The 53,717-nt window shown below is 57.8% G+C and carries 66 protein-coding genes and 4 tRNA genes (1 of these 70 running past the window's edge); 9 read left to right on the top strand and 61 right to left on the bottom strand.

Annotated features, from left to right (window positions below; genetic code table 11):
- Positions 1 to 6, bottom strand: partial view of a transcriptional regulator NrdR gene (gene nrdR, locus CUR33_RS17995; protein ID WP_090255738.1) — the beginning only. 459 nt of this gene lie to the left of the window's left edge; only the first 6 of its 465 coding nucleotides appear in the window; it begins with the start codon at positions 4 to 6; its stop codon lies beyond the left edge, outside the window.
- A gap of 116 nt (positions 7 to 122) precedes the next feature.
- Here nrdR and CUR33_RS17990 point away from each other — a divergent pair, with 116 nt between their 5' ends.
- The 3 genes from CUR33_RS17990 to trxA all read left to right on the top strand — a co-directional run bounded on the left by CUR33_RS17990 (position 123) and on the right by trxA (position 2,175).
- Positions 123 to 578, top strand: coding sequence for a YbaY family lipoprotein (locus tag CUR33_RS17990; protein ID WP_289240462.1), 456 nt, complete (start codon positions 123 to 125; stop codon positions 576 to 578).
- Entirely contained in the window at positions 575 to 1,231 is a 657-nt protein-coding gene (locus CUR33_RS17985; protein WP_289240461.1) for a class I SAM-dependent methyltransferase, read from the top strand. The genes CUR33_RS17990 and CUR33_RS17985 overlap by 4 nt, the downstream gene beginning before the upstream one ends.
- A 71-nt stretch (positions 1,232 to 1,302) precedes the next feature.
- The gene (gene trxA, locus CUR33_RS17980) at positions 1,303 to 2,175 is read left to right on the top strand and encodes a thioredoxin (protein WP_289240460.1); all 873 of its coding nucleotides are present in this window, start codon (positions 1,303 to 1,305) and stop codon (positions 2,173 to 2,175) included.
- A 36-nt stretch (positions 2,176 to 2,211) separates the two neighbouring features.
- Here the strand turns inward: trxA and CUR33_RS17975 are convergent, their stop codons facing one another.
- On the bottom strand, positions 2,212 to 2,550 hold the full coding sequence (locus tag CUR33_RS17975) for a hypothetical protein (RefSeq protein ID WP_289240459.1): 339 nt from the start codon (positions 2,548 to 2,550) through the stop codon (positions 2,212 to 2,214).
- A 126-nt stretch (positions 2,551 to 2,676) separates the two neighbouring features.
- Here CUR33_RS17975 and CUR33_RS17970 point away from each other — a divergent pair, with 126 nt between their 5' ends.
- From CUR33_RS17970 to CUR33_RS17955, 4 genes are read left to right on the top strand one after another with little or no spacing between them, the layout of a single operon-like run.
- Entirely contained in the window at positions 2,677 to 3,282 is a 606-nt protein-coding gene (locus CUR33_RS17970) for a DUF2796 domain-containing protein (RefSeq protein ID WP_289240458.1), read from the top strand.
- A gap of 47 nt (positions 3,283 to 3,329) precedes the next feature.
- Entirely contained in the window at positions 3,330 to 4,040 is a 711-nt protein-coding gene (locus CUR33_RS17965) for an ABC transporter ATP-binding protein (protein WP_160089334.1), read from the top strand.
- A 2-nt stretch (positions 4,041 to 4,042) separates the two neighbouring features.
- The gene (locus CUR33_RS17960) at positions 4,043 to 5,308 is read left to right on the top strand and encodes an ABC transporter permease (protein ID WP_090255753.1); all 1,266 of its coding nucleotides are present in this window, start codon (positions 4,043 to 4,045) and stop codon (positions 5,306 to 5,308) included.
- Between the two features lie 9 nt (positions 5,309 to 5,317).
- Positions 5,318 to 5,839 (top strand): DUF3299 domain-containing protein, encoded by a 522-nt coding sequence (locus CUR33_RS17955; protein ID WP_090255756.1) that lies wholly within the window; start codon positions 5,318 to 5,320, stop codon positions 5,837 to 5,839.
- Positions 5,840 to 5,918: 79 nt separating this feature from the next.
- Here the strand turns inward: CUR33_RS17955 and CUR33_RS17950 are convergent, their stop codons facing one another.
- The 6 genes from CUR33_RS17950 to CUR33_RS17925 are packed head-to-tail and all read right to left on the bottom strand — an operon-like array spanning position 5,919 to position 10,776.
- Complete coding sequence (locus CUR33_RS17950; protein WP_289240457.1) at positions 5,919 to 7,016, bottom strand: tetratricopeptide repeat protein; 1,098 nt, start codon at positions 7,014 to 7,016, stop codon at positions 5,919 to 5,921.
- 1 nt (position 7,017) lies between these two features.
- Positions 7,018 to 7,701, bottom strand: coding sequence for an energy transducer TonB (locus CUR33_RS17945; protein WP_289240456.1), 684 nt, complete (start codon positions 7,699 to 7,701; stop codon positions 7,018 to 7,020).
- Entirely contained in the window at positions 7,701 to 8,111 is a 411-nt protein-coding gene (locus CUR33_RS17940) for an ExbD/TolR family protein (RefSeq protein WP_090255761.1), read from the bottom strand. Before CUR33_RS17940 ends, CUR33_RS17945 begins: the two co-directional genes overlap by 1 nt.
- A gap of 10 nt (positions 8,112 to 8,121) precedes the next feature.
- The gene (locus CUR33_RS17935) at positions 8,122 to 8,670 is read right to left on the bottom strand and encodes a MotA/TolQ/ExbB proton channel family protein (RefSeq protein ID WP_090255763.1); all 549 of its coding nucleotides are present in this window, start codon (positions 8,668 to 8,670) and stop codon (positions 8,122 to 8,124) included.
- Complete coding sequence (locus CUR33_RS17930; protein WP_289240455.1) at positions 8,663 to 10,009, bottom strand: MotA/TolQ/ExbB proton channel family protein; 1,347 nt, start codon at positions 10,007 to 10,009, stop codon at positions 8,663 to 8,665. Before CUR33_RS17930 ends, CUR33_RS17935 begins: the two co-directional genes overlap by 8 nt.
- Positions 10,006 to 10,776, bottom strand: a complete 771-nt coding sequence (locus tag CUR33_RS17925) for a DUF3450 domain-containing protein (RefSeq protein ID WP_090255767.1) — start codon at positions 10,774 to 10,776, stop codon at positions 10,006 to 10,008. The genes CUR33_RS17930 and CUR33_RS17925 overlap by 4 nt, the downstream gene beginning before the upstream one ends.
- Positions 10,777 to 11,041: 265 nt before the next feature.
- On the opposite strand from CUR33_RS17925, the gene CUR33_RS17920 reads away from it, so the two are divergent.
- The gene (locus tag CUR33_RS17920; protein WP_090255768.1) at positions 11,042 to 11,728 is read left to right on the top strand and encodes an OmpW/AlkL family protein; all 687 of its coding nucleotides are present in this window, start codon (positions 11,042 to 11,044) and stop codon (positions 11,726 to 11,728) included.
- A 54-nt stretch (positions 11,729 to 11,782) separates the two neighbouring features.
- Here CUR33_RS17920 and CUR33_RS17915 read toward each other — a convergent pair whose 3' ends face one another.
- The 4 genes from CUR33_RS17915 to CUR33_RS17900 are packed head-to-tail and all read right to left on the bottom strand — an operon-like array spanning position 11,783 to position 15,514.
- Positions 11,783 to 12,718 carry an NAD-dependent epimerase/dehydratase family protein gene (locus tag CUR33_RS17915; protein ID WP_090255770.1) on the bottom strand — a complete coding sequence of 312 codons (936 nt, stop codon included), beginning with the start codon at positions 12,716 to 12,718 and terminating at the stop codon, positions 11,783 to 11,785.
- Complete coding sequence (locus CUR33_RS17910) at positions 12,711 to 13,595, bottom strand: sugar nucleotide-binding protein (RefSeq protein WP_289240454.1); 885 nt, start codon at positions 13,593 to 13,595, stop codon at positions 12,711 to 12,713. The genes CUR33_RS17915 and CUR33_RS17910 overlap by 8 nt, the downstream gene beginning before the upstream one ends.
- 21 nt (positions 13,596 to 13,616) lie before the next feature.
- On the bottom strand, positions 13,617 to 14,108 hold the full coding sequence (locus CUR33_RS17905) for a single-stranded DNA-binding protein (protein ID WP_160089354.1): 492 nt from the start codon (positions 14,106 to 14,108) through the stop codon (positions 13,617 to 13,619).
- A gap of 17 nt (positions 14,109 to 14,125) precedes the next feature.
- Positions 14,126 to 15,514: an MFS transporter gene (locus tag CUR33_RS17900; protein WP_289240453.1), complete on the bottom strand. Its 1,389-nt coding sequence runs from the start codon at positions 15,512 to 15,514 to the stop codon at positions 14,126 to 14,128.
- 134 nt (positions 15,515 to 15,648) lie between these two features.
- Here CUR33_RS17900 and uvrA point away from each other — a divergent pair, with 134 nt between their 5' ends.
- Positions 15,649 to 18,483, top strand: a complete 2,835-nt coding sequence (gene uvrA / locus CUR33_RS17895) for an excinuclease ABC subunit UvrA (RefSeq protein ID WP_289240452.1) — start codon at positions 15,649 to 15,651, stop codon at positions 18,481 to 18,483.
- Positions 18,484 to 18,541: 58 nt separating this feature from the next.
- On the opposite strand, the gene bfr is transcribed toward uvrA, so the two are convergent.
- The 49 genes from bfr to birA form a co-directional block, all read right to left on the bottom strand.
- Positions 18,542 to 19,006, bottom strand: a complete 465-nt coding sequence (bfr, locus tag CUR33_RS17890) for a bacterioferritin (protein WP_289240451.1) — start codon at positions 19,004 to 19,006, stop codon at positions 18,542 to 18,544.
- Positions 19,007 to 19,167: 161 nt separating this feature from the next.
- The gene (rplQ, locus tag CUR33_RS17885; RefSeq protein ID WP_069519894.1) at positions 19,168 to 19,554 is read right to left on the bottom strand and encodes a 50S ribosomal protein L17; all 387 of its coding nucleotides are present in this window, start codon (positions 19,552 to 19,554) and stop codon (positions 19,168 to 19,170) included.
- 42 nt (positions 19,555 to 19,596) lie between these two features.
- Positions 19,597 to 20,598 carry a DNA-directed RNA polymerase subunit alpha gene (locus CUR33_RS17880; RefSeq protein WP_090255780.1) on the bottom strand — a complete coding sequence of 334 codons (1,002 nt, stop codon included), beginning with the start codon at positions 20,596 to 20,598 and terminating at the stop codon, positions 19,597 to 19,599.
- 22 nt (positions 20,599 to 20,620) lie between these two features.
- Positions 20,621 to 21,241, bottom strand: coding sequence for a 30S ribosomal protein S4 (gene rpsD / locus CUR33_RS17875; RefSeq protein ID WP_090255783.1), 621 nt, complete (start codon positions 21,239 to 21,241; stop codon positions 20,621 to 20,623).
- Between the two features lie 17 nt (positions 21,242 to 21,258).
- Positions 21,259 to 21,648, bottom strand: coding sequence for a 30S ribosomal protein S11 (gene rpsK / locus CUR33_RS17870; RefSeq protein ID WP_013789773.1), 390 nt, complete (start codon positions 21,646 to 21,648; stop codon positions 21,259 to 21,261).
- Positions 21,649 to 21,678: 30 nt separating this feature from the next.
- On the bottom strand, positions 21,679 to 22,035 hold the full coding sequence (gene rpsM, locus CUR33_RS17865; protein WP_090255786.1) for a 30S ribosomal protein S13: 357 nt from the start codon (positions 22,033 to 22,035) through the stop codon (positions 21,679 to 21,681).
- 131 nt (positions 22,036 to 22,166) lie between these two features.
- Positions 22,167 to 22,283 carry a 50S ribosomal protein L36 gene (gene rpmJ / locus CUR33_RS17860; protein ID WP_002555468.1) on the bottom strand — a complete coding sequence of 39 codons (117 nt, stop codon included), beginning with the start codon at positions 22,281 to 22,283 and terminating at the stop codon, positions 22,167 to 22,169.
- Positions 22,284 to 22,309: 26 nt separating this feature from the next.
- Entirely contained in the window at positions 22,310 to 23,638 is a 1,329-nt protein-coding gene (secY, locus tag CUR33_RS17855) for a preprotein translocase subunit SecY (RefSeq protein WP_090255788.1), read from the bottom strand.
- Positions 23,639 to 24,073 (bottom strand): 50S ribosomal protein L15, encoded by a 435-nt coding sequence (gene rplO, locus CUR33_RS17850; protein ID WP_090243121.1) that lies wholly within the window; start codon positions 24,071 to 24,073, stop codon positions 23,639 to 23,641.
- 3 nt (positions 24,074 to 24,076) lie between these two features.
- On the bottom strand, positions 24,077 to 24,256 hold the full coding sequence (rpmD, locus tag CUR33_RS17845) for a 50S ribosomal protein L30 (protein ID WP_079204534.1): 180 nt from the start codon (positions 24,254 to 24,256) through the stop codon (positions 24,077 to 24,079).
- A gap of 2 nt (positions 24,257 to 24,258) precedes the next feature.
- Positions 24,259 to 24,759, bottom strand: a complete 501-nt coding sequence (gene rpsE, locus CUR33_RS17840) for a 30S ribosomal protein S5 (RefSeq protein ID WP_090255789.1) — start codon at positions 24,757 to 24,759, stop codon at positions 24,259 to 24,261.
- A gap of 3 nt (positions 24,760 to 24,762) precedes the next feature.
- The gene (rplR, locus tag CUR33_RS17835; RefSeq protein WP_003293038.1) at positions 24,763 to 25,113 is read right to left on the bottom strand and encodes a 50S ribosomal protein L18; all 351 of its coding nucleotides are present in this window, start codon (positions 25,111 to 25,113) and stop codon (positions 24,763 to 24,765) included.
- Between the two features lie 10 nt (positions 25,114 to 25,123).
- A complete protein-coding gene (rplF, locus tag CUR33_RS17830; RefSeq protein WP_090255791.1) occupies positions 25,124 to 25,657 on the bottom strand; it encodes a 50S ribosomal protein L6 in 534 nt (177 codons plus the stop codon).
- Between the two features lie 12 nt (positions 25,658 to 25,669).
- Entirely contained in the window at positions 25,670 to 26,062 is a 393-nt protein-coding gene (gene rpsH / locus CUR33_RS17825) for a 30S ribosomal protein S8 (RefSeq protein WP_069519903.1), read from the bottom strand.
- Positions 26,063 to 26,245: 183 nt separating this feature from the next.
- On the bottom strand, positions 26,246 to 26,551 hold the full coding sequence (gene rpsN / locus CUR33_RS17820; RefSeq protein WP_090255793.1) for a 30S ribosomal protein S14: 306 nt from the start codon (positions 26,549 to 26,551) through the stop codon (positions 26,246 to 26,248).
- Between the two features lie 13 nt (positions 26,552 to 26,564).
- Entirely contained in the window at positions 26,565 to 27,104 is a 540-nt protein-coding gene (gene rplE / locus CUR33_RS17815) for a 50S ribosomal protein L5 (RefSeq protein ID WP_090255796.1), read from the bottom strand.
- A gap of 20 nt (positions 27,105 to 27,124) precedes the next feature.
- Entirely contained in the window at positions 27,125 to 27,439 is a 315-nt protein-coding gene (gene rplX, locus CUR33_RS17810; RefSeq protein ID WP_008374158.1) for a 50S ribosomal protein L24, read from the bottom strand.
- A gap of 11 nt (positions 27,440 to 27,450) precedes the next feature.
- Positions 27,451 to 27,819: a 50S ribosomal protein L14 gene (gene rplN, locus CUR33_RS17805; protein ID WP_003281831.1), complete on the bottom strand. Its 369-nt coding sequence runs from the start codon at positions 27,817 to 27,819 to the stop codon at positions 27,451 to 27,453.
- 23 nt (positions 27,820 to 27,842) lie between these two features.
- Complete coding sequence (gene rpsQ / locus CUR33_RS17800; RefSeq protein WP_090255823.1) at positions 27,843 to 28,109, bottom strand: 30S ribosomal protein S17; 267 nt, start codon at positions 28,107 to 28,109, stop codon at positions 27,843 to 27,845.
- Positions 28,110 to 28,111: 2 nt separating this feature from the next.
- The gene (rpmC, locus tag CUR33_RS17795; protein WP_002555481.1) at positions 28,112 to 28,303 is read right to left on the bottom strand and encodes a 50S ribosomal protein L29; all 192 of its coding nucleotides are present in this window, start codon (positions 28,301 to 28,303) and stop codon (positions 28,112 to 28,114) included.
- Positions 28,303 to 28,716, bottom strand: a complete 414-nt coding sequence (gene rplP / locus CUR33_RS17790; protein ID WP_090255798.1) for a 50S ribosomal protein L16 — start codon at positions 28,714 to 28,716, stop codon at positions 28,303 to 28,305. Before rplP ends, rpmC begins: the two co-directional genes overlap by 1 nt.
- A gap of 12 nt (positions 28,717 to 28,728) precedes the next feature.
- Positions 28,729 to 29,415, bottom strand: coding sequence for a 30S ribosomal protein S3 (gene rpsC, locus CUR33_RS17785; protein WP_069519907.1), 687 nt, complete (start codon positions 29,413 to 29,415; stop codon positions 28,729 to 28,731).
- A 13-nt stretch (positions 29,416 to 29,428) separates the two neighbouring features.
- The gene (gene rplV, locus CUR33_RS17780) at positions 29,429 to 29,761 is read right to left on the bottom strand and encodes a 50S ribosomal protein L22 (protein ID WP_003210077.1); all 333 of its coding nucleotides are present in this window, start codon (positions 29,759 to 29,761) and stop codon (positions 29,429 to 29,431) included.
- Positions 29,762 to 29,772: 11 nt separating this feature from the next.
- The gene (rpsS, locus tag CUR33_RS17775) at positions 29,773 to 30,048 is read right to left on the bottom strand and encodes a 30S ribosomal protein S19 (protein ID WP_010486981.1); all 276 of its coding nucleotides are present in this window, start codon (positions 30,046 to 30,048) and stop codon (positions 29,773 to 29,775) included.
- Positions 30,049 to 30,064: 16 nt separating this feature from the next.
- The gene (gene rplB / locus CUR33_RS17770; protein WP_090255801.1) at positions 30,065 to 30,889 is read right to left on the bottom strand and encodes a 50S ribosomal protein L2; all 825 of its coding nucleotides are present in this window, start codon (positions 30,887 to 30,889) and stop codon (positions 30,065 to 30,067) included.
- 14 nt (positions 30,890 to 30,903) lie between these two features.
- Positions 30,904 to 31,203 (bottom strand): 50S ribosomal protein L23, encoded by a 300-nt coding sequence (gene rplW, locus CUR33_RS17765; RefSeq protein WP_090255803.1) that lies wholly within the window; start codon positions 31,201 to 31,203, stop codon positions 30,904 to 30,906.
- On the bottom strand, positions 31,200 to 31,802 hold the full coding sequence (gene rplD, locus CUR33_RS17760; protein WP_090255805.1) for a 50S ribosomal protein L4: 603 nt from the start codon (positions 31,800 to 31,802) through the stop codon (positions 31,200 to 31,202). Before rplD ends, rplW begins: the two co-directional genes overlap by 4 nt.
- Before the next feature lie 12 nt (positions 31,803 to 31,814).
- On the bottom strand, positions 31,815 to 32,450 hold the full coding sequence (gene rplC, locus CUR33_RS17755) for a 50S ribosomal protein L3 (RefSeq protein ID WP_090255807.1): 636 nt from the start codon (positions 32,448 to 32,450) through the stop codon (positions 31,815 to 31,817).
- A gap of 84 nt (positions 32,451 to 32,534) precedes the next feature.
- Positions 32,535 to 32,846 (bottom strand): 30S ribosomal protein S10, encoded by a 312-nt coding sequence (gene rpsJ / locus CUR33_RS17750; RefSeq protein ID WP_010486970.1) that lies wholly within the window; start codon positions 32,844 to 32,846, stop codon positions 32,535 to 32,537.
- Between the two features lie 141 nt (positions 32,847 to 32,987).
- Entirely contained in the window at positions 32,988 to 34,181 is a 1,194-nt protein-coding gene (gene tuf, locus CUR33_RS17745) for an elongation factor Tu (protein ID WP_090377379.1), read from the bottom strand.
- Positions 34,182 to 34,212: 31 nt separating this feature from the next.
- Entirely contained in the window at positions 34,213 to 36,318 is a 2,106-nt protein-coding gene (gene fusA, locus CUR33_RS17740) for an elongation factor G (RefSeq protein WP_090256283.1), read from the bottom strand.
- Positions 36,319 to 36,348: 30 nt separating this feature from the next.
- Positions 36,349 to 36,819: a 30S ribosomal protein S7 gene (gene rpsG, locus CUR33_RS17735; protein ID WP_010490886.1), complete on the bottom strand. Its 471-nt coding sequence runs from the start codon at positions 36,817 to 36,819 to the stop codon at positions 36,349 to 36,351.
- Positions 36,820 to 36,927: 108 nt separating this feature from the next.
- Complete coding sequence (gene rpsL / locus CUR33_RS17730) at positions 36,928 to 37,299, bottom strand: 30S ribosomal protein S12 (protein ID WP_003463319.1); 372 nt, start codon at positions 37,297 to 37,299, stop codon at positions 36,928 to 36,930.
- A 151-nt stretch (positions 37,300 to 37,450) separates the two neighbouring features.
- The gene (gene rpoC, locus CUR33_RS17725) at positions 37,451 to 41,650 is read right to left on the bottom strand and encodes a DNA-directed RNA polymerase subunit beta' (protein WP_090256282.1); all 4,200 of its coding nucleotides are present in this window, start codon (positions 41,648 to 41,650) and stop codon (positions 37,451 to 37,453) included.
- 64 nt (positions 41,651 to 41,714) lie between these two features.
- A complete protein-coding gene (gene rpoB, locus CUR33_RS17720; RefSeq protein ID WP_160089366.1) occupies positions 41,715 to 45,788 on the bottom strand; it encodes a DNA-directed RNA polymerase subunit beta in 4,074 nt (1,357 codons plus the stop codon).
- 219 nt (positions 45,789 to 46,007) lie between these two features.
- On the bottom strand, positions 46,008 to 46,373 hold the full coding sequence (gene rplL / locus CUR33_RS17715) for a 50S ribosomal protein L7/L12 (RefSeq protein WP_090256280.1): 366 nt from the start codon (positions 46,371 to 46,373) through the stop codon (positions 46,008 to 46,010).
- A gap of 78 nt (positions 46,374 to 46,451) precedes the next feature.
- Positions 46,452 to 46,952, bottom strand: a complete 501-nt coding sequence (gene rplJ / locus CUR33_RS17710) for a 50S ribosomal protein L10 (protein ID WP_069522397.1) — start codon at positions 46,950 to 46,952, stop codon at positions 46,452 to 46,454.
- Between the two features lie 200 nt (positions 46,953 to 47,152).
- Positions 47,153 to 47,848: a 50S ribosomal protein L1 gene (gene rplA / locus CUR33_RS17705; protein ID WP_090256279.1), complete on the bottom strand. Its 696-nt coding sequence runs from the start codon at positions 47,846 to 47,848 to the stop codon at positions 47,153 to 47,155.
- Positions 47,848 to 48,279 (bottom strand): 50S ribosomal protein L11, encoded by a 432-nt coding sequence (gene rplK, locus CUR33_RS17700; protein WP_069522401.1) that lies wholly within the window; start codon positions 48,277 to 48,279, stop codon positions 47,848 to 47,850. The genes rplA and rplK overlap by 1 nt, the downstream gene beginning before the upstream one ends.
- Before the next feature lie 116 nt (positions 48,280 to 48,395).
- Complete coding sequence (nusG, locus tag CUR33_RS17695) at positions 48,396 to 48,929, bottom strand: transcription termination/antitermination protein NusG (RefSeq protein ID WP_090256278.1); 534 nt, start codon at positions 48,927 to 48,929, stop codon at positions 48,396 to 48,398.
- Positions 48,930 to 48,938: 9 nt separating this feature from the next.
- Complete coding sequence (gene secE / locus CUR33_RS17690) at positions 48,939 to 49,307, bottom strand: preprotein translocase subunit SecE (protein ID WP_090256277.1); 369 nt, start codon at positions 49,305 to 49,307, stop codon at positions 48,939 to 48,941.
- A gap of 43 nt (positions 49,308 to 49,350) precedes the next feature.
- Positions 49,351 to 49,426: transfer RNA gene (locus CUR33_RS17685), tRNA-Trp, on the bottom strand.
- Positions 49,427 to 49,480: 54 nt separating this feature from the next.
- Positions 49,481 to 50,674 carry an elongation factor Tu gene (gene tuf, locus CUR33_RS17680; RefSeq protein WP_090377379.1) on the bottom strand — a complete coding sequence of 398 codons (1,194 nt, stop codon included), beginning with the start codon at positions 50,672 to 50,674 and terminating at the stop codon, positions 49,481 to 49,483.
- A gap of 83 nt (positions 50,675 to 50,757) precedes the next feature.
- Positions 50,758 to 50,833 (bottom strand) — tRNA-Thr (locus CUR33_RS17675).
- A gap of 26 nt (positions 50,834 to 50,859) precedes the next feature.
- Positions 50,860 to 50,933, bottom strand: a tRNA-Gly gene (locus CUR33_RS17670).
- A gap of 24 nt (positions 50,934 to 50,957) precedes the next feature.
- Positions 50,958 to 51,042, bottom strand: a tRNA-Tyr gene (locus CUR33_RS17665).
- A 141-nt stretch (positions 51,043 to 51,183) separates the two neighbouring features.
- Positions 51,184 to 51,855, bottom strand: a complete 672-nt coding sequence (locus CUR33_RS17660; protein WP_090256316.1) for an SPOR domain-containing protein — start codon at positions 51,853 to 51,855, stop codon at positions 51,184 to 51,186.
- Between the two features lie 8 nt (positions 51,856 to 51,863).
- Positions 51,864 to 52,610 carry a pantothenate kinase gene (locus CUR33_RS17655; protein ID WP_289240640.1) on the bottom strand — a complete coding sequence of 249 codons (747 nt, stop codon included), beginning with the start codon at positions 52,608 to 52,610 and terminating at the stop codon, positions 51,864 to 51,866.
- Positions 52,600 to 53,565: a bifunctional biotin--[acetyl-CoA-carboxylase] ligase/biotin operon repressor BirA gene (birA, locus tag CUR33_RS17650; protein WP_289240639.1), complete on the bottom strand. Its 966-nt coding sequence runs from the start codon at positions 53,563 to 53,565 to the stop codon at positions 52,600 to 52,602. Before birA ends, CUR33_RS17655 begins: the two co-directional genes overlap by 11 nt.
- Positions 53,566 to 53,717: the final 152 nt, after the last annotated feature.

Below are 53,717 nucleotides of genomic sequence, written 5' to 3'. Positions count from 1 at the left end.
GTGCATAAATAAGGCCAGCCTTAGAACGAAGGTAGCCATGGTAGCGCATCCCGCAGGCAAGACAAGCCGAGGGGTTTGCGGTATACAGGCGCCCATGCAAACCAGCGCAGTTGAGACCTTCCATGAAAGCCCCCACGCCGTTACAACCGCTGATTCTCGTGAGCCTGATCGCTTTGTTGACGGCCTGTGCCAGCGACAGCCCGCCGCCCGCAAAACCCACCGTGCAGACGCCGACGACCACACCGGCCGAAGCCAAGCCTCTGCCTGCTTATCAACGCGAGCTGAGCGGCAGCCTGTTGAATGTGCCCCATGAAGCGGATGTCGAGCTGGCCCTGCTGGCAGTCGATCAACGCGGCCGGCCGCAAACGCTGCTGGGCAATATCCAACTGCGCGGTACCGGCAACCCGCTGGCGTTTCGCTTGCCGTTCAACCCGGAAACCTTCAATAAACACAGCCGTATCGAGCTGCATGGCCGCGCCAATCAGGCTGGCCAGCTGATTCTGCGCCTGCCCGAGCAACCGATTGCCCGCGGCGAAACCCAGAACCTCGGGGAGTTGCGCCTGGTACCTGCGCCATGACAGCACCGGCCGCCCTACAGGCTGCGCTCAGCGAACTGCTGGGTGACGCCCAGCTCAGCGCGCAAACCCTGCCCGGCACGGAGATCAAGTTGTGGCTGATCGACCCGGCGAACATGGACCGCTGCTTCAGCCCGGAAGAAACCCGCCTGATCCTTGAAGAACCGCCCTACTGGTGTTTCTGCTGGGCCAGCGGACTGGTCCTGGCGCGCTGGCTGGCCGAGCACCCTGAGTGGGTGCGCGGCAAGCGCGTGCTGGATTTCGGTGCGGGCTCAGGTGTGGCGGCGATTGCTGCAGCCAAAGCCGGTGCGCTGGAAGTAGTGGCCTGCGACCTTGATCCATTAGCGCTTGCATCCTGTCAGGCGAATGCCGCACTCAACAATGTGCAGCTGAGCTACTCCGCAGACTTCTTTGCCGAGGCTGACCGCTTCGACCTGATTATCGTCGCCGACGTGCTTTACGACCGCGCCAACCTGCCGCTGCTCGACCAGTTCCTCAGTCGTGGACGTGAAGCGCTGGTGGCAGATTCACGCGTGCGCGACTTTCAGCACCCGCTGTACCAGCGCCTAGGCATACTCGAAGCCTGCACCTGGCCGGACCTGGCCGAGCCGGCTGAGTTTCGTCATGTCAGCCTGTACCACGCCGAACGCAACTAGCAGCCCTTGTATCCGCCAGCCCTAGCCCGCATTTATAGTCCATCCCATTTTTCGCATCGCCGAGACCGATCATGAGCACGTCCCCTTACATCGTTGATATCGCAGGCAGCGCCAGCTTCGAACAGCTGGTGATCGAGAACTCCTTCCAGAAGCCAGTGCTGGTGGATTTCTGGGCGGAATGGTGCGCGCCCTGCAAGGCACTGATGCCGCTGCTGGCGAAGATCACCGAGGAATATAACGGCGAGCTGCTGCTGGCCAAGGTCAACTGCGATATCGAGCAGGACATCGTTGCCCGCTTCGGCATCCGCAGCCTACCGACCGTGGTGCTGTTCAAGAATGGCCAGCCGGTCGACGGCTTTGCGGGCGCGCAACCAGAGTCGGCGATTCGCGAAATGCTCAAACCCCACGTCGCCGAACCGGCTCCAGCCGGTGCCGACCCAATGGAAGCCGCGCAGGCGCTATTCAGCGAAGGTCGCTTTGCCGATGCCGAAGCGGTGCTCAAAGTGCTGCTGACGGAAAACAATGAACACGCGGCCGCGCTGATTCTCTATGCACGCTGCCTGGCTGAGCGCGGTGAGCTGGGTGAGGCTGAAGCCGTGCTGGGCGCGGTAAAAGGCGATGAACACAAACAGGCGCTGGCCGGTGCCCGCGCGCAGCTGACTTTCCTGCGTCAGGCCAGTGAGCTGCCAGATGTGGCCAGCCTGAAAACCCGTTTAGCGCAAAATGCCGACGACGATGAAGCCAGCCACCAGTTGGCGATTCAGCAACTGGCGCGCCAGCACTACGAACCAGCGCTGGACGCCCTGCTGATGCTGTTTATTCGCAACCGCAGCTACGCCGACGGCCTGCCGCACAAGACCCTGTTGCAGGTCTTCGACCTGCTGGGCAATGACCATCCACTGGTCATCGCTTACCGGCGCAAGCTGTACCAAGCGATTTACTGATCCCCACCCGCGTCGATGTAACCCCATCGACGTGAACTAGCCCACCCAGTGGTAAATCGGCGCATCGATGCCGGTTTCCACGCGCGCCTGTGCGCAATGGCGCAGCCGCACCAGCAGGCGTTTGCCCGCTGCCTCACCGCCCGCCAGCCCAGCCAATTGCCCGAGCAGCTGCGGCCCGTCGATCTGCCCCGCCTGGCGCAGCAACTCCAGCGTGGTTTGCCACAGCGCATCATTGGCCACAGGCGCGACAGCGGCTGCGGGGGCTGCAGGCGTTTCAAGGCTTACGTGCTGAGCCAGCTGCGCCCAGTCCTGCGCATCCAGCTCAACCGTAAGGTCCACCGGCCAGGCGCCGATCTGCCCACGAATTCGCACCATCACTCTGCCCTCAGCTAATCAGCCGCCATGCTCCCACGTCCACTGCAGGCCGCCAAGCAAGGCTGGCCATGGACGTTAAGAAATTGTTATAACGTAACAAGCATTAACTTCTGATCGGAGATCACCATGCGCCGCCTGCTACTTGCCCTGCCGTTTGCCTTACTGCCCCTGGCCGCCCTCGCGGCCGAACACAGTCATGAACATGACCACGCGCATGATCACGCCGAGCACGGCAGCCTGGACGCTCACGAGCACGGCGCCGCGCAACTCAACGTGGTACTCGACGGCAAGGTGCTGGAGCTGCAACTGGAAAGCCCGGCGATGAACCTGGTGGGCTTCGAGCATGCTGCCAAGAGCGACGCTGACAAAGCCAAGGTTGCCGCCGCACGCAGCCAGCTGGAACAACCGCAGCCGCTGTTCGGCCTGAACGCTGGCGACTGCACGATCAGTAACCAAGAGCTGGAAAGCCCGCTGTTCGCCGACCATGCGGACACTCATAAACATGAGCACGACCACGACCACGACCACGAAAAGTCCCATGACAGCGAGCACAGTGATATCCACGCGCACTACACACTCGACTGCCAGAAGCCTGAAGAATTGAAACAACTTAACCTCGGCGAACTGTTCAAGCGCTTCCCCGCCACCGAGAAAATTCAGGTACAACTGATCGGCCCGAATGGCCAGCAGGGCCTGGAGCTGACGCCCGCACAGCCGACCCTGAGTTTCTAACCACCTTTTTGCAGCAGAACGGCCGGGGCAACCCGGCCGCTTACTTTATGAGTTCAGCCTTGATCCACCTGTCCAACCTCGGCTTTGCCTGGCCCGGCCAACCTGAGCTGCTGGACATCGACGCGTTCACCCTGCAACGCGGCGAAAGCCTGTTTCTCAAAGGCCCCAGCGGCAGCGGCAAGACCACCCTGCTCGGCCTGCTCGGCGGCGTACAGAAACCTAATCGCGGCAGCATCCAGCTGCTCGACCAGGACCTGAGTACGCTGTCCGCCAGCGCCCGCGACCGCTTTCGCGTCGATCACACCGGCTACATCTTCCAGCAGTTCAACTTGCTGCCGTTTCTCTCGGTGCGCGAGAACGTCGAGTTGCCTTGTCATTTTTCCAAACTGCGCGCCAGCCGTGCTGTGCAGCGCCATGGCAGCGTGGCCAAGGCCACCAACGCCCTGCTCGCCCACCTGGGTTTGCACCAGCCGGAATTGCTGCAACGCCGCGCCGGTGACCTATCGATTGGCCAGCAGCAGCGTGTGGCGGCTGCGCGTGCGCTGATCGGCCAGCCGGAACTGGTGATCGCCGACGAACCCACCTCGGCGCTGGATGCCGATGCCCGCGAAGCCTTTCTCGAACTGCTGTTCGCCGAATGCCGCGAGGCCGGCTCCAGCCTGCTGTTTGTCAGCCACGACCAGAGCCTGGCACGGCTGTTTGACCGCAGCCTGTCGCTGGCCGAGCTGAACAAAGCCACTCGCCTGGCGGAGATTTAACGATGTATCTACTGCGTCTCGCCCTGGCCAGCCTGGGCAACCGCCGTTTTACCGCGTGGCTGACGGTGTTCGCCATCGCGCTCTCTGTATGCCTATTGCTCGCGGTCGAGCGGGTGCGCACCGAAGCACGCGCCAGCTTTGCCAACACCATCAGCGGCACCGACCTGATCGTCGGCGCGCGCTCCGGCAGCGTGAACCTGCTGCTGTACTCGGTATTCCGCATCGGCAACGCCACCAACAATATTCGCTGGGACAGCTTCGAGCAGTTAGCCCAGCACCGTCAGGTCAAATGGGCCATCCCGATCTCACTCGGCGATTCGCACCGTGGCTACCGGGTGATGGGCACCAGCCCGGCGTATTTCGAACACTACCGTTATGCCCGCAGCCAACCGCTGCAACTGAGCAGCGGCCGCGCCTTTGCCGATGACCCGTTCGAGGTTGTACTTGGCGCGGAAGTGGCGCAAGCGCTCAACTACCAGCTCGATCAGGAGCTGGTGCTGGCCCATGGCGTGGCCACCATCAGCCTGGTCAAACATGACGACAAGCCCTTCAAGGTGGTCGGCATCCTCAAGCGCACCGGCACACCGGTGGACCGCACCCTGCATATTTCCCTGGCCGGCATGGAGGCCCTGCATGTCGACTGGCAAAACGGCATGCCCGCACGCGGCGCGGCAAAGGTCAGTGCTGAGCAGGCGCGGGCGATGGACCTGCAACCCAAGCAGATCACCGCCGTCATGCTCGGCCTGAACAGCAAGATCGCCACCTTCAGCTTGCAACGCGAGATCAACGAATTTCGCGGCGAACCGCTGCTGGCGATTCTCCCCGGCGTTGCGCTGCAGGAGCTGTGGAGCCTGATGGGCACCGCCGAGAAGGCGCTATTCGTGGTTTCGCTGTTCGTGGTGCTGACTGGATTGATCGGCATGCTTACGGCGATTCTCACCAGCCTTAACGAGCGCCGCCGGGAAATGGCGATTCTGCGCTCGGTCGGCGCGCGGCCCTGGCATATCGCCAGCCTGCTGATCGTCGAGGCCTTTGCCCTGGCCCTGGCCGGCGTACTGCTCGGTTTGCTGTTGCTGTACCTGGGCATCGCCGGAGCGCAGGGCTATGTGCAGGCGAATTACGGCCTGTACCTGCCACTGAATCTGCCGACCCGCTATGAGTGGACGCTGCTCGGCGCTATTCTGAGCGCCGCCCTGTTGATGGGCTGTGTACCGGCCTGGCGCGCGTACCGCCAATCCCTGGCCGATGGCTTATCGATCCGTTTATGAGGCTCTTGCATGCACCGTTCCCTGCTCGCCACCCTGCTGCTCACCCTGGCCCTGCCCCTGGCGGCTGCCGAGGTGCGCGAGCTGACTTGGTCGGAAATGGTCCCGGCCGATGCGCCGCCGCAAGTCGTTGAGCCGGCACCGATCCACGACCTCTCGCAGTTGGCCGACGCACTCGCCGAATCCGGCCCGGCGGCCATGCAGCAATCGCCCGCAGCGCCGGTGGTGCAGGCACTGGATGGCCAATCGGTAAAACTGCCGGGCTATATCGTGCCGCTGGATGTCACCGATGAAGGCCGGGTGACCGAGTTCCTCTTGGTGCCGTACTTCGGTGCATGCATCCACGTGCCGCCACCGCCATCGAATCAGATCGTCCATGTCACCAGCGAGCTGGGTGTGCTGCTCGATGCGCTGTATCAGCCGTTCTGGATCGAGGGCCCGCTCAAGGTCGAGCAGACCAGCAGCGAGCTGGCCGAAGCCGGTTATCAGATGGAGGCGGAAAAGATCTACGCCTATGAGCTGCCAGACAGCTAAGAAACAGCGCGGCAACCAGCCAGAAAAAAGCCAGACCTAGGTCTGGCTTTTTTATTGGGCGCTACACACCGGTAGTTGACTAGCCGGCGCTGGCCACGTGTTTTTCACGCTGGTAGCTCAACTCGCTTTCCGCCCACTGGCGCCAGGCGCGCACTTTGCTGCGCTCGGCACCGGCCCGTTCGGCCTTGGCCAAGGCGTCGAGCCCGGCTTGCCAGCGCGCCTGTTCCAGCTCCAGCTGGGCCAGGTGCAGCCAGTGCTTGGCACTGCCCGAGCGCTGCGCCAGTTCGCGGAATACCTGCGCCGACTTGCTGCGCTCACGCGCCTGCCACCAGAGCAGCCCCAGCCGCTCCTCACGGGCAGCGGTGCGCGGCAACAGGCCTTGGTCGAGCATCCCGGCAAGCAGCTTGGCGCCCTGCCAGGGTTGATCGGCAGCGCCAGCCAGCAGCACCAGGTTGTCCAGTTCGCTTTCATTGAAGCGCAGGCCCTTCTGGTACGCCGCGCGCAAGGTTGCCAGCGACTTGTCATGACTGCCGCTCAGCTGCTGCAAGGCAGCCAGCTGACGCCAGCCCTGGGCGTTATTCGGCTGGCGTGCGAGCAACTGGCGCTGCCAGCGCTCGGCGGCAGCGTACTTCTTCAGATCAGCGCTCATTGCGACGAGAAACTGCAGCCAGCTATCGGCGGCCTGCGGATTAGCCTGCACATAACGCTCGGCCAACGGCAGCGCCTTGGCCGGTTGACCGAGGCCCTGATAGGCCTGCACCAGCATCTGCAGCACCTCTTCATTGGCGTTGGCCTGCCCTGGTGCGAGCAGGGTCACCACCTGGGCGTAGCGGCGCTCGACCAGGTTTAGACGGGCCAGGTTCAGCTCTTCAGCGGCTTGCAGCTCGGCGTCCAGCTTGCCGCTTTTCAGTACCTTTTCCAGCAGCTCGATGGCCTGAGCATTCTGCCCTTCGGCCCAGGCCAGATAACCGCGGCTGCGCCACAGCAAGGCCTCTTCCAGGCTACCCGGCGTGCCCTTGGCAGCATCCAGAGCGCGGCGCGCGGCCGCGTAGTCGCCTTTCTTCTGTGCGGTCTGCGCCGTATCCAGCGCGCGAAACACGCCAGGATCAACACTCTGCCCAGCCGCCTGCGCGGCACCAGCGCTACACAGCGCGATCAGCAACAGTAGACGATACATATCAGCGAGCTCCTTCCAAACGGAAGTACAGGGTTTTCACTGCTTCACGGGCTACCGCCAGACCGCCTTCGGTGCGCGGCGCAAACCGCCAGCGCACGGCAGCGCGGCGGGCTTCGCGTTCAAACACGTTCTGCGGGCTGGCTTCGATAACCCGCACGTTTTCTACCGCACCTGCGCGGTTGATGGTGAACGCCAGCTTCACATGCCCTTCAATGCCGCGCTGCAAAGCGTAGCGCGGGTATTCCGGACTGACATCATTGAGCGGCATCACTTCACTTTCCGGGCCGCCGGGCTGACCACCAGCATCGCTCGGGGCCGGCGCACTGGGCGCTGAGGCACCCGCTGCCAGCCCCGTCAGACTTGGTGTCGGCGCGCTGTTCACGGCAATCCCCGTGCTCAGGCTCGGCACCGGCAGATCCAGGGCCGGCAGGTTGGCGCTCGGGGTGGCCGTCATCGGCGTCGGAGGTGTCGGGGTTTGCGGCGTTTGTGCTTGCGGCGGCTGCGGTGCCTGCTGGCGGGTGCGCGTCGCGGTGTCGCTGGAATCGCCGTCAAGACGGACGAAATTGGCCACCGTCAGCGGTTCCTCACTCGGCTTGCTGCTGGGCGGCGCGACCATGTAAAGCATCAGGCCGAACAGCGCCAGCGCCATCACACAGGCCGCGACAAAGGACAGTGGCAAACGCATCAAAGCGCTCCCGCCGTAGCGGCCAGAGCCACGTCATGCACACCGGCCAGGCGCGCCTGATCCATCACCTGCACGACCAGGCCGGTACGCGCATCCTGATCGGCCTGAACCACAACGGCGCCGTCCGGCTGGTCGACGCGCATGCGCTCGACATGCGCACGCACGCTGCGCACATCGACGACTTTCTTGTCCATCCACACCTGCCCATCGGCGGTGATGGCGATGAGGATATTGCCTTTGTCCTGCGGGCTGGCGGTTTCCGCCTGGGGCCGCTGCACTTCGACGCCGGCTTCCTTGATAAAGGAGCTGGTGACGATAAAGAAGATCAGCATGATGAAAACCACGTCGAGCATCGGCGTCAGGTCGATGCCGGTGTCTTCGTCTTGCTGGTGATGACGGCGCATTCTCATGTGTCGAATCTCAGTCGTGACGCAGCTGGTCAGCCAGCCGCTCTAGAGCCCGGCGTGCATCGCGTTCGAGGCGCGCCAGGCTGAACAATCCACTAATAGCCAAGACCATGCCGGCCATGGTCGGCAGAGTCGCCTGCCAGACCCCGGCCGCCATGCCGCGCGGGTTACCGGTGCCATTGATGGCCAGCACGTCGAACACCGCGACCATACCGCTGACCGTGCCAAGCAAGCCCAGCAGCGGGTACATCGCCACCAGGGTCTTGCTCAGGCGCAGCGGGCCAAGCAGGTGCTGCTGCGCCTGGGCCAACCAGGCACTGCGCACCGCGCGCTGCCAGTTGCCGGTGTCGTCGCTCAGCACCTGTTGCCAGGCTTGGCGGCGCTCGGCGACCCATTGCGGGAATACCCGGCGCATGTACCAGAAGCGCTCGAAGACCAGGGTCCAGAACACCACGCACAGGCCCGCCAGCGCCCACATCGCCAGCCCACCGGCGCTCATGAAATCGAGCAGGGCATGGCTGCTATCGACCAGGCGCAACCACAGCGCCAGCCAATCAGTCACGACGCGGCGCCCCGGACAGGTGCAGGGCAATCAACCCGGCGCTTTGCTGCTCGAGCAGCTGAATCAGGCCCTTGCTACGGCTGGCCAGCAGGGTGTGCAGGAACAGCAGCGGAATCGCTACCACCAGGCCCTGCACCGTGGTCACCAGCGCTTGCGAGATACCGTCGGCCATCAGTCGTGAATCGCCGCCACCGCCTTGGGTGATCGCCTGGAAGGTGACAATCATGCCGGTCACGGTGCCGAGCAGACCGAGCAGCGGCGCCACGGCACACAGCAACTTGAGCAGGCCTTGGCCTGTTTCCAGCGGCGGGGTCTCTTGCAGGATTGCCTCGTCGAGCTTCAGCTCCAGGGTTTCCAGATCCGCCAGCTGCGGTTTCGGCCCCAGTACGCCGATGATCCGCCCCAGCGGGTTGTCGGCACGCGGCGCACTCAGGTCATGCATCTGCGCACTGACACTGTGGGCAACGCGGGCCAGGTAAATCATCCGCCAGGCTGCCAGCAGCAGGCCGAATATCCCCAACGCAACAATCACCCAGCCCACCAAGCCACCTTGCTGCAGGCGATCCCAGAAGCCTGGCTCACGCTGCAACTGCGCCAGCAAGGTGCCACGGCTTGGGTCTATTGGCAGGCTGGCTACCGTTGCATCGCTGTCCAGATAATCCGCAACCTGGCCCAAACCAGACGGCTGACGCGGCGGCGCCAGCAGCTCGCCGGCATCGGCGTCATAACGCAGGAAGGCATCGGCAGCGTAGGCGGAGAACGCGCCGACCCGCAGCACATCCTGCGGATTACGCGTGCCGTCGGCAGCCACTACCGGCAGTTGCAGTTGCTCAACCCGGCCGCTGGTGGTGAGGTCTTCGAGCAGCAGCATCCAGTAGCCATCGAGGTCGGCAGCGGAAGGCAGCGTGCGGCTTTCGGCCAGCGCCTTGAGACGCGCCAGGCGCTCGGGGTACTGGGCATTGAGCAGGCTGTCCTGCCATTGGCCGGCAACATCACCGGCGCTCTGGCGGACCACGCCAAACAACTCGCCAAGGTGACCGGCGCGCTGGCTGAGGAGCTTTTCCTGTTCGGCCAGCAGGCTTTCCTGACGGTCGAATTCGGCCTTCAACTGTTCGGCCTCAGCCTTCTGTGTGGCCAGGGCGCTGCGCGCAGTGGCCAACAGTTGGGCACGCTCGCCGCGCTCGGCAATAAAGGCCTGCTCGCGGCTTTGCATGGCGCTGACTTCAGCCGCGCGCTCGCTGCGAATACGTTGCAGCAATTGATCCGGGCTCAGCGGTTCGGCAGCGCCAGCTAGGGCGGGCAGCAGGGCCAGGGTAAAAGCGAGAACACGACGATTCATGGCTTGGCCTCCAGCGCCAGGGTCTTCACGGGCAGGTCAAGCACGGCCGGGGCCTGCTCCTGGCGGGCAATCGCAATCGCTTGGCGCAACGGGCGGCGGGCGCTACCGTCGAGGATCTGCCAGCTGCGGGTTTGCGGGTTCCACCAGCCACTCTCATGGCCATCGAGGGTCTGGAAATACAGCATCACGCGACCCAGACGGAGGAATTCGACGCTGCGCGACGTGCCTTCATTCGGCAGTTCACCGCGCCAAGCTTCCAGAGTGCGGCCGTAATCGCTCTCCACCTGATAGGCCTCAAGGATGCGCCGGTATTTCTCGGCCAGACTGACATCCGCACGCGGCAGCAAGTCCTGTAACTGGGCCAGGCGATCACTGCGCTCATCCGGCAGGAACGGCAGGTCAGCGGCAATAAATTCACCCAGCACTTCGACCATGCGACGCATCTGTGGCGTCACCGCCTCTTGAGTGCGCTCGATGCCATCGAGTTGCTGCTGATAGCCAGCCAGCTCTTTGCGTTGCGCTGCCACCAGCTCGCGTAATTGAGCGTTATAACCTTGCAACGCTTCAGCCTGCTGCAATGCGTTACGGTACTCGGTGAGCATTTCCCGGCTGGCGTCATCGAGCTGCTCGATACGCGCCTGCGAGGCCTTGGCATCGGCAGCCAATTGCTGACTTTCATCCAGCGCGGCATCCAGAGGGGTCGCCGCTAAAGGCGCACTGGCCAGAACCAGAGCGACTGCCAGCAGGCGCTTCGGCAGAGGGATCATGAAGTATTCCTTGAACTGAGTGGCGCAATAAAGAGAACTATTATCAACTGCATCCCGCCTTTTGAGCAACCAGCAGCAACACTTATTCGCTTGGACATGCACAAAAAAGAAACAATATAACATGTTGTTTGCGACACGCTCGCAAACGAAACCCTACATAATTAGATAGCCAGCTACTTTTATTGAGCTGGATCAACAGTCGTTTTTTTCGCGCCCCTAACATCGTACTCAGCCAATACGAACCGATGCTTTATGGGAGCACACCATGCGTACCTCACTGTTTACCGCTTCACTGCTGGCCCTTGCTATCGCCGCCCCACTGGCGCACGCGCACCAAGCTGGCGACATCATCGTGCGGGCCGGCGCCATCACGGTTGACCCACAGGAAAGCAGCAGTGACATCTGGGTCGGCGCACTCGGCACTGACGTAGCCGGCACCAAAGCGACCCTGGACAGCGACACTCAGCTGGGCCTGAACTTCGCGTATATGCTGACCAACAACATTGGCATCGAGCTACTGGCAGCCACCCCGTTCAGCCATGACGTTGGCGTCAAAGGCATGCCCGGCGGCTTTGCCGGCCTGAACGGTAAGCTCGGTGAGCTCAAGCACCTGCCGCCGACCCTGAGCGTGGTGTATTACCCACTGGATTCCAGTTCGGCATTCCAGCCCTATGTAGGCGCTGGCATCAACTACACGTGGTTCTTCGACACCAAACTAAGCAGCGAAGCAGAAGGTAAAGGCTTCAGCGGCCTGGACATGAAAGATTCCTGGGGCCTGGCCGCGCAGGTGGGCATGGACTACATGCTGACTGACAACATCATGCTCAACGCCCAAGTGCGTTATATCGACATCGAAACCACTGGCACCACCAACTTTGGCGGCAGCAAGGTTAAAGTCGATGTAGACGTAGACCCATTCGTTTATATGGTCGGCCTGGGCTACAAGTTCTAAGCCATCAGCCATAAAAACCGGCCATCAAGGCCGGTTTTTTATGGAAAAGTGCATTCATCCTTGCGCCAGCAAACGCCGCAGGCCTTCACCGATCGGCGTGGCTGTGGGCAGCTGGTACTGCGCCTGCAAGCGCCGGTTATCTGCACGCGAGTGGCGAATATCACCCGCGCGCGGCGCCTGATACTGCACATCAGGCAAGCCACCACACAGCCCACCGATCTGCGCCAGCAGCTGATTCAGACTGACCGCCTGATTCCAGCCAACGTTCACCGCCCCCTCCACCGCCTGCGACGCAGTCAGCGCTTGAGTCAGCAGCACAACCAGGTCCTCGACATAGAAAAAGTCGCGGGTCTGCTCACCATCGCCGAATACGCTGATCGGCAAGCCCTGCTGGACGCGCTGGGTGAAGATGCTGATCACCCCGGAGTACGGCGAAGACGGATCCTGACGCGGCCCGAAGATATTAAAGAAACGAAAAATCGCTGGTTCGAGGCCATGCTGGCGACGATAGAAATCCAAGTAATGCTCACTGGCCAGTTTGTCAGCGGCATAAGGCGTCAGCGGAGCCTTCGCCGTGGCTTCATCAATAGCCTGGCCTTCACCATTGTTGCCATACACCGCTGCACTGGAAGCAAACAGCACACGCTTGACGCCATGCAGGCGCATCGCCTCACAGACATTCAGCGTGCCGACAAAATTGCTCTGGTGCGTCGCCACCGGATCATCCACTGAGGCCTGCACCGAGGCCACTGCAGCCAGGTGCGCCACTGCCTCACATCCGGCCACCGCCTGCGCGACCACTGCAGCATCGGCCACATCGCCCTCGATAAACTGCAACTGCGGATTATCCAACGGCAGATTGGTCAGCTTGCCCATCGACAGGTTGTCCAGCACCCGGACGCTGTAGCCCCGAGCCAGCAAGGCATCGACCAGGTGCGAACCGATAAAGCCAGCGCCACCAGTAACCAAAACAGAACGTGAGTCAGACATGGCGATAATAACGATCCAGTAGGCTCGGCAGCCCCGAGCGCCAGGCTCGCGGTTTGATGCCGAAGGTGTGAAGGATTTTCTTGCAGGACAGCACCGCATGTTGCGGCTCTTCGGCGGCATCCGGCCGCGCGCTGTGCGCCTGCGGCCCCACGTCCTCAACCAGATTGCTGCGGAAGTGGCGCGCCTCACTGAGTACCGCCTGGCCCAACGCCAGCGAGGTGGTCGCCTCATGCCCACCGTAGTGGTAAATGCCCCACAGCGGTGTCTGGCAATCCAGCTGCTTGAGCACCGCGAGAATCACCCGGGCTGCATCATCGATTGGCGTCGGATTACCGCGCCGATCATCGGCCAGTAGCAGGGGTTCATCATGCGCGGCTCGGGTCAGAAAGCGTCCAAGCAGGCCATTGGCACTGTCATCCAGCAGCCAGCCAAAGCGCAATAGCACATGCCGCGGACAGGTGGCACGCACGCGCTGCTCGAAGCGCCACAGCGCCTGGCCACGGATACCCAGCGGTGCAGGCTCTTCCCGCTCGCTATAGGCAGTCGCCCGCGAGCCATCGAAGACGCGATAACTGGAAGGTTGCAGCAGACGGATCTGATGGTGCTGACAGAGCTCGGCCAGACGCTCAACGGAACGCTCCTGGGCAGCAAACTGCGCCTCGCTGACCACTTCGGCCTGGAACCAGTCGAAGTAGTAAGCAAGGTTGATCAAGGCATCGGGGCGCGTGTCATCCAGCAACTGAGTGAGGCTGGCGGGGTCCCAGCCTGACTCCGGCGGTTTGGGGGCGAGAAAGCCAATGTCTTCCTCGGCGCCGAGGCGAATCAACGCCTGCCCCAACGCATTACCGCCACCTAGCAGCATCAGCCGCATACGCATGATCGGCGTTAACTCAGCAGATCAGAACGGGATGTCGTCATCGAAACTGTCAAAATCCGCTGCGGGCTGAGGTGCCTGCTGTGGCGCGGGGCGCGGGGCCGACTGCTGCTCGCGCTGCGGTGCAGGGCGCTGCTGACGTGGAGCCGAGTCACCACCACCGGCGTTGTCCGGACGGCCGCCCAGCAGCTGCATGGTGCCCTGCATGTCGACAATGATTTCAGTGGTGTAGCGCTTAACGCCGTCTTTTTCCCACTCGCGGGTCTGCAACTTGCCTTCGATGTACACCTGCGAACCTTTGCGCAGGTATTCACCGGCGATCTCGGCAACTTTGCCGAACAGCGACACACGGTGCCATTCGGTTTTTTCGACTTTCTGACCGGTCTGTTTGTCGGTCCACTGCTCGCTGGTTGCCAGGCTCAGGTTGGTGACCGCGTTGCCGCTCGGCAGGTAGCGGGTTTCCGGGTCCTGTCCGCAGGTACCGACCAGAATGACTTTGTTAACCCCACGGGCCATAACGTTCTCCTAGGCTTTCAGCACGCCACCGGCGCCGGCTCTATGAGGCGCTCAAGGGACGTGCGGTCCAATTGTTGGGTATCCACTTTGATATAGATGGCCGCTTCGTCGCGCACCACTACGGCATCCGCCACTCCGGGCACAGCCTGTAAACGCTCGACCAACCCCGCCTCTTGCAAAGCCGCAGCTGAAAGCGGCAGACGCAGGCTGGTGACATACGGCGGTTCGCGCATAGTAACAGCAAAGGCCAGCCAAAAAAGAGCCAGCAGGGCACAGCCCGCAAACACACCCGACAGGCTGTAGTGCTGATACAACCAGCCACCCAAGATGCCGCCGAGGGCCGCGCCGAGGAACTGACTGGTGGAATACACCCCCATCGCCGTACCTTTACCGCCCGCAGGGGCCACTTTGCTAATCAGCGACGGCAACGAAGCTTCCAGCAGGTTGAACGCGGTGAAGAACACCACCGTGCCGAGCACAAGGGCGCGTAGACTGGTACCAAACCACCAGAAGAACAGTTCACATAGCAGCAGCACCGTCACAGCACCAAGCAGCACATGCTTCATCCGGCGTTTCTTCTCACCGTAGATGATGAACGGCACCATGCCGAAGAAGCCCACCAGCAGCGCGGTCAGGTAGACCCACCAGTGCTCTTCCTTGGGCAGGCCGCCCTGCTCTACCAGCGCCAACGGCAAGGCGATAAAGCTGGCCATTAGAATCGCGTGCAGCACCAGAATACCGAAATCCAAACGCAACAAGTCGGCGTGCTTGAGCGTAGGCAGCAACGCCTGTGTGCTTACACCCGACTCACGGTGCTGCAACGGCCCTGCGGAACGCGGTACCAGCCCGGCGACAATCAGAATACCGAGCAGCGCCATGGCAGCGGTGGCGAGAAACAGTCCGGACAGCCCGAACGCACGCGTCAGCAGCGGGCCGACCACCATGGCCACGGCAAATGACAAGCCGATGCTCATACCGATCATCGCCATGGCTTTGGTGCGGTGCTGTTCACGGGTCAGGTCGGAGAGCAGCGCCATAACCGCAGCGGAAATAGCCCCGGCACCCTGCAGAATGCGTCCGGCAATCACCCCATAAATCGAGTCGGCATTGGCCGCTAACAGGCTGCCGGCGGCGAAAATCAGCAGGCCGACATAGATCACCGGCCGCCGACCTATGCGGTCACTGAGCATGCCAAACGGAATCTGCAGAAACGCCTGGGTCAAACCGTAGGCGCCTATCGCCAGGCCGATCAGTGCCGGTGTGCTGCCCTGCAACTCCATGCCATAGGTCGCCAGCACCGGGAGCACCATAAACATGCCGAGCATGCGGAACGCGAACACCAGCGCCAGGCCACCGGCCGCGCGGGTTTCACTGCCGCTCATGCGCTCGTTGTGCGGATCGTGCATGGAAAACGCCCTGTCGAAATAGGCGGCGATTCTAGCAGCACCAATGGTTACGGCACAGCAGTGACGCTTTGCCGCGCCTACCTTCGGGCCCGTATACTCGGTGGTTTTCCGCCCGCCATGCGAGGCCGTTGTTTGTGGACAAGATTCTGATTCGGGGTGCGCGCACCCACAACCTAAAAAACATCGACCTGACCCTGCCGCGCGACAAGCTGATCGTGATCACCGGCCTGTCCGGCTCTGGTAAGTCGTCCCTGGCCTTCGACACCCTCTACGCCGAGGGCCAGCGCCGTTATGTCGAGTCGCTGTCGGCCTACGCCCGGCAATTTCTGTCGATGATGGAAAAGCCCGATGTCGACACCATCGAAGGCCTGTCGCCGGCGATCTCCATCGAGCAGAAATCCACCTCGCACAACCCACGCTCGACCGTGGGCACCATCACCGAGATCTACGACTACCTGCGCCTGCTCTACGCCCGCGCCGGTATTCCGCGCTGCCCGGACCATGATCTGCCACTGGAAGCGCAGACCGTCAGCCAGATGGTCGACCAGGTGCTGGCCCTGCCCGAAGGCAGCAAGCTGATGCTGCTGGCCCCGGTGATTCGCGAACGCAAAGGCGAACACCTGGCAGTCTTTGATGAGCTGCGCGCCCAGGGTTTCGTCCGCGTGCGGGTCAACGGCAAGATTTACGAGCTGGACGAACTGCCGAAACTCGACAAGCAGAAGAAGCACAGCATCGATGCCGTGGTTGACCGCTTCAAGGCGCGCGGCGACCTGCAGCAGCGCCTGGCCGAATCCTTCGAAACGGCCCTGAAGCTGGCCGATGGCCTGGCGCTGATTGCCCCCATGGAGGGTGAAGAAGGCGAAGAGATCATCTTCTCCGCGCGCTTCGCCTGCCCGGTGTGCGGCCACTCGATCAGCGAGCTGGAACCCAAGCTGTTCTCCTTCAACAACCCGGCCGGCGCCTGCCCGACCTGCGACGGCCTGGGCGTTAAGCAATTCTTCGACACCAAGCGCCTGGTCAATGGCGAGCTGACCCTGGCTGAGGGCGCGATCCGCGGCTGGGACCGGCGCAACGTCTATTACTTCCAGATGCTCGGCTCCCTCGCTGCGCATTACGGCTTCAGCCTGGAAGTGCCCTTCGATGAGCTCAGCGCCGAACACCAGAAGTGCATCCTGTTCGGCAGCGGCACGCAGAACGTCGACTTCAAGTACCTCAACGACCGTGGCGATATCGTCAAACGCTCGCACCCATTCGAAGGCATCGTGCCGAACCTGGAGCGGCGTTACCGCGAAACCGAATCCACCAGCGTGCGCGAGGAGCTGGCCAAGTTTCTCAGCACCCAGGCCTGCCAGGATTGCCGCGGCACCCGCCTGCGCCGTGAGGCGCGGCATGTGTGGGTCGGCGAGAAAACCCTGCCGGCTGTCAGCGGCATGCCGATCGGCGACGCCACCGAGTATTTCGGCAGCCTCAGTCTGCCGGGACGGCGTGGCGAGATCGCCGAGAAGATCCTCAAGGAAATCCGCGAGCGCCTGCAGTTTCTGGTCAACGTCGGCCTCGACTACCTGACCCTGGACCGCAGCGCCGACACCCTGTCCGGCGGTGAAGCGCAGCGTATTCGTCTGGCCAGCCAGATCGGCGCTGGCCTAGTGGGCGTTATGTACATCCTCGACGAGCCGAGCATCGGCCTGCATCAACGCGACAACGAGCGCCTGCTCGGCACCCTGCGCCACCTGCGCGATATCGGTAACACGGTGATTGTGGTCGAGCACGACGAAGACGCCATTCGCATGGCCGACTACGTGGTGGATATCGGTCCAGGTGCCGGCGTGCACGGCGGGCAGATCGTAGCTCAGGGCACCGCAGCTGAAGTCATGGCCCATCCGGACTCGCTGACCGGCAAATACCTGTCCGGACGCGTGAAGATCAAAGTACCGGCCAAGCGCACACCACGGGACAAGAAGCTCTCGCTGAAGATCAAAGGCGCGCGCGGCAACAACCTGCGCAATGTCGACCTGGAGATTCCGATTGGACTGCTCACCTGCGTCACCGGCGTGTCCGGCTCGGGCAAATCGACGCTGATCAACAACACTCTGTTCCCACTCAGCGCCACCGCACTGAACGGCGCCACCACCCTGGAAGCCGCCGCCCACGACAGCATCGACGGCCTGCAGCACTTGGATAAGGTGGTGGATATCGACCAAAGCCCGATCGGCCGTACGCCACGCTCCAACCCGGCGACCTACACCGGGCTGTTTACCCCGATCCGCGAGCTGTTCGCCGGCGTGCCGGAGTCGCGCTCGCGCGGTTACGGGCCGGGACGCTTCAGCTTCAACGTCAAAGGTGGGCGCTGCGAAGCCTGCCAGGGCGACGGCCTGATCAAAGTGGAAATGCATTTCCTGCCGGACATCTACGTACCCTGCGACGTGTGTAAGAGCAAGCGCTACAACCGCGAAACCCTGGAAGTGAAGTACAAGGGCAAGAGCATCACCGAAGTGCTGGATATGACCATCGAGGAAGCGCGTGTGTTCTTCGATGCCGTACCGGCCCTGGCGCGCAAGCTGCAGACGCTGATGGATGTCGGCCTGTCCTACATCAAGCTGGGGCAGAGCGCGACGACGCTGTCCGGCGGCGAGGCGCAGCGGGTCAAGCTAAGCCGTGAGCTGAGCAAGCGCGACACCGGCAAGACCCTGTACATCCTTGATGAGCCGACCACTGGCCTGCACTTTGCCGATATCCAACAACTGCTTGACGTGCTGCACCGCCTGCGCGACCACGGCAATACCGTGGTGGTGATTGAGCACAACCTGGACGTGATCAAGACCGCCGACTGGCTGGTAGATCTCGGCCCGGAGGGTGGCTCAAAAGGCGGCCAGATCATCGCCGTCGGCACGCCCGAAGAAGTCGCTGAGATGCCGCAGTCGCACACTGGCTACTTCCTCAAACCGCTGCTGGAGCGTGATCGCGACTAAGCCCGCGCACAACAAAAAGCCCCGCACATGCGGGGCTTTTTATTGGCTGCAGAAATTTTTACATCTGCGTCTGCAGGTAATTCTCCAGGCCAACTCGGTCGATCAACCCTAGCTGAACCTCCAGCCAATAGGCGTGATCCTCTTCGGTATCTTTGAGCTGAACCAAAAGAATATCGCGGGTTTGGTAATCCTGATGCTGCTCGCACAGGGCGATGCCTTTGCTCAGCGCCGCACGCACATGGTACTCAAGGGCGAGGTCCAGCTTGAGCATCTCCGGAACGCTCTGCCCGAAGCGGAAGCTGTCCGGAACCATGTCCGGCGTGCCCTCGAGAAACAGAATGCGTTTGAGGATGGCATCGGCGTGCTGAGTCTCCTCTTCCATTTCATGGTTGATCCGCTCATACAACTTGCTGAACCCCCAATCCTCATAGAGGCGCGAATGCACGAAGTACTGATCCCGGGCCGCCAGCTCACCCTTGAGCAGCATCTTCAGGTAATCGATAACTTCAATATGGCCTTTCATGGATATTTTCCTTAGGACGCCACAAACATAGGCTAATGCTGGCCGCCGAACGCTAACGGGTCAAGCACAGCGCATGCGACCCAGATGAACATGCTACTGCGGGGCATTTTCCAGCCATAAAAAAACCGGGCCAAGGCCCGGTTTTTCGAACAACCTACGACTTACTCAGCGTCTACAGCTGCACCAGCGACCGGACGGTCAACCAGTTCAACATAAGCCATTGGAGCATTGTCGCCAGTGCGGAAACCGCACTTGAGGATACGCAGGTAACCGCCCTGACGGGTGGCGTAGCGCTTGCCCAGGTCGTTGAACAGCTTGCCGACGATGGCTTTCGAACGAGTACGATCGAAAGCCAGACGACGATTGGCAACGCTGTCTTCTTTAGCCAGAGTAATCAGCGGCTCGGCAACGCGACGCAGCTCTTTGGCTTTCGGCAGAGTAGTTTTGATCAGCTCATGCTCGAACAGCGATACCGCCATGTTCTGGAACATGGCCTTGCGGTGTGCGCTGGTGCGGCTGAGGTGACGGCCACTTTTACGATGACGCATGGTTCAATTCCTTACCAAACTCACGTTCGGTGATGATGACGATCAGGCAGTCGCCTTATCGTCTTTCTTCAGACTTGCCGGCGGCCAGTTGTCGAGGCGCATACCGAGGGACAGACCGCGAGAAGCCAGAACATCCTTGATTTCAGTCAAGGATTTCTTGCCCAGGTTCGGCGTTTTCAACAGTTCTACTTCGGTTCGCTGAATCAGATCGCCGATGTAGTAAATGTTCTCTGCTTTGAGGCAGTTAGCCGAACGTACAGTCAGTTCCAGGTCATCAACCGGACGGAGGAGGATCGGATCGATCTCATCTTCCTGCTCGATAACAACAGGCTCACTGTCACCTTTGAGGTCGACGAACGCAGCCAACTGCTGTTGCAGAATGGTTGCAGCGCGGCGGATAGCCTCTTCAGGGTCCAGAGTACCGTTGGTCTCCAGGTCAATAACCAGTTTGTCCAGGTTAGTACGCTGCTCAACACGAGCGTTTTCCACCACGTACGACACACGGCGTACCGGGCTGAACGAAGCATCCAGCTGCAAGCGACCAATGCTGCGGCTTTCATCTTCATCGCTCTGACGAGCATCAGCCGGCTCATAGCCGCGACCACGAGCTATGGTGAGCTTCATGTTCAGCGCGCCAGTGGAAGCCAGGTTGGCGATTACGTGGTCGCCATTGACGATTTCGACATCGTGATCCAGCTGAATATCGGCAGCGGTAACTACGCCCGAGCCCTTCTTCGCCAGAGTCAACGTCACTTCGTCACGACCGTGCAGTTTGACAGCCAGACCTTTCAGGTTGAGCAGGATTTCAATGACGTCTTCCTGAACACCTTCGATGGCGCTGTACTCATGGAGTACACCGTCAATCTCGGCCTCGACTACTGCACAGCCAGGCATGGAGGACAACAGGATGCGACGCAGCGCGTTGCCCAGCGTATGGCCAAAACCACGCTCGAGAGGCTCGAGAGTGATCTTGGCGCGGGTCGAACTGACCACCTGCACATCAATGTGACGGGGGGTCAGGAACTCATTTACCGAAATCTGCATGGATGCACCTATTTTCTAGCCCTTACTTGGAGTAGAGCTCGACAATCAGGCTTTCGTTGATGTCAGCGGAGAGATCACTGCGCGCCGGGACGTTTTTGAACACGCCAGACTTCTTCTCAGTGTCTACTTCTACCCATTCAACGCGGCCACGCTGGGCACACAGCTCAAGAGCTTGAACAATGCGCAGCTGATTCTTCGATTTCTCGCGAACTGCAACAACGTCACCAGCTTTAACCTGGTAGGACGGTACGTTGACAGTTTTACCGTTTACGCTGATCGCCTTGTGCGATACCAGCTGACGGGATTCAGCGCGAGTTGCGCCGTAGCCCATGCGGTAAACCACGTTATCCAGACGGCACTCAAGCAGTTGCAGCAGGTTCTCACCAGTAGCGCCTTTCTTGCCGGCAGCTTCTTTGTAATAACCGCTGAATTGACGCTCAAGCACACCGTAGATACGACGAACTTTTTGCTTCTCACGCAGCTGGGTGCCGTAGTCGGACTGACGGCCACGGCGCTGACCGTGAATACCTGGGGCTGCTTCGATGTTGCACTTCGATTCCAGAGCGCGTACGCCGCTTTTCAGGAAAAGATCTGTGCCTTCACGACGAGACAGTTTGCATTTGGGACCAATGTAACGAGCCATTTCTCACTGTCTCCTGATTACACGCGACGCTTCTTCGAAGGACGGCACCCGTTATGCGGGATTGGCGTCACATCGGTGATGCTGGCGATCTTATAGCCACAGCCGTTCAAAGCACGGACAGCGGACTCACGACCCGGACCTGGGCCCTTGACGTTAACGTCGAGGTTCTTCAGACCGTATTCCAGCGCAGCTTGACCAGCACGCTCAGCAGCCACCTGGGCAGCGAACGGGGTGCTTTTACGCGAACCGCGGAAACCCGAACCACCAGAGGTAGCCCAAGACAGAGCATTGCCCTGACGGTCAGTAATGGTCACGATTGTGTTGTTGAAAGAAGCGTGGATGTGGGCGATGCCATCAACCACCGTCTTTTTGACTTTCTTACGAGTACGAGCAGCAGGTTTTGCCATGACTAGATTCCTGTCGATGCGCGAATGCGATTACTTGCGGATCGGCTTACGCGGGCCCTTACGGGTACGCGCGTTGGTCTTGGTACGCTGACCGCGAGCCGGCAGACCACGACGATGACGCAGGCCGCGGTAGCAACCCAGGTCCATCAAGCGCTTAATTTTCATGTTCACTTCACGACGCAGGTCGCCTTCGGTATTCACCTTGGCTACTTCGCCACGCAGCTGCTCGATCTGCTCGTCAGAGAGATCTTTGATCTTTGCAGCCGGATTAACGCCGGCGGCAGCACAGACTTTCTGTGCAGTAGTACGACCAACACCATAGATGTAGGTCAACGAGATAACAGTGTGCTTGTTATCCGGAATGTTAACGCCTGCAATACGGGCCATTCAGTGGAACTCCAATTGACAGCTACCTACGCCCCGGAAGCCAAGAAATAGGGCGCGAGATATTAGCGCTGTAGAAACAAATAATCAACCCGGCAGCGCACTAGCTGCCGGGCTTGTAACTTCACTCACACTCAGCCTTGGCGCTGTTTGTGACGCGGCTCCGCGCTGCAAATGACGCGAACAACACCTTCGCGACGGATAATCTTGCAGTTACGGCACAGCTTTTTCACCGATGCACGAACTTTCATCACCAACTCCTCGAACCTTATGGACTTCAGCGCAGCATGCCGCTGCCGTAGCCCTTCAGGTTGGCTTTCTTCATCAGGGATTCGTACTGGTGCGAAACGAGGTGCGATTGTACTTGCGACATAAAGTCCATAACAACCACGACCACGATCAGCAACGAGGTCCCGCCAAGATAGAACGGTACGTTGGCAGCCACCACCAGGAACTGGGGCAACAAGCATACGGCCGTCATGTACAGAGCACCGAACATGGTCAAGCGAGTCAACACGCCATCGATATAGCGCGCCGATTGCTCACCGGGACGGATACCCGGAATAAAGGCACCGGACTTCTTCAGGTTCTCCGCTACGTCTTTCGGGTTGAACATCAACGCTGTATAGAAGAAGCAGAAGAAAACGATCCCTGCACTAAACAGCAAAATGTTCAACGGCTGACCAGGAGCGATAGCCTGTGAAATATCCTGCAGCCAGCCCATACCTTCAGACTGACCAAACCAGGCACCCAGCGAAGCCGGGAATAACAGAAGGCTGCTGGCGAAAATAGCTGGGATAACCCCCGCCATGTTCACCTTCAACGGCAAGTGGCTAGTCTGCGCAGCGAAGACCTTACGGCCCTGCTGACGCTTGGCGTAGTGCACCGCAATGCGACGCTGACCACGCTCAATGAACACCACGAAACCGATAATCGCTACTGCCAGCAAACCGATGGCAATCAGAGCAAAGATATTGATATCACCCTGACGAGCAGACTCGAAAGACTGCCCAATCGCCGACGGCAGACCGGCCACGATGCCTGCAAAAATCAGCATCGAAATACCGTTGCCAACACCACGCTCAGTGATTTGCTCGCCCAGCCACATCATAAACATCGCACCCGCCACAAAAGTGGTGACCGCAACGAAGTGGAAGCCGAAATCGACTGTAAACGCTACGCCCTGACTGGCCAGGCCGACGGACATGCCGACTGCTTGGACAATAGCCAGAACGAGGGTGCCGTAGCGGGTGTACTGGCTAATCTTGCGACGGCCAGCTTCACCTTCCTTCTTCAACTGCTCCAGCTGCGGGCTAACAGCGGTCATGAGCTGCATGATGATCGACGCCGAAATGTACGGCATGATCCCCAGTGCAAAAATGCTCATGCGCTCCAGCGCGCCGCCGGAAAACATGTTGAACAAGCTAAGAATGGTCCCCTCATTCTGTCGAAACAGGTCCGCTAGCCGGTCCGGATTGATACCTGGAACTGGGATGTGTGCACCTATCCGATAGACGATGATCGCCATGAACAGAAAGCGCAAACGAGCCCAGAGTTCGGACAACCCGCCATTGCTGAGCGCTGAGAGAGCACCTTGCTTAGCCATTTATTCCTCGAACTTACCGCCAGCTGCTTCGATAGCCGCGCGCGCACCTTTGGTGACGGCGATACCTTTAAGGGTGACTGCCTGAGTAACTTCACCGGACAGCATGACTTTCACACGCTGTACGTTTTGGTTGATCAGGTTGGCATCCTTCAGCGACTGCAGAGTAACAATGCCGCCTTCGATTTTATTCAGCTCGGAAGTACGCACTTGTGCGCGATCCATAGCCTTCAAAGAAACGAAACCGAACTTAGGCAGACGGCGGTGCAGAGGCTGCTGGCCGCCTTCGAAACCCGGAGCAATGGTGCCACCGGAGCGGGAGGTTTGACCTTTGTGGCCGCGGCCACCAGTCTTACCCAAACCGCTACCGATACCACGGCCCGGACGGTGCTTCTCGCGACGGGAACCCGGCGCAGGACTCAAATCGTTCAGGTACATGTATTAACCCTCGACTCGCAGCATGTAGTAAGCCTTGTTGATCATCCCGCGATTCTCGGGAGTATCCAGCACTTCTACGGTGTGACCGATGCGACGCAGACCCAGACCCTTAACGCAGAGCTTATGGTTAGGGATGCGGCCGGTCATGCTTTTGATCAGCGTGACTTTTACGGTATTAGCCATGATTAGAGAATCTCCTCGACGCTCTTGCCACGCTTAGCCGCAACAGAACCTGGCGACTGCATAGCTTTCAAACCTTTGAAAGTGGCGTACACCACGTTCACTGGGTTAGTCGAGCCGTAGCACTTAGCCAGAACGTTCTGCACGCCAGCCACTTCCAGAACGGCACGCATAGCGCCGCCGGCGATGATGCCGGTACCTTCAGAAGCAGGCTGCATGTACACCTTGGAGGCGCCATGAGCAGACTTCATTGCGTACTGCAGAGTGGTGCCGTTCAGATCAACCTGGATCATGTTGCGACGAGCAGCTTCCATCGCTTTCTGGATGGCAGCAGGCACTTCACGGGATTTGCCACGGCCGAAACCGACGCGACCCTTACCATCACCAACCACGGTCAACGCGGTGAAAGTGAAGATACGGCCACCCTTAACGGTCTTGGCAACGCGGTTAACCTGTACCAGCTTCTCGATATAGCCTTCGTCGCGCTTTTGGTCGTTATTTGCCATAACTTAGAACTCCAGCCCGCCTTCACGAGCAGCATCAGCCAGCGCCTTGACGCGGCCGTGGTACTTGAAGCCAGAACGGTCGAATGCAACCTGAGTTACACCAGCGGCTTTCGCACGCTCGGCAACCAGCTCGCCAACTTTCTTGGCCGCGTCGACGTTGCCAGTGGCGCCGTCACGCAGTGCTTTGTCCAAGGTAGAGGCGCTGGCCAGAACCTTGCTGCCGTCGGCCGAAATGACCTGGGCATAGATGTGCTGCGAAGAGCGATACACGCAGAGACGCACGGCTTCGAGCTCGTGCATTTTCAGGCGTGCTTTGCGAGCGCGACGCAGTCGAGTAACTTTTTTGTCGGTCATTTGCTATGCCCTACTTCTTCTTGGCTTCTTTACGGCGGACGACTTCGTCAGCGTAACGAACACCTTTGCCCTTATAAGGTTCAGGACGACGGAAGTCACGAATCTCCGCAGCGACCTGACCAACCAGTTGTTTGTCGACACCCTTGATCAGGATCTCAGTCTGGTTCGGGGTTTCAGCAACTACACCGTCCGGCAACTCATAGTCGATCGGATGGGAGAAGCCGAGAGCGAGGTTCAGCACCTGACCTTTGGCTTGCGCTTTGTAACCAACACCAACCAGCTGCAGCTTACGCTCGAAGCCAGCGCTAACACCGATCACCATATTGTTGACCAGGGCGCGAGTGGTACCGGCCATTGCACGAGTCTGCTGATCGCCATTGCGAGCAGCGAAACGCAGCTCACCGGCTTCTTGCAGAACTTCAACGGACGAGTGAACGTTCAGTTCGAGAGTGCCCTTGGCACCCTTTACCGAAAGCTGTTGGCCGGCGAGTTTGATCTCAACACCAGCGGGCAGCTTTACGGGGTTCTTAGCAACGCGAGACATGCTTATCCCCCCTTAGAACACTGTGCAAAGCACTTCGCCGCCGACACCGGCAGCGCGCGCAGCGCGGTCCGTCATCACACCCTTGTTGGTGGAGACGATGGATACACCGAGACCGCCACGAACTTTCGGCAGATCATCGACGGATTTGTATTGGCGAAGGCCTGGACGGCTAACGCGCTTAACTTCTTCGATAACCGGACGGCCTTCGAAGTATTTCAGCTCGATGGACAGCTGCGGCTTAACTTCACCGCTGATCTGATAACCCGCAATATAACCTTCGTCTTTCAAAACTTTGGCTACAGCCACCTTCAACGTGGAAGACGGCATGCTTACGACGGACTTTTCAGCCATCTGGGCATTACGGATACGAGTTAGCATGTCCGCTAACGGGTCCTGCATACTCATGGGCTAGACGCTCCTGATACAAAAAGAATTAGCCTTGCGGCTACAGTCGCTGAGAATTCTGAGAAAAATTGAACCCAGGCTCAGGCGAGCCGAGCATTCTAGAGACTGATCAAAAATGAATCAAGCCCCAAAGGGGCCTGATTCACAGATAAGACAAAGCCGGCACTAGGCCGGCTTTGTTTTTTACCAGCTGGCTTTAACCAGACCTGGTACATCACCACGCATTGCAGCTTCACGCAGCTTGATACGCGACAGACCGAACTTGCGATAAACGCCGTGCGGACGACCGGTAATGCGGCAGCGATTACGCAGGCGCGAAGCGCTGGCGTCACGCGGCTGCTTCTGCAGCGCTACTTGTGCTGCCCAACGCGCTTCTGGACTGGCGTTCAGATCGGCGATGGTAGCTTTCAGCTCGGCACGCTTCTTAGCGTACTTGGCTACCGTTTGCTGACGCTTCAGCTCGCGGTTTTTCATGCTGGTTTTGGCCATGATCCAACTCCAATCAGTTGCGGAACGGGAATTTGAAAGCACGCAGCAAGGCGCGACCTTCATCATCCGTGCGGGCAGTGGTGGTCAGGGTAATGTCCAGACCACGCAGAGCATCGATCTTGTCGTAGTCGATTTCCGGGAAGATGATCTGCTCTTTCACGCCCATGCTGTAGTTGCCACGACCATCGAAGGACTTGGCATTCAGGCCGCGGAAGTCACGCACGCGCGGCAGGGAGATGGACAGCAGACGATCCAGGAACTCGTACATACGCTCACGGCGCAGAGTTACTTTAACGCCGATCGGCCAGCCCTCACGAACCTTGAAGCCTGCAATCGACTTACGGGCATGAGTCACAACGACTTTCTGACCGGTAATCTTTTCCAGGTCGGCAACAGCGTGCTCGATGATTTTCTTGTCACCGATTGCTTCGCCCAGGCCCATGTTAAGGGTGATCTTGGTGATACGCGGAACTTCCATCACGTTGGCAAGCTTAAGTTCTTCCTTAAGCTTAGGAGCGATTTCTTTCCGATAAATCTCTTTTAGTCGTGCCATGGTCTTCTACCTAGCAGTGTTCAAGCATCAACCGCTTTTTGGGTCGACTTGAAGACACGAATTTTTTTACCTTCTTCTACTTTGAAACCAACGCGGTCAGCCTTGTTGGTTTCGCCATTGAAGATGGCCACGTTAGAAGCGTGCAATGGCGCTTCTTTCTCGACGATACCGCCCTGAACGCCCGACATCGGGTTCGGCTTGGTATGGCGCTTCACCAGGTTGATCCCACCAACGACCAAACGGTCGTCAGCGAGAACCTTGAGCACCTTGCCACGCTTACCTTTGTCTTTACCGGCGATCACGATGATCTCGTCGTCACGACGAATCTTTTGCATGTCGGATCTCCTTAGAGCACTTCAGGGGCGAGCGAGACGATCTTCATGAACTTCTCAGTACGAAGCTCACGAGTCACTGGCCCAAAAATACGAGTGCCAATTGGCTCTTGCTTGTTGTTCAGCAGAACAGCAGCGTTGCCATCAAAGCGAATGATCGAGCCATCAGGGCGACGAACGCCGTGACGAGTGCGGACTACAACAGCAGTCATCACTTGGCCTTTCTTCACTTTACCGCGCGGAATTGCTTCCTTAACGGTGACTTTGATGATGTCGCCGATGCCAGCATAACGGCGGTGCGAACCGCCCAGCACCTTGATACACATAACGCGACGAGCACCGCTGTTGTCAGCGACGTCGAGCATGGATTGAGTCTGAATCATATAATTTCTCCGACCCTTAGCCCTTAGACGTCCACTGCGCGTTCGAGGATCTCAACCAGCGCCCAAGACTTAGTCTTGGCAACGGGACGAGTTTCGCGAATGGAAACTTTGTCACCGATCTTGCTCTGGTTGGTTTCGTCGTGTGCGTGCAGCTTGGTCGAACGCTTGACATATTTGCCGTAGATCGGGTGCTTAACGCGACGCTCGATCAATACGGTGATGGTCTTGTCCATCTTGTCGCTGACGACACGGCCGGTCAGCGTACGGACTGTTTTTTCGGCTTCAGCCATGATCACTTACCTGCCTGCTGGTTGAGCACAGTTTTCACACGAGCGATGTCGCGTTTAACTTGCGAGAGCAGGTGAGACTGCCCCAACTGGCCAGTTGCTTTCTGCATACGCAGATTGAACTGGTCGCGCAGCAGGCCGAGCAGTTGCTCGTTCAGCTGCTGTGCTGATTTTTCACGAAGTTCATTCGCCTTCATCACATCACCGTCCGCTTAACAAAAGTGGTGGCGAGTGGCAGCTTTGCAGCAGCCAGGGCGAAAGCCTCACGCGCCAACTCTTCGGAAACGCCTTCGATCTCATACAGGACCTTGCCTGGCTGGATCTGGGCTACCCAATATTCAACGCTACCCTTCCCTTTACCCATCCGCACTTCAAGAGGCTTCTTGGAGATCGGCTTGTCCGGGAAAACGCGAATCCAGATTTTCCCGCCACGCTTAACGTGACGAGTCAGAGCACGACGAGCGGACTCAATCTGACGGGCGGTGAGACGACCGCGGGCAACAGACTTCAGAGCAAATTCGCCGAAGCTGACTTTGCTACCGCGCTGAGCCAGACCACGGTTGTGGCCGGTCATCTGCTTACGGAACTTCGTACGCTTTGGTTGCAACATTTTGCGTACTCCTTACTTAGCAGCTTTTTTACGAGGCGCAGGCGCTTGGGGTTTCAGTTCTTCTTTAAGGCCACCAATCACTTCGCCTTTGAAGATCCAAACCTTGACACCGATCACACCGTAAGTGGTGTGCGCTTCGTACGTGGCATAGTCGATATCGGCACGCAGGGTGTGCAACGGCACACGACCTTCGCGATACCATTCGGTACGTGCAATTTCAGCACCGCCGAGACGACCGCTCACTTGGATTTTGATGCCCTTGGCACCAATACGCATGGCGTTCTGTACAGCGCGTTTCATAGCGCGACGGAACATCACACGACGCTCCAGCTGCTGAGCTACGCTCTGCGCAACCAGCATACCGTCGAGCTCCGGCTTGCGGATCTCTTCGATATTGATGTGCACAGGCACACCCATTTGCTTGGTCAGGTCCTGACGCAGCTTCTCAACATCTTCACCTTTCTTACCGATAACGATACCGGGACGAGCGGTGTGGATGGTGATACGTGCAGTTTGAGCCGGGCGAGCAATGTCGATACGGCTTACGGACGCGCTTTTTAGTTTGTCTTGGAGATACTCACGCACCTTCAGATCAGCGAACAAATAGTCCGCATAAGTCCGACCGCTGGCGTACCAGACGGAGGTGTGCTCCTTGACGATTCCCAGGCGAATGCCAATGGGATGTACTTTCTGACCCATCTGATCGACTCCGTTACTTGTCCGCAACCTTGACAGTGATATGGCAAGACCGCTTGACGATGCGATCAGCGCGGCCTTTGGCACGCGGCATGATGCGCTTCAGCGAACGCCCTTCGTTGACGAAAACGGTGCTGACCTTCAAGTCATCAACGTCTGCGCCTTCGTTGTGCTCGGCGTTGGCTACAGCCGACTCCAGCACTTTCTTGATGATCTCGGCGGCTTTCTTACTGCTGAAAGCCAGGAGGTTGAGCGCTTCGCCCACCTTCTTCCCACGAATCTGGTCGGCGACCAAGCGGGCTTTTTGGGCGGAGATGCGAGCGCCCGACAACTTAGCGGCTACTTCCATTTCCTAACCCCTTAACGCTTGGCTTTCTTGTCAGCCACGTGCCCACGATAGGTACGAGTGCCGGCAAATTCGCCCAGTTTGTGACCGACCATGTCTTCGTTCACGAGAACTGGGACATGTTGACGACCGTTATGTACAGCGATGGTCAGACCGACCATTTGTGGCAGGATCATCGAACGGCGCGACCAGGTTTTCACCGGCTTGCGATCGTTCTTTTCCACCGCCACTTCGATCTTCTTCAGTAGGTGAAGATCAATAAAAGGACCTTTTTTCAGAGAACGTGGCACTGTCGTATCCCTCTATTTACTTGCGACGACGGACGATCATGTTGTCGGTGCGTTTGTTACCACGAGTCTTCGCGCCCTTCGTCGGGAAGCCCCATGGAGACACCGGATGACGACCACCAGAGGTACGACCTTCACCACCACCATGTGGGTGGTCAACCGGGTTCATGGCAACACCACGAACGGTTGGGCGAACGCCACGCCAGCGTTTGGCACCAGCTTTACCCAGCGAACGCAGGCTGTGCTCGGAGTTCGAGACTTCGCCCAGGGTCGCACGGCACTCAGCCAGTACTTTACGCATCTCACCGGAACGCAGACGCAGGGTCACGTAGACACCTTCACGCGCAATCAGCTGAGCCGAAGCACCAGCGGAACGAGCGATCTGAGCACCTTTACCCGGCTTCAGTTCGATACCGTGAACAGTGCTACCAACTGGAATGTTGCGCAGTTGCAGACTGTTGCCCGGCTTGATCGGAGCCATGATGCCAGCTACCAGCTGATCGCCAGCACTCACGCCTTTAGGGGCGATGATGTAGCGGCGCTCGCCGTCTGCATACATCAGCAGAGCGATGTGTGCGGTACGGTTCGGATCGTATTCAATACGCTCAACAGTGGCTGGAATGCCATCTTTGTCGTTGCGACGGAAATCGACCAGACGGTAATGCTGCTTGTGGCCACCACCGATATGACGGGTGGTGATACGACCATTGTTGTTACGACCGCCAGTCTTCGACTTCTTCTCAAGCAGCGGAGCGTAAGGAGCGCCTTTATGCAGCTCCTGATTGACCACCTTGACCACAAAACGGCGGCCAGGGGAAGTCGGTTTGCATTTAACGATTGCCATGATGCACCCCTTCCTTACTCAGCACTGCTGGCGAAATCGAGATCTTGGCCTGGCTGAAGCGAAATGATCGCTTTCTTCCAGTCGTTACGCTTGCCCAAACCGCGAGCATTGCGCTTGGTCTTACCGAGAACATTCACGGTATTAACAGCAGCAACATTCACGTTGAACAGGCTTTCGACGGCCTTCTTGATTTCCAGCTTGGTTGCATCGGTTGCAACCTTGAAAACGAACTGACTTTTCTTGTCAGCGAGAACCGTGGCCTTCTCGGAGATGTGCGGGCCAAGCAGCACTTTAAATACGCGTTCCTGGTTCATCCCAGCAGCTCCTCGAATTTCTTCACGGCAGAAACGGTGACCAGCACCTTTTCATACGCGATCAGACTAACTGGATCGGAACCTTGCACGTCACGGACATCAACGTGTGGCAGGTTGCGAGCAGCCAGGTACAGATTCTCATCAATAGCATCGGACACGATCAGCACATCGGTCAGACCCATGCCATTCAACTTGCCCAACAGTTCTTTAGTCTTCGGAGCTTCAACGCTGAAGTCTTCGACGACGATCAAACGATCAGTACGAACCAGCTCGGCAAGAATCGAACGCAATGCAGCGCGATACATTTTCTTGTTCAGCTTTTGATCGTGATTCTGCGGACGAGCCGCGAAGGTCACACCACCGCCACGCCAGATCGGACCACGAGTGGTACCTGCACGAGCACGGCCAGTACCCTTCTGACGCCAAGGGCGCTTACCGCCACCGGATACGTCGGAACGAGTCTTCTGCTGCTTGCTGCCCTGACGGCCGCCGGCCATGTAGGCCACAACTGCTTGGTGAACCAGGGTCTCGTTGTATGCGCCGCCAAAAGTGGCTTCGGACACTTCGATTGCTTGAGCGCCATTTACATTTAATTGCATGTCAGCTTCCCCTTAACCGCGAGCCTTGGCCGCTGGACGTACAACCAGGTTGCCGCCAGTAGCGCCAGGAACAGCACCCTTGACCAGCAACAGATTGCGTTCAGCGTCAACCCGCACTACTTCCAGGGACTGCACGGTCACGCGCTCAGCGCCCATATGACCGGACATTTTTTTGCCCTTGAATACGCGACCCGGAGTCTGGCACTGGCCAATGGAACCCGGAACACGGTGGGACACGGAGTTACCGTGAGTGTTGTCTTGGCCGCGGAAGTTCCAACGCTTGATGGTACCGGCAAAGCCTTTACCTTTGGACTGACCGGTGACATCCACCAGTTGACCAGCTTGGAATATTTCAGCGTTGATCAGATCACCTGCCTGGTACTCGCCTTCTTCAAGACGGAATTCCATAACAGTACGACCTGCCGCGACATTCGCCTTAGCGAAGTGACCGGCTTGCGCCTTGCTGACACGTGAAGCACGACGCTCGCCGACAGTGACTTGCACTGCACGATAGCCATCGGACTCTTCAGTTTTGAACTGAGTGACGCGATTCGGCTCGATCTCAATGACCGTAACCGGAATGGAGACACCTTCTTCGGTGAAAATACGGGTCATACCCGCCTTTCGACCGACTACACCAATAGTCATGTTGTAACCTCATGAGTGTACGGGGCTTTCACCCGCTATGGCCGCCCATTTCAGAGCGTTACACGACTAAAACCTAAAGCGGTCTTAGCCGAGGCTGATCTGCACTTCCACACCAGCCGCAAGATCAAGCTTCATCAGCGCGTCAACGGTTTTATCCGTTGGCTGGACGATGTCCAGAACACGCTTATGAGTACGGATCTCGAACTGATCACGCGCGTCTTTGTTGACGTGTGGCGAGGTCAGTACGGTGAACCGCTCTTTGCGGGTAGGCAGAGGAATAGGACCACGCACCTGAGCACCAGTACGTTTCGCGGTTTCCACGATTTCCTGGGTTGATTGATCGATCAGGCGATGGTCAAAAGCCTTCAACCGAATACGGATTTGTTGGTTTTGCATTTTGACCTCAGATTCCAAGCTGCTATTCCCAACGGACGCAATACGCCCGTTAAAAGGAGGCGTGATTCTATAGACGCCCCTAGCAGGTGTCAACCCAATAAAAAAGCCCCCGCAAGCGGGGGCTTTTTCTCAAACCATCACTTACGCGATGATTTTGGCTACGACGCCAGCGCCGACGGTACGACCGCCTTCACGAATAGCGAAACGCAGACCTTCTTCCATTGCGATGGTCTTGATCAGAGTGACAGTCATCTGGATGTTGTCACCTGGCATTACCATCTCAACGCCTTCCGGCAGTTCGCAGTTACCAGTTACGTCAGTAGTACGGAAGTAGAACTGAGGACGGTAGCCCTTGAAGAACGGAGTGTGACGACCGCCTTCTTCTTTGCTCAACACATACACTTCTGCAGTGAAGGTGGTGTGCGGCTTAACCGAACCTGGCTTGACCAGAACCTGGCCACGCTCTACGTCGTCACGCTTGGTGCCGCGCAGCAGAACGCCGCAGTTCTCGCCAGCACGACCTTCGTCGAGCAGCTTGCGGAACATTTCAACACCAGTACAGGTGGTCTTAGTGGTATCACGCAGACCAACGATCTCGATTTCTTCCTGGATCTTGACGATACCGCGCTCGATACGGCCAGTTACCACGGTGCCACGACCGGAGATCGAGAATACGTCTTCGATTGGCATCAGGAACGGCTTGTCGATTGCACGAACTGGCTCTGGGATGTAGCTGTCCAGAGTTTCAACCAGCTTCTTAACAGCGCTGGTGCCCATTTCGTTGTCGTCTTGACCGTTCAGAGCCATCAGAGCGGAACCGATGATGATCGGAGTGTCGTCGCCTGGGAAATCGTAAGTGCTGAGCAGGTCGCGCACTTCCATTTCAACCAGTTCCAGCAGCTCAGCGTCATCAACCATGTCAGCCTTGTTCAGGAAGACAACGATGTACGGAACGCCTACCTGGCGGGACAGCAGGATGTGCTCACGAGTTTGCGGCATCGGACCATCAGCGGCCGAGCAAACCAGGATAGCGCCGTCCATCTGCGCAGCACCGGTGATCATGTTTTTTACGTAGTCGGCGTGACCCGGGCAGTCAACGTGTGCGTAGTGACGCACGGACGAATCGTATTCAACGTGAGCGGTGTTGATGGTGATACCGCGAGCTTTTTCTTCTGGGGCGCTGTCGATCTTGTCGAAGTCAACCTTGGCCGAACCGAATACTTCGGAGCAGACGCGGGTCAGAGCAGCGGTCAGAGTGGTTTTACCGTGGTCAACGTGACCGATAGTGCCAACGTTGACGTGCGGTTTGTTACGTTCAAATTTTTCTTTAGCCACGACAATTAACTCCTAGCTTAAAGGGGCTGAATCAGCCTTGTTTTTTGGTTACCGACTCGACGATGTGCGACGGAGCCGTATTGTATTTTTTGAATTCCATGGAGTAGCTTGCGCGACCCTGAGACATGGAACGGACGTCGGTCGCATAACCGAACATCTCACCCAGCGGAACTTCAGCACGAATCACCTTGCCGGAGATCGTGTCTTCCATACCCAGGATCATGCCACGACGACGGTTAAGGTCGCCCATCACATCACCCATGTAGTCTTCTGGGGTAACAACTTCTACCGCCATGATCGGCTCGAGCAACTCACCACCACCCTTCTGGGCCAGTTGCTTGGTCGCCATGGAAGCAGCCACCTTGAACGCCATCTCGTTGGAGTCGACGTCGTGGTAGGAACCATCGAACACGGTAGCCTTCAGGCCGATCAGCGGATAACCGGCAACGACGCCGTTCTTCATCTGCTCTTCGATACCCTTCTGGATCGCCGGGATGTATTCCTTCGGAATCACACCACCTACGACTTCGTTCAGGAACTGCAGACCTTCCTGACCTTCGTCAGCAGGTGCAAAGCGGACCCAGCAGTGACCGAACTGACCACGACCACCGGACTGACGAACGAACTTGCCTTCGATTTCACAGCTCTTCGTGATGCGCTCACGATAAGAAACCTGAGGCTTACCGATGTTGGCTTCGACGTTGAACTCGCGGCGCATGCGGTCGACCAGGATGTCCAGGTGCAACTCGCCCATACCGGAGATGATCGTCTGACCAGTCTCTTCATCAGTTTTGACGCGGAAAGACGGGTCTTCCTGAGCAAGCTTGCCCAGTGCGATACCCATTTTTTCCTGGTCGTCCTTGGTCTTAGGCTCTACGGCAACCGAGATAACCGGCTCCGGGAAGTCCATGCGAACCAGGATGATTGGCTTGTCAGCGTTGCACAGAGTCTCACCAGTAGTGACGTCCTTCATGCCGATCAAGGCCGCGATGTCACCAGCGCGTACCTCCTTGATCTCTTCGCGGGCGTTTGCGTGCATTTGCACCATACGACCCACGCGCTCTTTCTTACCTTTAACCGAGTTAATCACACCGTCGCCGGATGCCAACACGCCCGAGTAAACGCGGACGAAGGTCAAGGTACCCACGAATGGGTCGGTAGCGATCTTGAACGCCAGCGCCGCGAACGGCTCGTCATCACTTGCATGACGCTCCATTTCCTCTTCCTCGTTATCTGGGTTGGAACCCTTGATAGCAGGAATGTCGGTAGGAGCAGGCAGGAAGTCGATAACGGCGTCGAGAACCAGGGGAACACCCTTGTTCTTGAAGGAAGAACCGCAAACAGCCAGAACGATTTCGCCAGCGATAGTACGCTGACGCAGAGCGCCCTTAATTTCTTCGATGGTGAGTTCTTCACCTTCGAGGTATTTGTTCATCAGCTCTTCGTTGGCTTCGGCCGCAGCCTCAACCATGTTGCCGCGCCACTTCTCGGCTTCTTCCAGCAATTCAGCTGGAATGTCCTTGCGAACAGGGACCATACCTTTGTCGGCATCGTTCCAGTAGACAGCCTGCATGTTGATCAGATCGATCTGACCCTGGAAGTTGTCTTCTGCACCGATGGCCAGCTGGATCGGCACCGGGGTGTGACCCAGACGCTGCTTGATCTGACCGATAACGCGCAGGAAGTCAGCACCGGCACGGTCCATCTTGTTGACGTAAACAAGACGTGGAACGCCGTATTTGTTGGCCTGACGCCATACGGTTTCCGACTGAGGCTCAACGCCCGAAGTACCGCAGAACACAACGACCGCGCCGTCGAGTACACGCAGCGAACGCTCAACTTCAATGGTGAAGTCAACGTGGCCGGGGGTATCAATTACGTTGAAGCGATGCTCATCTTTGTACTGCTTCTCGGAACCTTTCCAGAAGGCGGTAATAGCAGCCGAAGTGATGGTAATACCACGCTCCTGCTCCTGCACCATCCAGTCTGTGGTCGCGGCGCCGTCATGCACCTCGCCCATCTTGTGGCTTTTGCCAGTATAGAAAAGCACACGCTCGGTGGTCGTGGTTTTACCCGCGTCCACGTGAGCCACGATACCGATGTTACGGTAACGGTTAATCGGTGTAGTACGAGCCATAAAGCCCTCGCAAATTTAGAAGCGCGATAATTAGAAGCGGTAGTGCGAGAAAGCCTTGTTGGCTTCAGCCATACGGTGCACGTCTTCACGCTTCTTAACTGCAGCACCTTTGCCTTCAGCGGCATCCAGCAACTCACCAGCCAAACGCAGAGCCATAGACTTCTCGCCACGCTTACGGGCGAAATCTACCAGCCAGCGCATGGCAAGAGCATTACGACGGGACGGACGAACTTCGACCGGAACCTGGTAAGTAGCACCGCCTACACGGCGCGACTTCACTTCGACCAGCGGAGCGATGGCGTCGAGAGCTTTCTCGAAGATTTCCAGGGGATCGCTGTTCTTACGCTCTTTAACCTTGTCCAGGGCGCCATAAACAATACGCTCGGCAACGGCTTTCTTGCCGCTTTCCATCACGTGGTTCATGAACTTGGCCAGGATTTGGCTTCCGTATTTTGGATCATCAAGCACTTCGCGCTTGGCTGCTACACGACGTCTTGGCATGTGATAAGCCCTCAAACGGTCTTCAGGTTAGCTCGGGACCGCATTGCGCCCGACCTTACTCTTATCGACTCAGAAAATTAGAAATTCGCAATTCAGTACAACCGCCGATTACTTCGGACGCTTGGTACCGTACTTCGAACGACCCTGCTTACGGTCTTTAACGCCGGAGGTATCCAGCGAACCGCGCACGGTGTGATAACGCACACCTGGCAAGTCTTTTACACGGCCGCCGCGAATCAGTACGACGCTGTGTTCTTGCAGGTTGTGGCCTTCACCGCCGATGTACGAGGAAACCTCGAAACCGTTGGTCAGGCGTACACGGCATACTTTACGCAGTGCCGAGTTAGGTTTTTTCGGCGTAGTGGTATACACGCGAGTGCACACACCACGACGCTGCGGGCAGTTCTGCAGCGCAGGCACGTCGGATTTCTCGACGATACGCTTACGCGGCTGACGTACCAGCTGGTTGATAGTTGCCATCTTAAGCTCCACTGTTGTCTTGCGACGCTATTGCCCTACAAACAAAATGGCAGAGCACGTGCCCTGCCAAATTTAGGGGTGCATGAGTCTAAAGAGACTCACCGCCCCAGTCAAGACAAAGCCCCGCTAGCGAACTAGCGGGGCTTTGAACTTAATTGCTACTGGAGTTCAGCGCTTCGGTCAGTGCGGCTTCCACTTCACTGGCGCTGACACGTACCGGCTGAGCCGCATCACGCTTACGCTTACGCTCGCTGTGATACGCCAGACCGGTACCGGCTGGGATCAGACGACCCACAACCACGTTTTCTTTCAGACCACGTAGGTAGTCGCGCTTACCAGTAACCGCCGCCTCGGTAAGAACGCGGGTGGTTTCCTGGAAAGAAGCCGCCGAGATGAACGACTCGGTGGACAACGACGCCTTGGTGATACCCAGCAGAACGCGGGTGTACTTGGCAACAAACTTGTCTTCTGCAGCCAGACGCTCGTTTTCACCCAGTACCGCGGTCAACTCCATCTGGTCGCCCTTGATGAAGGAGGAATCGCCCGACTCAGCCACTTCAACCTTGCGCAACATCTGACGCAGAATGGTTTCAATGTGCTTGTCGTTGATCTTCACGCCCTGCAGGCGGTAAACGTCCTGAATCTCGTTGACGATGTACTTGGCCAACGCACTGACACCCAGCAAACGCAGGATATCGTGCGGGTCGCTAGGACCGTCGGAGATGACTTCACCCTTGTTGACCTGCTCACCCTCGAACACGTTCAGGTGACGCCACTTCGGAATCAGCTCCTCATACGGATCGCTACCATCGTTCGGGGTAATAACCAGACGGCGTTTGCCTTTGGTCTCTTTACCGAACGCGATGGTGCCGCTGATTTCCGCCAGAATCGAAGCTTCTTTCGGACGACGCGCTTCGAACAAGTCGGCAACGCGCGGCAGACCACCGGTGATGTCACGGGTCTTCGAAGTTTCTTGCGGAATACGAGCGATAACATCACCGATCGCGATCTGCGCACCGTTCGCCACACCCACCAGGGCGTTGGCCGGCAGGAAGTACTGAGCCAGTACGTCGGTACCTGGCAGCAGCAGATCCTTACCATCTTCGCCAACCATCTTCACCGCAGGACGGATGTCCTTGCCGGCAGCCGGACGATCTTTCGGATCGAGGACTTCGATGTTGGTCAAACCAGTCAATTCGTCCGTCTGACGCTTGATGGTGATGCCTTCTTCCATGCCCACGTAGGTCACGGTACCTTTCATTTCGGTAACGATCGGGTGGGTGTGCGGGTCCCACTTGGCGACGATCGCGCCAGCATCAACCTTGTCACCTTCCTTCACGGAAATCACAGCACCGTACGGCAGCTTGTAGCGCTCGCGCTCACGACCGAACTCGTCAGCAATCGCCAGCTCACCGGAACGGGACACCGCTACCAGGTTGCCGTCAAGACGCTCAACGTGCTTCAGGTTGTGCAGACGAATCGCACCACCATTCTTCACTTGTACGCTGTCAGCAGCCGAGGTCCGGCTAGCCGCACCACCGATGTGGAACGTACGCATGGTCAGCTGGGTACCCGGCTCACCGATCGACTGAGCAGCGATAACACCGACGGCTTCACCGATATTGATCTGGTGACCACGGGCCAGGTCGCGACCGTAGCACTTGGCGCAGATCCCGTAGCGAGTTTCACAGCTAATCGGCGAACGTACGATCACTTCGTCGATGCTGTTCAGCTCGATGAATTCAACCCACTGCTCGTCAACCAAGGTACCGGCCGGAACCAGAAGCTCCTCGGTGCCAGGCTTGAACACGTCACGGGCGATGACACGACCCAGTACACGCTCACCCAACGGCTCAACTACGTCACCGCCTTCAATGTGCGGCGTCATCAGCAGGCCATGCTCGGTGCCGCAATCGATTGCGGTAACCACCAGATCCTGGGCCACGTCTACCAGACGACGAGTCAGGTAACCGGAGTTAGCAGTTTTCAACGCGGTATCCGCAAGACCCTTACGAGCACCGTGAGTCGAGATGAAGTACTGCAGAACCGACAGACCTTCGCGGAAGTTTGCGGTGATCGGCGTTTCGATGATCGAACCGTCTGGCTTGGCCATCAGACCACGCATACCCGCGAGCTGACGAATCTGCGCAGCAGAACCCCGCGCACCGGAGTCGGCCATCATGTACATCGAGTTGAACGACTCTTGCTCAACGGTCTTGCCTTCGCGATCAACCACTTTCTCTTTCGAGAGGTTGGCCATCATCGCTTTGGACACTTCATCGTTAGCCTTGGACCAAAGGTCGATCACCTTGTTGTACTTCTCGCCCTGGGTTACCAGGCCGGAGGCGTACTGCGACTCGATCTCTTTAACTTCCTCGGTGGCGGCGTCAATGATGCGCGCCTTCTCATCCGGGATAACGAAGTCGTTCACGCCGATCGACACACCAGAGATAGTCGAGTAAGCGAAACCGGTGTACATCAGCTGGTCAGCGAAGATAACGGTGTCTTTCAAGCCAACGGTGCGGTAGCACTGGTTGATCAGCTTGGAGATAGCCTTCTTCTTCATCGACTGGTTGACCACGTCATACGACAGGCCATCCGGCACGATCTGGAACAGCAGCGCACGGCCGACAGTGGTGTCGACGATACGGGTGTTCTTGGTGATGGTGCCGTCGCGGTCTTTGATCACTTCGTTGATGCGCACTTTTACGCGAGCATGCAACGAGGCTTCGCCACCACGGAAAACCCGGTCAACTTCCTGCAGGTCAGCGAATACGCGGCCTTCGCCCTTGGCGTTAATCGCTTCGCGAGTCATGTAATACAGACCCAGTACCACGTCCTGCGAAGGAACGATGATTGGCTCACCGTTGGCAGGCGACAGGATGTTGTTGGTCGACATCATCAGTGCGCGCGCTTCAAGCTGGGCTTCCAGCGTCAGCGGTACGTGCACGGCCATCTGGTCACCGTCGAAGTCGGCGTTGTACGCGGCGCAGACCAGCGGGTGCAGCTGAATCGCTTTACCTTCGATCAGAACCGGTTCAAACGCCTGGATGCCCAGACGGTGAAGGGTTGGTGCACGGTTGAGCAGCACGGGGTGTTCGCGAATCACTTCGGCGAGAACGTCCCAAACCTCTGGCAGCTCGCGCTCGACCATCTTCTTGGCAGCCTTAATGGTGGTCGCCAGACCACGCATTTCCAACTTGCCGAAAATGAACGGCTTGAACAGCTCGAGAGCCATCTTCTTCGGCAGACCGCACTGGTGCAGACGCAGAGTCGGGCCCACGGTAATAACGGAACGACCGGAGTAGTCCACGCGCTTACCGAGCAGGTTCTGACGGAAACGACCTTGCTTACCCTTGATCATGTCAGCCAAGGATTTCAGCGGACGCTTGTTCGAGCCAGTGATGGCACGACCGCGACGGCCGTTGTCGAGCAGAGCATCGACCGCTTCCTGCAGCATGCGCTTTTCGTTGCGCACGATGATGTCCGGTGCGGACAGATCGAGCAGGCGCTTCAGACGGTTGTTACGGTTGATCACGCGGCGATACAGATCGTTGAGATCCGAAGTCGCGAAGCGGCCACCGTCGAGCGGAACCAGCGGACGCAGATCTGGCGGCAGAACCGGCAGAACGGTCAACACCATCCACTCAGGCAGGTTGCCCGAACCGAGGAAAGCTTCCATCAGTTTCAGACGCTTGGACAGCTTCTTGATCTTGGTTTCCGAGTTGGTTTGCGGAATTTCTTCGCGCAGACGGCCAATCTCGTGCTCCAGGTCGATCGCGTGCAGCAGTTCGCGAACGGCTTCAGCACCCATGCGGGCGTCGAAGTCATCACCGAACTCTTCGAGGGCTTCGAAGTACTGCTCGTCGTTCAGCAGCTGGCCTTTTTCAAGGGTCGTCATGCCTGGGTCGATAACGACATAGCTCTCGAAGTAGAGAACGCGTTCGATATCACGCAGGGTCATGTCCATCAGCAAACCGATACGGCTTGGCAGCGATTTCAAGAACCAGATGTGGGCAACCGGCGAAGCCAGTTCGATGTGCGCCATGCGCTCACGACGAACCTTGGCCAGTGCAACTTCAACGCCGCACTTCTCGCAGATCACGCCGCGATGCTTCAAGCGCTTGTACTTACCGCACAGGCACTCGTAATCCTTTACCGGGCCAAAGATCTTGGCGCAGAACAGGCCGTCACGCTCAGGCTTGAACGTACGGTAGTTGATGGTTTCCGGCTTTTTAACTTCACCGAACGACCACGAACGGATCATCTCAGGCGAAGCAAGGCCGATGCGAATAGCATCGAACTCTTCGACTTGACCCTGGTTTTTCAGCAAATTCAGTAGGTCTTTCAAGGCCTTTCCTCCTGGCGGAGCAGAGAGCGGGCTAAACAGCCCCGCTCTCGATTCGCGTCACGTGTTATTCGGTTTCCAGATCGATGTCGATACCCAGCGAACGGATCTCTTTGATCAGTACGTTGAAGGACTCGGGCATGCCCGGCTCCATACGGTGATCACCGTCCACGATGTTTTTGTACATCTTGGTACGGCCGTTCACGTCGTCCGACTTCACGGTCAGCATTTCCTGCAGGGTGTAGGCGGCGCCGTAAGCTTCCAGTGCCCAGACCTCCATCTCACCGAAGCGCTGACCACCGAACTGCGCCTTACCACCCAGCGGCTGCTGAGTAACCAGACTGTAGGAACCCGTGGAACGCGCGTGCATCTTGTCGTCCACCAGGTGGTTCAGTTTCAGCATGTACATGTAGCCAACAGTGGTCGGACGCTCGAACTGGTTACCCGTACGACCGTCGATCAGGCGCATCTGGCCGCTTTCTGGCAGGTCTGCCAGTTTCAGCATGGCCTTGATTTCGCTTTCCTTGGCACCGTCGAACACCGGGGTGGCCATTGGCACACCACCTTTGAGGTTGTGCGCCAAGCGAAGGATTTCCTGATCGCTCAGCTCATCCAGGCTCTCCTGACGACCGCCGATCTCGTTGTAGATCTGCTGCATGAACTTACGCAGTTCGGCGACCTTGCGTTGCTCTTCGAGCATGCGGTTGATCTTCTCGCCCAGACCTTTGGCCGCGAGGCCGAGGTGGGTTTCAAGGATCTGGCCGACGTTCATACGCGACGGTACGCCCAGCGGGTTCAGTACGATGTCCACCGGCGTACCGTGGATGTCGTGCGGCATGTCTTCAACCGGCATGATCACAGAGACCACACCCTTGTTACCGTGACGACCGGCCATCTTGTCGCCCGGCTGGATGCGGCGACGGATTGCCAGGTAGACCTTGACGATCTTCAGCACGCCTGGAGCCAGGTCATCACCTTGCTGCAGCTTGCGCTTCTTGTCTTCGAACTTGTCGTCGAGCAGCTGACGGCGGTCGGAGATGTAGGCCTGGGCCTTTTCCAACTGCTCGTTCAGGGCATCGTCAGCCATGCGCAGCTTGAACCACTGGCCGCGCTCGAGGCCGTCGAGGAACTCGTCGGTAACTTCTGCACCCTTCTTCAGGCCAGCGCCGCCTTCAACTTTCTTACCCACCAGAGCGGAACGCAGACGCTCGAAGGTTGCACCTTCAACGATGCGGAACTCTTCGTTAAGGTCCTTACGGATCTCGTCGAGCTGGCTCTTCTCGATCGACAGAGCACGAGCATCACGCTCAACACCGTCGCGGGTGAAGACCTGTACGTCGATAACGGTACCTTTGGTGCCAGTCGGCACACGCAGGGAGGTGTCTTTAACGTCAGACGCCTTCTCACCGAAGATCGCACGCAGCAGCTTCTCTTCCGGAGTCAGTTGGGTTTCGCCTTTTGGCGTGACCTTGCCGACCAGAATGTCACCTGGACCCACTTCAGCGCCGACATACACGATGCCTGCTTCGTCCAGCTTGTTCAGCGCAGATTCACCGACGTTCGGGATGTCGGACGTGATTTCTTCCGAGCCGAGCTTGGTGTCACGCGCCACACAGGTCAGTTCCTGAATGTGGATGGTCGTGAAACGATCTTCTTGCACCACGCGCTCGGAGAGGCAGATGGAGTCTTCGAAGTTGTAACCGTTCCACGGCATGAACGCGACGCGCATGTTCTGGCCCAGTGCCAGTTCACCCATATCGGTGGACGGACCGTCGGCCAGGATGTCGCTGCGCTCAACCTTGTCACCTTTGCTCACCAGCGGACGCTGGTTGATGCAAGTGTTCTGGTTGGAGCGGGTGTATTTGGTCAGGTTGTAGATGTCGACACCGGCTTCGCCAGTTTCAACTTCGTCGTCATTGACGCGAACTACCACACGGCTGGCATCGACGGAGTCGATCACACCGCCACGGCGAGCCACGACGCAAACGCCGGAGTCGCGTGCTACGTTGCGCTCCATGCCGGTACCTACCAGCGGCTTGTCAGCGCGCAGGGTTGGTACAGCCTGACGCTGCATGTTCGAACCCATCAACGCACGGTTGGCGTCGTCGTGCTCGAGGAACGGGATCAACGAAGCAGCAACCGAAACTACCTGCTTAGGCGATACGTCCATCAGGGTGACGTCTTCAGGCGCTTTAACGGTGAATTCGTTGAGGTGACGTACGGCCACCAACTCATCAACCAGCTGACCCTTGTTGTTCATGGTCGCCGAAGCCTGGGCGATCACGTGATCGGCCTCTTCGATGGCGGACAGGAACACGATTTCGTCGGTAACCAGGGTGTCTTTCACCACACGGTACGGGCTCTCGAGAAAACCGTACTGATTGGTGCGAGCATAGGCTGCCAGGGAGTTGATCAGACCGATGTTCGGACCTTCAGGGGTCTCGATCGGACACACACGGCCGTAGTGGGTCGGGTGTACGTCACGGACTTCGAAGCCAGCACGCTCACGGGTCAGACCGCCCGGGCCAAGAGCCGAAACACGGCGCTTGTGGGTGATCTCGGAGAGCGGGTTGTTCTGGTCCATAAACTGCGAGAGCTGGCTGGAACCGAAGAACTCTTTAACGGCAGCCGCAACCGGCTTGGCGTTAATCAGGTCTTGCGGCATCAGGCCTTCGCTTTCGGCCATCGACAGACGTTCTTTGACCGCACGCTCAACACGCACCAGGCCAACGCGGAACTGGTTCTCGGCCATTTCGCCTACGCAGCGAACACGACGGTTACCCAGGTGGTCGATGTCGTCGACGATGCCTTTGCCGTTACGGATATCGACGAGGGTCTTGAGGACCGCAACGATATCTTCCTTGCTCAGCACGCCCGAACCTTCGATTTCGGTGCGACCGATACGACGGTTGAACTTCATCCGGCCAACGGCCGACAGGTCGTAACGCTCGGCGCTGAAGAACAGGTTGTTGAACAGGGTCTCGGCAGCATCCTTGGTTGGCGGCTCGCCAGGACGCATCATGCGGTAGATCTCGACCAGCGCTTCCAACTGATTGGTGGTGCTGTCGATCTTCAGGGTATCGGAGATGAACGGACCGCAATCGATGTCGTTGGTGTACAGCGTTTCGATGCGTACTACCTGAGCCTTGACCACTTTGGCCAGGATCTCAACGTTCAGCTCGGTGTTGCACTCAGCGATGATTTCGCCGGTAGCCGGGTGCACGATGGCCTTGGCCGAGGTGCGACCGATCAGGTAGTCGATCGGCACTTCCAGCTCTTTGATTCCGGCTTTGTCTAGCTGGTTGATATGGCGCGCGGTAATCCGACGGCCTTGCTCAACAATGACCTTGCCCTTGTCATCGAGGATATCGAGGACGGCAATCTCACCACGCAGACGCTGCGGAACCAGCTCCAGGTTGAGGGACTCGCCCTTAACGTGGAAAACGTTAGTCGCATAAAAAGCGTCCAGCACTTCTTCAGTGCTATAGCCCAACGCGCGCAGAAGCACGGAAGCCGGCAGCTTGCGACGACGGTCGATACGCACGAACACGGCGTCCTTCGGATCGAACTCGAAGTCCAGCCAGGAGCCGCGGTAAGGAATGATGCGCGCCGAGTACAGCAGCTTGCCCGAGCTATGCGTCTTGCCACGGTCGTGGTCAAAGAACACGCCTGGGGAGCGGTGCAGCTGGGAAACGATAACACGCTCGGTACCGTTGATAACGAAGGTACCGTTCTCGGTCATGAGCGGGATTTCGCCCATGTACACTTCTTGCTCTTTGATGTCCTTGATCGCTTTGTTCGACGATTCTTTGTCGAAAATGATCAGACGGACTTTTACCCGCAGCGGTACGGCATAGGTTACGCCGCGCAGCGTACATTCCTTGACATCAAAAGCCGGCTCGCCCAAGCGATAACCGACGTACTCCAGAGCAGCATTGCCGGAGTAGCTGATAATCGGGAAAACAGACTTGAAGGCCGCATGCAGGCCAATGTCGCGGAACTGGTCCTTGGTCGCCCCTGCCTGCAGGAATTCGCGATACGAATCCAGCTGGATGGCCAGGAGATAAGGCACATCCATGACATCCGGCAACTTGCTAAAGTCCTTGCGGATACGTTTTTTCTCAGTATATGAGTAAGCCATCAGCGTTCCCCAGCTTGGTCACCTGCTTATTTGGCCCCTCCGACGGGAGTTGCCAGAAACTCTTGCAAACCCGAGGTTTGCGCCACCTCATCGGGTGGGTATTTCACGCCTTAGAGCAGCGAACGATTCGCCGACCTAGAACGGAAAAAGGCCGGTGGCAAAAGCCACCAGCCATCAGCCTTTCGCTTAACGCTTGGGCTGTAGACGCAAGGTCGTCGCTTACTTGAGCTCGACTTTGGCGCCAGCTTCTTCCAAAGCAGCTTTGGCTTTGTCAGCTGCGTCTTTCGCAACAGCTTCCAGAACCATGGCAGGAGCGCCGTCAACTACAGCCTTGGCTTCTTTCAGGCCCAGACCGGTCAGTTCACGAACTGCCTTGATCACGTTTACTTTCTTCTCGCCGGCTTCAACCAACATCACGTTGAATTCGGTTTGCTCTTCAACAACAGCGGCAGCAGCAGCTGGACCAGCAGCAGCAACAGCAGCGGTAACGCCGAAGGTTTCTTCCATTGCTTTGATCAGTTCAACAACTTCCAGAACAGTTTTCTGGCCAATTGCTTCGATGATTTGTTCGTTAGTCAGAGACATGACTTAAATCCTGTATTGGGGTGACAGCCTACGCAGCCATCAAATTAAACATATGATTTTGAAAGAGCTTGCGATGCCTTAGGCAGCGGTAGCTTCTTTCTGGTCGCGAATGGCCGCCAGAGTACGAGCCAGCTTGCTGGTAGCGCCTTGGATCACGCTCATCAGCTTCGCAATAGCTTCGTCGCGAGTTGGCAGCGAAGCCAACACGTCGATCTCGTTTGCTGCGAGGAACTTGCCCTCGAACGCAGCTGCCTTGATCTCGAACTTATCCTGACCCTTGGCGAACTCTTTGAAAATACGAGCAGCAGCGCCCGGATGTTCCTTGGAGAATGCAATCAGGGTCGGGCCTTTGAACACGTCGTTGAGGACCGAATACTCGGTGCCTTCAACAGCGCGCTTGAGCAGGGTATTACGTACAACACGTACGTATACGCCAGCTTCGCGGGCCTCTTTACGGAGTCCGGTCATAGCGCCTACAGTCACACCACGGGCATCAGCCACGACAGCGGACAGGGCTACTTTGGCAGCCTCGTTGACTTCAGCGACGATGGCCTTCTTGTCTTCGAGTTTAATTGCCACGGGTAAAACTCCTGCTTGTTACCGTTTCATCTGGCCGAAGCCGGATGTCGTTTTGGTGTCTGATTCGGTAAGGAACCGGGAGCACCATCTGCGTAGGCTGTTAATTTAAGGCTTACGCCACCTACGGTCTTGGATAGCCCCCGCAAAGCAGGGACCCCAAAGATTCGAGACAGCGCAATTACTCGCACTGCCTCTATGTATTACGCGTCGAGCGAGCCTTGGTCGATGACCAAACCAGGACCCATGGTAGTGCTCAGGGTTACGCGCTTGACGTAAACACCTTTCGAAGTCGATGGCTTCAGACGCTTGAGGTCGGAAATCAGCGCTTCAACGTTCTGCTTCAGCTTCTCGGCGTCAAAACCAACCTTGCCGACGGAACCGTGGATGATGCCGTTCTTGTCAGTACGGAAACGCACTTGACCAGCTTTGGCATTCTTCACAGCGGTAGCCACGTCAGGGGTAACGGTGCCGACTTTCGGGTTAGGCATCAGACCACGTGGGCCGAGCACTTGGCCCAGCTGACCCACAACGCGCATTGCATCCGGGGAAGCAATTACTACGTCATAGTTCAGGTCGCCGCCTTTCATTTCAGCAGCCAGATCGTCCATACCTACGCGATCAGCGCCGGCAGCCAGAGCAGCTTCAGCAGCTGGACCCTGGGTGAACACAGCAACGCGAACGCTTTTGCCCGAGCCGTTCGGCAGAACGGTGGCGCCACGTACAACCTGATCGGATTTACGCGGGTCAACACCGAGGTTGACGGCGATATCTACCGACTCAGAGAACTTAACTGCAGACAGCTCAGCCAGCAGAGCGGCAGCTTCAACAAAGTTGTAAGCCTTACCAGCTTCAACTTTCTCAGCGATTGCCTTTTGACGCTTGGTCAACTTAGCCATTACACACCCTCCACGTTGAGGCCCATGCTACGAGCGGAGCCGGCGATAGTACGCACAGCTGCATCCATATCAGCTGCAGTCAGATCGGCCTGTTTGGTTTTGGCGATCTCTTCCAGCTGAGCACGAGTAACGGTGCCAACCTTAACGGTGTTCGGACGAGCCGAACCGCTGGTCAGGCCAGCAGCCTTCTTCAGCAGAACCGAAGCAGGGGTGCTTTTGGTTTCAAAGGTGAAGCTACGGTCGCTATAAACAGTGATGATCACTGGAGTCGGCAGACCAGGTTCCATGCCCTGGGTACGGGCGTTGAACGCCTTGCAGAATTCCATGATGTTCACGCCGTGCTGACCCAGAGCTGGGCCGACAGGCGGCGACGGGTTGGCTTGTGCAGCCTTTACTTGCAGCTTGATATAAGCCGTAATTTTCTTAGCCATGAGCTACTCCAGTTTTGGGTTCTAGCGCCTTTCGGCTCCCCAGTTATTGCCTATTTATCCCAGTGACGACAAAACCCCGCAGCCTATGGCTGCGGGGTAAGGGATGCTTGTGTCAGTTATGCCTTTTCGACCTGACTGAACTCCAGCTCGACCGGTGTAGAGCGACCAAAAATAGTCACCGCCACCTGGATGCGGCTCTTCTCGTAATTAACTTCTTCAACAACACCGCTGAAATCAGCAAACGGACCATCAGTCACGCGCACCATTTCACCCGGCTCGAACAATGTTTTCGGCTTCGGCTTGTCACCACTGTCGGCAACACGACGCAGAATGGCATCAGCTTCTTTTTCAGTGATCGGTGCAGGCTTATCTGCAGTACCACCGATGAAGCCCATGACGCGCGGGGTATTCTTGATCAAATGCCAAGTAGCCTCGCTCATCTCCATCTGCACCAGGACATAACCTGGGAAGAACTTACGCTCACTCTTGCGCTTCTGACCGTTCCGCATCTCCACTACTTCTTCAGTGGGGACCAGAATCTCGCCAAAAACGTCTTCCATACCAGCGAGCTTCACACGCTCGACTAACGAGCGCATAACATGCTTCTCGTAACCCGAGTAAGCATGCACAACGTACCAACGCTTAGCCACGGGACACCCTTAGCCGACAATCAACGAAACAAGCCAACCAAGCAGGGAATCTAAACCCCACAACAACAGCGCCATAACCAAAACAACAGCCACAACGATCAAGGTTGTCTGCGTGGTTTCCTGACGAGTTGGCCAAACGACCTTGCGAATTTCAACGCGAGCTTCTTTTGCCAACACCCAAAAGGCCTGGCCTTTTGATGTTTGCAGGGCAATCACGCCAGCCAATGCGGCAACAACAAGCAAGGCCAGAACGCGATACAGAATAGGCTCAGCAGAGAAATACTGATTACCGACTACGCCTGCGATTACCAGAGCAGCAACTACGAGCCACTTAAGCAGATCGAAGCGAGAGTCTTTGGCTTCAGCCTTAACATTCATCTACTAATATCCTGTAAAAAGACGCGCCAAATTCTAGGGAAAATGGCAGGTCAGGAGGGAATCGAACCCCCAACCTACGGTTTTGGAGACCGTCGCTCTGCCAATTGAGCTACTGACCTAAAAACTGAATCAGGCCGACCATTATGCCGGCCCGATCAAAACAGTTCAATCGATTACGCGATGATCTTGGCTACGACGCCAGCGCCGACGGTACGACCGCCTTCACGAATAGCGAAACGCAGACCTTCTTCCATTGCGATGGTCTTGATCAGAGTGACAGTCATCTGGATGTTGTCACCTGGCATTACCATCTCAACGCCTTCCGGCAGTTCGCAGTTACCAGTTACGTCAGTAGTACGGAAGTAGAACTGAGGACGGTAGCCCTTGAAGAACGGAGTGTGACGACCGCCTTCTTCTTTGCTCAACACATACACTTCTGCAGTGAAGGTGGTGTGCGGCTTAACCGAACCTGGCTTGACCAGAACCTGGCCACGCTCTACGTCGTCACGCTTGGTGCCGCGCAGCAGAACGCCGCAGTTCTCGCCAGCACGACCTTCGTCGAGCAGCTTGCGGAACATTTCAACACCAGTACAGGTGGTCTTAGTGGTATCACGCAGACCAACGATCTCGATTTCTTCCTGGATCTTGACGATACCGCGCTCGATACGGCCAGTTACCACGGTGCCACGACCGGAGATCGAGAATACGTCTTCGATTGGCATCAGGAACGGCTTGTCGATTGCACGAACTGGCTCTGGGATGTAGCTGTCCAGAGTTTCAACCAGCTTCTTAACAGCGCTGGTGCCCATTTCGTTGTCGTCTTGACCGTTCAGAGCCATCAGAGCGGAACCGATGATGATCGGAGTGTCGTCGCCTGGGAAATCGTAAGTGCTGAGCAGGTCGCGCACTTCCATTTCAACCAGTTCCAGCAGCTCAGCGTCATCAACCATGTCAGCCTTGTTCAGGAAGACAACGATGTACGGAACGCCTACCTGGCGGGACAGCAGGATGTGCTCACGAGTTTGCGGCATCGGACCATCAGCGGCCGAGCAAACCAGGATAGCGCCGTCCATCTGCGCAGCACCGGTGATCATGTTTTTTACGTAGTCGGCGTGACCCGGGCAGTCAACGTGTGCGTAGTGACGCACGGACGAATCGTATTCAACGTGAGCGGTGTTGATGGTGATACCGCGAGCTTTTTCTTCTGGGGCGCTGTCGATCTTGTCGAAGTCAACCTTGGCCGAACCGAATACTTCGGAGCAGACGCGGGTCAGAGCAGCGGTCAGAGTGGTTTTACCGTGGTCAACGTGACCGATAGTGCCAACGTTGACGTGCGGCTTGTTACGCTCAAACTTTTCTTTAGCCATTTTGACTGCCTCCCAGAGAAGAATTGACTCAGCATCACCGCCATAAAACAAAGGCAGATACTTGCATATCTGCCTTTATTAGATGGAGCTCATGAGCGGACTCGAACCGCTGACCTCACCCTTACCAAGGGTGTGCTCTACCAACTGAGCTACATGAGCAAAACACATTGCGAAAACAACAATGCTGGAGCGGGTAGCGGGAATCGAACCCGCATCATCAGCTTGGAAGGCTGAGGTTCTACCACTGAACTATACCCGCGGAGCCTGCAGCTCTCGCTAAATCTGGTGGAGGGAGAAGGATTCGAACCTTCGAAGTCGATGACGTCAGATTTACAGTCTGATCCCTTTGGCCACTCGGGAATCCCTCCAAACGGGGCGGCATTCTCATTCGATGCCGACCTACTGTCAAGCAATTTCTCATTAAAAAACCTGAGGTTAGCTACATTGACAGCAACTTCGCAGAACACTTGTTAGCGCCACCCTGCGAAGCGGGCGCCATTCTATGCATTCTATTGAGGGCTTGCAACCCCTTCGCAAGGCATTAATTGCTGCTCTAAGCCTTTGAAGTCAAAAGCCAAACGCTGCAGCAAAGAATCATCCGCCAGACGCCTACTTTGTGGAGAGATACGCACCCAGAAACTACGATGCGCACGCGTCAGCTCACGCAGGGACGGTTCGTACCCGGCATCACGCAACCGCTGCATGACACTCTGCGCCGAATCGCTACGCGGAAAGATGCCCAGGGAGATACCGTTGGCCAAGTCGCCCTGAGTAATGATGTAGCTATCAATCTTGCGTGCCTGCAACTCACGCAATTGGCGCAATGAAGCCTGCCGCGAAGCCAACGGTGGTAGATACACCCAGTAATCGACGCCCGCCGCTGCATCCATGCTTTGCACGCGCGACTGAATATCCAGGCTCAACAGCCGCTGCTCAACCGCCGACGCATCCGCCATCACCTCAAAACTACCGAGAAACAAGCACACCGCCTCGGCAGGCTGCGCCACAGCCACCTCTCGCCGCGGCGGCGCACTCGACTCACTGAGCAGGCGAATATCGCGCTTACTGTCTTGCGCCATATTCAGCGGTGCAATCTCAGTAACACGCAAAGGGGCCTGCTGCTGATGCCACACGTAATAGAACAGATTCAGTACAACCAACCACAAGAACATCCAGCGCATGCACGACCTCAGACTATGGGGCAAGCGATCGCCAAGCCGATAAACACCAGATCCGGCACAACCCGCGCACCCGGAATAACATCCATCACCAGCGGGGCATCCCCACCAGTGAGGAAAACATCAAAGTCACTGCCCAGCAGCTCTGCCGCCATCGCTACCTGACCACTGACAAAACCGCGCAGCATCAACAAGCATCCACGCTCAACAGCTTCAGCAGTCGCCCGCCCCGGCACCAACTCTTCAAGCGCTTTGGCCGCCTCATCGCTGTCATAGCGCGTTCTGCGGGTGTGGGTTCGCAACTGCGTGCGCATCAGCGGCACACCCGGGCAAATGAAGCCGCCTTGGTGCCCACCATCAGCACCCACAAAATCCGAAGTAACCGCAGTGCCCAGGTCAATAACCAGCACGGCCTTGCCCGATAACTGATAAGCCCCTACCACTGCAAGCCAGCGATCAAGCCCAAGGCGCTCGTACTGCTCATAACCATTGCGAACACCCGACAAAGAAACAGCAGAGCGAGCCGCACGGCACTCGACAGCAAAAGCCTGCTCAAGCAGCGAGATCAACTGCGCTGTCTCTTCGTCGCTGCGCACACTCACCAGACGACAGGCACGCAGCTGCACAGCTTGCTCGCGGACAACCTCTATAAGTGCCTGATCCGTGTCAACGACACCGCCTACGTCTGCCGTAGCCTTGCCACCACCCAGCAAACGCCACTTAATAAAGGTATTACCGCAGTCGAGCTCAAGAATCATCACGCAACCTCAGACTAAGCTCACCGCCGCTAAAGCTTCGCTCAGCCCCATCAACACGAAGACGAATGGCCCCGGAACGATCCACCCCTAAAACCTCACCTTCTATAGGCTCACCACCAGCCGTTAATGCAACCGATCGCCCCTGCCAAAGGTGACAAGCCTGCCACTCATCTTGCAAAGCTGCGAAACCATCACGCAACTGAATATCCAGATAGCGCGACAGCTGCCGATTCAACTCACTCACTAGCTCATTGCGATTTAACAGACGCCCCAACTCAGCACGCATCGAAGTCCAGGGCTGACCAATAGCCCCCTGATCGGCGGCGAGCATATTCACATTCAAGCCAATCCCGATGACCACATGACACACATCCGCCGGATCGCCAGACAGCTCTAGTAAGATGCCAGCCAGCTTGCGCTCACCCACCAACACATCATTGGGCCACTTCAATCCGGCCTCAGCAACGCCAAAGCCGCGAATAACCTGCAGCAACGCCAAGCCAACTGCGAGGCTCATGCCTTCAAGCTGGCGCATGCCACCTTCAACACGAACAACCAAGCTGTAATACAGATTCTCGCCGAAGGGACTTACCCAACTACGCCCCCGCCGCCCTCGCCCACTGGTTTGCCGCTCAGCAATCACATAGAACGGCAGAGCCTGGGCCACCGGCAACTGCCGCAATACCTCCGCATTGGTCGAATCCACGCTTGGCATAACGCACGCATGCCACTGGGGAGCCTCCACTTGAGCATTTAGCCAATCCGCATCCAGCAACTGCAGTGGCGTCGCCAGCTGATAACCGCGCCCGCGCACCTTGTGCAACGGTAATGACAATTCAGCCTGCAAAGCCTGCAGCTGCTTCCACACAGCGGAGCGGCTGACACCCAAAGCCGCGCCAAGCGCCTCTCCGGAGTGGAATCGCCCGTCTTGAAGAAGCCTTAACAATGCAAGCATGTGAGTCCCGCCAAGCAATAAGGCACGCATGATAACGATGCCCTGTTTAGTTGCCTATAAAAGGCTGAGCTGGGTATGGTTTGTTTTCGCGGCATAAAGTAAAACCCCCGATCGTTTTCACGATCGGGGGTTTTGGTATAGGTGCTTGACGA

The sequence above is a fragment of the Pseudomonas sp. FEMGT703P genome (genome assembly GCF_002786345.1).
Lineage (GTDB): Bacteria > Pseudomonadota > Gammaproteobacteria > Pseudomonadales > Pseudomonadaceae > Aquipseudomonas > Aquipseudomonas peli.
Note: the sequence above shows the minus strand (reverse complement) of the source record. Positions and strands in the feature narration are given on the sequence as shown.

What these genes read in the sequence shown, in the direction of transcription:
- CUR33_RS17990 (WP_289240462.1), top strand. Translation starts at nt 123, where the DNA reads ATGAAAGCCCCCACGCCGTTACAACCGCTGATTCTCGTGAGCCTGATC.
- CUR33_RS17985 (WP_289240461.1), top strand. Translation starts at nt 575, where the DNA reads ATGACAGCACCGGCCGCCCTACAGGCTGCGCTCAGCGAACTGCTGGGT.
- trxA (WP_289240460.1), top strand. Translation starts at nt 1,303, where the DNA reads ATGAGCACGTCCCCTTACATCGTTGATATCGCAGGCAGCGCCAGCTTC.
- CUR33_RS17975 (WP_289240459.1), bottom strand. Translation starts at nt 2,550, where the DNA reads ATGGTGCGAATTCGTGGGCAGATCGGCGCCTGGCCGGTGGACCTTACG.
- CUR33_RS17970 (WP_289240458.1), top strand. Translation starts at nt 2,677, where the DNA reads ATGCGCCGCCTGCTACTTGCCCTGCCGTTTGCCTTACTGCCCCTGGCC.
- CUR33_RS17965 (WP_160089334.1), top strand. Translation starts at nt 3,330, where the DNA reads ATGAGTTCAGCCTTGATCCACCTGTCCAACCTCGGCTTTGCCTGGCCC.
- CUR33_RS17960 (WP_090255753.1), top strand. Translation starts at nt 4,043, where the DNA reads ATGTATCTACTGCGTCTCGCCCTGGCCAGCCTGGGCAACCGCCGTTTT.
- CUR33_RS17955 (WP_090255756.1), top strand. Translation starts at nt 5,318, where the DNA reads ATGCACCGTTCCCTGCTCGCCACCCTGCTGCTCACCCTGGCCCTGCCC.
- CUR33_RS17950 (WP_289240457.1), bottom strand. Translation starts at nt 7,016, where the DNA reads ATGTATCGTCTACTGTTGCTGATCGCGCTGTGTAGCGCTGGTGCCGCG.
- CUR33_RS17945 (WP_289240456.1), bottom strand. Translation starts at nt 7,701, where the DNA reads ATGCGTTTGCCACTGTCCTTTGTCGCGGCCTGTGTGATGGCGCTGGCG.
- CUR33_RS17940 (WP_090255761.1), bottom strand. Translation starts at nt 8,111, where the DNA reads ATGAGAATGCGCCGTCATCACCAGCAAGACGAAGACACCGGCATCGAC.
- CUR33_RS17930 (WP_289240455.1), bottom strand. Translation starts at nt 10,009, where the DNA reads ATGAATCGTCGTGTTCTCGCTTTTACCCTGGCCCTGCTGCCCGCCCTA.
- CUR33_RS17925 (WP_090255767.1), bottom strand. Translation starts at nt 10,776, where the DNA reads ATGATCCCTCTGCCGAAGCGCCTGCTGGCAGTCGCTCTGGTTCTGGCC.
- CUR33_RS17920 (WP_090255768.1), top strand. Translation starts at nt 11,042, where the DNA reads ATGCGTACCTCACTGTTTACCGCTTCACTGCTGGCCCTTGCTATCGCC.
- CUR33_RS17915 (WP_090255770.1), bottom strand. Translation starts at nt 12,718, where the DNA reads ATGTCTGACTCACGTTCTGTTTTGGTTACTGGTGGCGCTGGCTTTATC.
- CUR33_RS17910 (WP_289240454.1), bottom strand. Translation starts at nt 13,595, where the DNA reads ATGCGTATGCGGCTGATGCTGCTAGGTGGCGGTAATGCGTTGGGGCAG.
- CUR33_RS17905 (WP_160089354.1), bottom strand. Translation starts at nt 14,108, where the DNA reads ATGGCCCGTGGGGTTAACAAAGTCATTCTGGTCGGTACCTGCGGACAG.
- CUR33_RS17900 (WP_289240453.1), bottom strand. Translation starts at nt 15,514, where the DNA reads ATGCACGATCCGCACAACGAGCGCATGAGCGGCAGTGAAACCCGCGCG.
- bfr (WP_289240451.1), bottom strand. Translation starts at nt 19,006, where the DNA reads ATGAAAGGCCATATTGAAGTTATCGATTACCTGAAGATGCTGCTCAAG.
- rplQ (WP_069519894.1), bottom strand. Translation starts at nt 19,554, where the DNA reads ATGCGTCATCGTAAAAGTGGCCGTCACCTCAGCCGCACCAGCGCACAC.
- CUR33_RS17880 (WP_090255780.1), bottom strand. Translation starts at nt 20,598, where the DNA reads ATGCAGATTTCGGTAAATGAGTTCCTGACCCCCCGTCACATTGATGTG.
- rpsD (WP_090255783.1), bottom strand. Translation starts at nt 21,241, where the DNA reads ATGGCTCGTTACATTGGTCCCAAATGCAAACTGTCTCGTCGTGAAGGC.
- rpsK (WP_013789773.1), bottom strand. Translation starts at nt 21,648, where the DNA reads ATGGCAAAACCTGCTGCTCGTACTCGTAAGAAAGTCAAAAAGACGGTG.
- rpsM (WP_090255786.1), bottom strand. Translation starts at nt 22,035, where the DNA reads ATGGCCCGTATTGCAGGCGTTAACATTCCGGATAACAAGCACACTGTT.
- rpmJ (WP_002555468.1), bottom strand. Translation starts at nt 22,283, where the DNA reads ATGAAAGTTCGTGCATCGGTGAAAAAGCTGTGCCGTAACTGCAAGATT.
- secY (WP_090255788.1), bottom strand. Translation starts at nt 23,638, where the DNA reads ATGGCTAAGCAAGGTGCTCTCTCAGCGCTCAGCAATGGCGGGTTGTCC.
- rplO (WP_090243121.1), bottom strand. Translation starts at nt 24,073, where the DNA reads ATGTACCTGAACGATTTGAGTCCTGCGCCGGGTTCCCGTCGCGAGAAG.
- rpmD (WP_079204534.1), bottom strand. Translation starts at nt 24,256, where the DNA reads ATGGCTAATACCGTAAAAGTCACGCTGATCAAAAGCATGACCGGCCGC.
- rpsE (WP_090255789.1), bottom strand. Translation starts at nt 24,759, where the DNA reads ATGGCAAATAACGACCAAAAGCGCGACGAAGGCTATATCGAGAAGCTG.
- rplR (WP_003293038.1), bottom strand. Translation starts at nt 25,113, where the DNA reads ATGACCGACAAAAAAGTTACTCGACTGCGTCGCGCTCGCAAAGCACGC.
- rplF (WP_090255791.1), bottom strand. Translation starts at nt 25,657, where the DNA reads ATGTCTCGCGTTGCTAAGAACCCCGTAAAGCTGCCCGCTGGTGTTGAG.
- rpsH (WP_069519903.1), bottom strand. Translation starts at nt 26,062, where the DNA reads ATGAGTATGCAGGACCCGTTAGCGGACATGCTAACTCGTATCCGTAAT.
- rpsN (WP_090255793.1), bottom strand. Translation starts at nt 26,551, where the DNA reads ATGGCCAAAACCAGCATGAAAAACCGCGAGCTGAAGCGTCAGCAAACG.
- rplE (WP_090255796.1), bottom strand. Translation starts at nt 27,104, where the DNA reads ATGGCACGACTAAAAGAGATTTATCGGAAAGAAATCGCTCCTAAGCTT.
- rplX (WP_008374158.1), bottom strand. Translation starts at nt 27,439, where the DNA reads ATGCAAAAGATTCGTCGTGACGACGAGATCATCGTGATCGCCGGTAAA.
- rplN (WP_003281831.1), bottom strand. Translation starts at nt 27,819, where the DNA reads ATGATTCAGACTCAATCCATGCTCGACGTCGCTGACAACAGCGGTGCT.
- rpsQ (WP_090255823.1), bottom strand. Translation starts at nt 28,109, where the DNA reads ATGGCTGAAGCCGAAAAAACAGTCCGTACGCTGACCGGCCGTGTCGTC.
- rpmC (WP_002555481.1), bottom strand. Translation starts at nt 28,303, where the DNA reads ATGAAGGCGAATGAACTTCGTGAAAAATCAGCACAGCAGCTGAACGAG.
- rplP (WP_090255798.1), bottom strand. Translation starts at nt 28,716, where the DNA reads ATGTTGCAACCAAAGCGTACGAAGTTCCGTAAGCAGATGACCGGCCAC.
- rpsC (WP_069519907.1), bottom strand. Translation starts at nt 29,415, where the DNA reads ATGGGTCAGAAAGTACATCCCATTGGCATTCGCCTGGGAATCGTCAAG.
- rplV (WP_003210077.1), bottom strand. Translation starts at nt 29,761, where the DNA reads ATGGAAGTAGCCGCTAAGTTGTCGGGCGCTCGCATCTCCGCCCAAAAA.
- rplB (WP_090255801.1), bottom strand. Translation starts at nt 30,889, where the DNA reads ATGGCAATCGTTAAATGCAAACCGACTTCCCCTGGCCGCCGTTTTGTG.
- rplW (WP_090255803.1), bottom strand. Translation starts at nt 31,203, where the DNA reads ATGAACCAGGAACGCGTATTTAAAGTGCTGCTTGGCCCGCACATCTCC.
- rplD (WP_090255805.1), bottom strand. Translation starts at nt 31,802, where the DNA reads ATGCAATTAAATGTAAATGGCGCTCAAGCAATCGAAGTGTCCGAAGCC.
- rplC (WP_090255807.1), bottom strand. Translation starts at nt 32,450, where the DNA reads ATGACTATTGGTGTAGTCGGTCGAAAGGCGGGTATGACCCGTATTTTC.
- rpsJ (WP_010486970.1), bottom strand. Translation starts at nt 32,846, where the DNA reads ATGCAAAACCAACAAATCCGTATTCGGTTGAAGGCTTTTGACCATCGC.
- fusA (WP_090256283.1), bottom strand. Translation starts at nt 36,318, where the DNA reads ATGGCTCGTACTACACCGATTAACCGTTACCGTAACATCGGTATCGTG.
- rpsG (WP_010490886.1), bottom strand. Translation starts at nt 36,819, where the DNA reads ATGCCAAGACGTCGTGTAGCAGCCAAGCGCGAAGTGCTTGATGATCCA.
- rpsL (WP_003463319.1), bottom strand. Translation starts at nt 37,299, where the DNA reads ATGGCAACTATCAACCAGCTGGTACGTCAGCCGCGTAAGCGTATCGTC.
- rpoB (WP_160089366.1), bottom strand. Translation starts at nt 45,788, where the DNA reads ATGGCTTACTCATATACTGAGAAAAAACGTATCCGCAAGGACTTTAGC.
- rplL (WP_090256280.1), bottom strand. Translation starts at nt 46,373, where the DNA reads ATGTCTCTGACTAACGAACAAATCATCGAAGCAATTGGCCAGAAAACT.
- rplA (WP_090256279.1), bottom strand. Translation starts at nt 47,848, where the DNA reads ATGGCTAAGTTGACCAAGCGTCAAAAGGCAATCGCTGAGAAAGTTGAA.
- rplK (WP_069522401.1), bottom strand. Translation starts at nt 48,279, where the DNA reads ATGGCTAAGAAAATTACGGCTTATATCAAGCTGCAAGTAAAGGCTGCA.
- secE (WP_090256277.1), bottom strand. Translation starts at nt 49,307, where the DNA reads ATGAATGTTAAGGCTGAAGCCAAAGACTCTCGCTTCGATCTGCTTAAG.
- tuf (WP_090377379.1), bottom strand. Translation starts at nt 50,674, where the DNA reads ATGGCTAAAGAAAAGTTTGAGCGTAACAAGCCGCACGTCAACGTTGGC.
- CUR33_RS17660 (WP_090256316.1), bottom strand. Translation starts at nt 51,855, where the DNA reads ATGCGCTGGATGTTCTTGTGGTTGGTTGTACTGAATCTGTTCTATTAC.
- CUR33_RS17655 (WP_289240640.1), bottom strand. Translation starts at nt 52,610, where the DNA reads ATGATTCTTGAGCTCGACTGCGGTAATACCTTTATTAAGTGGCGTTTG.
- birA (WP_289240639.1), bottom strand. Translation starts at nt 53,565, where the DNA reads ATGCTTGCATTGTTAAGGCTTCTTCAAGACGGGCGATTCCACTCCGGA.